Annotated in this window: 54 protein-coding genes (2 of these 54 only partly in view); 28 read left to right on the top strand and 26 right to left on the bottom strand. The window is 43.8% G+C overall.

Features of this window, described 5'->3' with window-relative positions:
• The 4 genes from sov to rsmA all read right to left on the bottom strand — a co-directional run.
• On the bottom strand, positions 1 to 3,699 hold the 5' portion of the coding sequence (gene sov, locus PJIAN_RS06090) for a T9SS outer membrane translocon Sov/SprA (protein ID WP_236714381.1). Its footprint begins 3,744 nt before the window's first position; only the first 3,699 of its 7,443 coding nucleotides appear in the window; its start codon is at positions 3,697 to 3,699; its stop codon lies beyond the left edge, outside the window.
• 37 nt (positions 3,700 to 3,736) lie between these two features.
• Complete coding sequence (ruvA, locus tag PJIAN_RS06095) at positions 3,737 to 4,321, bottom strand: Holliday junction branch migration protein RuvA (RefSeq protein ID WP_068703092.1); 585 nt, start codon at positions 4,319 to 4,321, stop codon at positions 3,737 to 3,739.
• Between the two features lie 309 nt (positions 4,322 to 4,630).
• Positions 4,631 to 5,578, bottom strand: a complete 948-nt coding sequence (gene corA, locus PJIAN_RS06100; RefSeq protein ID WP_068703094.1) for a magnesium/cobalt transporter CorA — start codon at positions 5,576 to 5,578, stop codon at positions 4,631 to 4,633.
• Positions 5,579 to 5,632: 54 nt separating this feature from the next.
• Positions 5,633 to 6,406, bottom strand: coding sequence for a 16S rRNA (adenine(1518)-N(6)/adenine(1519)-N(6))-dimethyltransferase RsmA (rsmA, locus tag PJIAN_RS06105; protein ID WP_068703104.1), 774 nt, complete (start codon positions 6,404 to 6,406; stop codon positions 5,633 to 5,635).
• A 148-nt stretch (positions 6,407 to 6,554) separates the two neighbouring features.
• Between rsmA and PJIAN_RS06110 the strand changes: the two genes are divergently transcribed.
• Together PJIAN_RS06110 and kdsA are read left to right on the top strand one after the other, a co-directional pair.
• Positions 6,555 to 7,052, top strand: a complete 498-nt coding sequence (locus tag PJIAN_RS06110) for a GtrA family protein (protein WP_101750731.1) — start codon at positions 6,555 to 6,557, stop codon at positions 7,050 to 7,052.
• Between the two features lie 28 nt (positions 7,053 to 7,080).
• Positions 7,081 to 7,878, top strand: coding sequence for a 3-deoxy-8-phosphooctulonate synthase (gene kdsA, locus PJIAN_RS06115; RefSeq protein WP_101750734.1), 798 nt, complete (start codon positions 7,081 to 7,083; stop codon positions 7,876 to 7,878).
• A gap of 2 nt (positions 7,879 to 7,880) precedes the next feature.
• Here kdsA and PJIAN_RS06120 read toward each other — a convergent pair whose 3' ends face one another.
• Positions 7,881 to 8,537: a LysE family translocator gene (locus PJIAN_RS06120; RefSeq protein ID WP_439951399.1), complete on the bottom strand. Its 657-nt coding sequence runs from the start codon at positions 8,535 to 8,537 to the stop codon at positions 7,881 to 7,883.
• Positions 8,538 to 8,684: 147 nt separating this feature from the next.
• Between PJIAN_RS06120 and msrC the strand changes: the two genes are divergently transcribed.
• From msrC to PJIAN_RS06205, 17 genes are all read left to right on the top strand, one after another.
• Complete coding sequence (gene msrC / locus PJIAN_RS06125) at positions 8,685 to 9,167, top strand: free L-methionine (R)-S-oxide reductase MsrC (protein WP_068703117.1); 483 nt, start codon at positions 8,685 to 8,687, stop codon at positions 9,165 to 9,167.
• Positions 9,168 to 9,223: 56 nt separating this feature from the next.
• A complete protein-coding gene (locus PJIAN_RS06130; RefSeq protein ID WP_101750732.1) occupies positions 9,224 to 9,418 on the top strand; it encodes a hypothetical protein in 195 nt (64 codons plus the stop codon).
• 189 nt (positions 9,419 to 9,607) lie between these two features.
• The gene (locus tag PJIAN_RS06135; protein WP_068703118.1) at positions 9,608 to 10,678 is read left to right on the top strand and encodes a LacI family DNA-binding transcriptional regulator; all 1,071 of its coding nucleotides are present in this window, start codon (positions 9,608 to 9,610) and stop codon (positions 10,676 to 10,678) included.
• Positions 10,679 to 10,743: 65 nt separating this feature from the next.
• Positions 10,744 to 12,183: a tagaturonate reductase gene (locus PJIAN_RS06140; protein WP_068703120.1), complete on the top strand. Its 1,440-nt coding sequence runs from the start codon at positions 10,744 to 10,746 to the stop codon at positions 12,181 to 12,183.
• 98 nt (positions 12,184 to 12,281) lie between these two features.
• On the top strand, positions 12,282 to 13,775 hold the full coding sequence (locus PJIAN_RS06145; RefSeq protein ID WP_068703122.1) for a UxaA family hydrolase: 1,494 nt from the start codon (positions 12,282 to 12,284) through the stop codon (positions 13,773 to 13,775).
• 152 nt (positions 13,776 to 13,927) lie between these two features.
• The gene (gene ppnP / locus PJIAN_RS06150; RefSeq protein WP_068703123.1) at positions 13,928 to 14,209 is read left to right on the top strand and encodes a pyrimidine/purine nucleoside phosphorylase; all 282 of its coding nucleotides are present in this window, start codon (positions 13,928 to 13,930) and stop codon (positions 14,207 to 14,209) included.
• Positions 14,210 to 14,460: 251 nt separating this feature from the next.
• The gene (thiL, locus tag PJIAN_RS06155) at positions 14,461 to 15,495 is read left to right on the top strand and encodes a thiamine-phosphate kinase (RefSeq protein ID WP_068703125.1); all 1,035 of its coding nucleotides are present in this window, start codon (positions 14,461 to 14,463) and stop codon (positions 15,493 to 15,495) included.
• Positions 15,496 to 15,649: 154 nt separating this feature from the next.
• Positions 15,650 to 16,096 carry a ribose 5-phosphate isomerase B gene (gene rpiB, locus PJIAN_RS06160; RefSeq protein WP_068703127.1) on the top strand — a complete coding sequence of 149 codons (447 nt, stop codon included), beginning with the start codon at positions 15,650 to 15,652 and terminating at the stop codon, positions 16,094 to 16,096.
• A 198-nt stretch (positions 16,097 to 16,294) separates the two neighbouring features.
• Entirely contained in the window at positions 16,295 to 17,419 is a 1,125-nt protein-coding gene (locus tag PJIAN_RS06165) for an aspartate aminotransferase family protein (RefSeq protein WP_068703129.1), read from the top strand.
• Between the two features lie 242 nt (positions 17,420 to 17,661).
• On the top strand, positions 17,662 to 18,663 hold the full coding sequence (gene gap / locus PJIAN_RS06170; protein ID WP_068703131.1) for a type I glyceraldehyde-3-phosphate dehydrogenase: 1,002 nt from the start codon (positions 17,662 to 17,664) through the stop codon (positions 18,661 to 18,663).
• A 293-nt stretch (positions 18,664 to 18,956) separates the two neighbouring features.
• Positions 18,957 to 20,840, top strand: coding sequence for a methylmalonyl-CoA mutase small subunit (gene mutA / locus PJIAN_RS06175; protein ID WP_068703133.1), 1,884 nt, complete (start codon positions 18,957 to 18,959; stop codon positions 20,838 to 20,840).
• Positions 20,841 to 20,869: 29 nt separating this feature from the next.
• The gene (locus PJIAN_RS06180) at positions 20,870 to 21,259 is read left to right on the top strand and encodes a GxxExxY protein (protein WP_068703135.1); all 390 of its coding nucleotides are present in this window, start codon (positions 20,870 to 20,872) and stop codon (positions 21,257 to 21,259) included.
• Positions 21,260 to 21,298: 39 nt separating this feature from the next.
• Complete coding sequence (gene scpA / locus PJIAN_RS06185) at positions 21,299 to 23,422, top strand: methylmalonyl-CoA mutase (RefSeq protein WP_068703137.1); 2,124 nt, start codon at positions 21,299 to 21,301, stop codon at positions 23,420 to 23,422.
• A gap of 254 nt (positions 23,423 to 23,676) precedes the next feature.
• Entirely contained in the window at positions 23,677 to 24,132 is a 456-nt protein-coding gene (locus PJIAN_RS06190) for a hypothetical protein (RefSeq protein WP_068703139.1), read from the top strand.
• 166 nt (positions 24,133 to 24,298) lie between these two features.
• Positions 24,299 to 25,726, top strand: coding sequence for a DUF6035 family protein (locus PJIAN_RS06195; protein ID WP_068703141.1), 1,428 nt, complete (start codon positions 24,299 to 24,301; stop codon positions 25,724 to 25,726).
• A gap of 204 nt (positions 25,727 to 25,930) precedes the next feature.
• Entirely contained in the window at positions 25,931 to 26,302 is a 372-nt protein-coding gene (locus PJIAN_RS06200) for a hypothetical protein (protein ID WP_068703143.1), read from the top strand.
• Between the two features lie 220 nt (positions 26,303 to 26,522).
• Complete coding sequence (locus tag PJIAN_RS06205) at positions 26,523 to 27,440, top strand: cation diffusion facilitator family transporter (RefSeq protein ID WP_068703145.1); 918 nt, start codon at positions 26,523 to 26,525, stop codon at positions 27,438 to 27,440.
• Positions 27,441 to 27,629: 189 nt separating this feature from the next.
• Here PJIAN_RS06205 and PJIAN_RS06210 read toward each other — a convergent pair whose 3' ends face one another.
• Genes PJIAN_RS06210 through PJIAN_RS06220 form a run of 3 tightly spaced genes read right to left on the bottom strand, consistent with a single transcriptional unit; the run spans position 27,630 to position 30,009 of the window.
• A complete protein-coding gene (locus PJIAN_RS06210) occupies positions 27,630 to 28,265 on the bottom strand; it encodes a hypothetical protein (RefSeq protein WP_068703147.1) in 636 nt (211 codons plus the stop codon).
• An 8-nt stretch (positions 28,266 to 28,273) separates the two neighbouring features.
• On the bottom strand, positions 28,274 to 28,852 hold the full coding sequence (locus tag PJIAN_RS06215) for an RNA polymerase sigma factor (protein ID WP_068703149.1): 579 nt from the start codon (positions 28,850 to 28,852) through the stop codon (positions 28,274 to 28,276).
• A gap of 2 nt (positions 28,853 to 28,854) precedes the next feature.
• Positions 28,855 to 30,009: a hypothetical protein gene (locus PJIAN_RS06220; RefSeq protein WP_068703154.1), complete on the bottom strand. Its 1,155-nt coding sequence runs from the start codon at positions 30,007 to 30,009 to the stop codon at positions 28,855 to 28,857.
• A 145-nt stretch (positions 30,010 to 30,154) separates the two neighbouring features.
• On the opposite strand from PJIAN_RS06220, the gene PJIAN_RS06225 reads away from it, so the two are divergent.
• From PJIAN_RS06225 to PJIAN_RS06255, 7 genes are all read left to right on the top strand, one after another.
• Complete coding sequence (locus PJIAN_RS06225; protein ID WP_068703155.1) at positions 30,155 to 31,018, top strand: VIT1/CCC1 transporter family protein; 864 nt, start codon at positions 30,155 to 30,157, stop codon at positions 31,016 to 31,018.
• Between the two features lie 428 nt (positions 31,019 to 31,446).
• Positions 31,447 to 33,192 (top strand): sodium:solute symporter, encoded by a 1,746-nt coding sequence (locus PJIAN_RS06230; RefSeq protein WP_068703157.1) that lies wholly within the window; start codon positions 31,447 to 31,449, stop codon positions 33,190 to 33,192.
• Between the two features lie 104 nt (positions 33,193 to 33,296).
• Positions 33,297 to 33,986, top strand: a complete 690-nt coding sequence (locus tag PJIAN_RS06235; RefSeq protein ID WP_068703240.1) for an NUDIX hydrolase — start codon at positions 33,297 to 33,299, stop codon at positions 33,984 to 33,986.
• Positions 33,987 to 34,130: 144 nt separating this feature from the next.
• Positions 34,131 to 34,817: an L-ribulose-5-phosphate 4-epimerase gene (locus tag PJIAN_RS06240; protein WP_068703158.1), complete on the top strand. Its 687-nt coding sequence runs from the start codon at positions 34,131 to 34,133 to the stop codon at positions 34,815 to 34,817.
• 132 nt (positions 34,818 to 34,949) lie between these two features.
• Positions 34,950 to 36,452, top strand: a complete 1,503-nt coding sequence (araA, locus tag PJIAN_RS06245; protein WP_068703161.1) for an L-arabinose isomerase — start codon at positions 34,950 to 34,952, stop codon at positions 36,450 to 36,452.
• A gap of 96 nt (positions 36,453 to 36,548) precedes the next feature.
• Positions 36,549 to 38,186: a ribulokinase gene (locus tag PJIAN_RS06250; RefSeq protein ID WP_068703163.1), complete on the top strand. Its 1,638-nt coding sequence runs from the start codon at positions 36,549 to 36,551 to the stop codon at positions 38,184 to 38,186.
• A 232-nt stretch (positions 38,187 to 38,418) separates the two neighbouring features.
• Entirely contained in the window at positions 38,419 to 39,807 is a 1,389-nt protein-coding gene (locus tag PJIAN_RS06255; RefSeq protein ID WP_068703165.1) for an aminopeptidase P family protein, read from the top strand.
• 45 nt (positions 39,808 to 39,852) lie between these two features.
• Here PJIAN_RS06255 and PJIAN_RS06260 read toward each other — a convergent pair whose 3' ends face one another.
• On the bottom strand, positions 39,853 to 40,587 hold the full coding sequence (locus tag PJIAN_RS06260) for a superoxide dismutase (protein ID WP_084252297.1): 735 nt from the start codon (positions 40,585 to 40,587) through the stop codon (positions 39,853 to 39,855).
• Positions 40,588 to 41,160: 573 nt separating this feature from the next.
• Here PJIAN_RS06260 and PJIAN_RS06265 point away from each other — a divergent pair.
• A complete protein-coding gene (locus PJIAN_RS06265) occupies positions 41,161 to 41,901 on the top strand; it encodes an SGNH/GDSL hydrolase family protein (protein WP_068703167.1) in 741 nt (246 codons plus the stop codon).
• A 155-nt stretch (positions 41,902 to 42,056) separates the two neighbouring features.
• Here PJIAN_RS06265 and PJIAN_RS06270 read toward each other — a convergent pair whose 3' ends face one another.
• The 7 genes from PJIAN_RS06270 to PJIAN_RS06300 all read right to left on the bottom strand — a co-directional run bounded on the left by PJIAN_RS06270 (position 42,057) and on the right by PJIAN_RS06300 (position 48,097).
• The gene (locus tag PJIAN_RS06270; protein WP_068703169.1) at positions 42,057 to 43,166 is read right to left on the bottom strand and encodes a 4Fe-4S dicluster domain-containing protein; all 1,110 of its coding nucleotides are present in this window, start codon (positions 43,164 to 43,166) and stop codon (positions 42,057 to 42,059) included.
• Positions 43,167 to 43,170: 4 nt separating this feature from the next.
• The gene (locus PJIAN_RS06275) at positions 43,171 to 43,449 is read right to left on the bottom strand and encodes a hypothetical protein (RefSeq protein ID WP_068703171.1); all 279 of its coding nucleotides are present in this window, start codon (positions 43,447 to 43,449) and stop codon (positions 43,171 to 43,173) included.
• 36 nt (positions 43,450 to 43,485) lie between these two features.
• Positions 43,486 to 45,420, bottom strand: coding sequence for a CoB--CoM heterodisulfide reductase iron-sulfur subunit A family protein (locus tag PJIAN_RS06280; protein WP_068703174.1), 1,935 nt, complete (start codon positions 45,418 to 45,420; stop codon positions 43,486 to 43,488).
• Complete coding sequence (locus PJIAN_RS06285; protein WP_068703175.1) at positions 45,417 to 46,730, bottom strand: CoB--CoM heterodisulfide reductase iron-sulfur subunit A family protein; 1,314 nt, start codon at positions 46,728 to 46,730, stop codon at positions 45,417 to 45,419. The genes PJIAN_RS06280 and PJIAN_RS06285 overlap by 4 nt, the downstream gene beginning before the upstream one ends.
• A 3-nt stretch (positions 46,731 to 46,733) precedes the next feature.
• On the bottom strand, positions 46,734 to 47,117 hold the full coding sequence (locus tag PJIAN_RS06290) for a hydrogenase iron-sulfur subunit (RefSeq protein WP_068703177.1): 384 nt from the start codon (positions 47,115 to 47,117) through the stop codon (positions 46,734 to 46,736).
• Positions 47,118 to 47,123: 6 nt separating this feature from the next.
• Positions 47,124 to 47,372, bottom strand: coding sequence for a sulfurtransferase TusA family protein (locus tag PJIAN_RS06295; protein ID WP_068703179.1), 249 nt, complete (start codon positions 47,370 to 47,372; stop codon positions 47,124 to 47,126).
• A gap of 176 nt (positions 47,373 to 47,548) precedes the next feature.
• A complete protein-coding gene (locus PJIAN_RS06300; RefSeq protein ID WP_068703181.1) occupies positions 47,549 to 48,097 on the bottom strand; it encodes a DsrE/DsrF/DrsH-like family protein in 549 nt (182 codons plus the stop codon).
• Between the two features lie 292 nt (positions 48,098 to 48,389).
• Between PJIAN_RS06300 and PJIAN_RS06305 the strand changes: the two genes are divergently transcribed.
• Positions 48,390 to 48,971, top strand: a complete 582-nt coding sequence (locus PJIAN_RS06305) for a Crp/Fnr family transcriptional regulator (RefSeq protein ID WP_172795582.1) — start codon at positions 48,390 to 48,392, stop codon at positions 48,969 to 48,971.
• Between the two features lie 64 nt (positions 48,972 to 49,035).
• Here the strand turns inward: PJIAN_RS06305 and PJIAN_RS14765 are convergent, their stop codons facing one another.
• From PJIAN_RS14765 to trxA (PJIAN_RS06350), 10 genes are all read right to left on the bottom strand, one after another.
• Positions 49,036 to 49,215 (bottom strand): YgaP family membrane protein, encoded by a 180-nt coding sequence (locus tag PJIAN_RS14765; protein WP_084252298.1) that lies wholly within the window; start codon positions 49,213 to 49,215, stop codon positions 49,036 to 49,038.
• Between the two features lie 10 nt (positions 49,216 to 49,225).
• On the bottom strand, positions 49,226 to 49,675 hold the full coding sequence (locus tag PJIAN_RS14770; RefSeq protein ID WP_084252299.1) for a MarR family winged helix-turn-helix transcriptional regulator: 450 nt from the start codon (positions 49,673 to 49,675) through the stop codon (positions 49,226 to 49,228).
• 19 nt (positions 49,676 to 49,694) lie between these two features.
• Positions 49,695 to 50,015 (bottom strand): hypothetical protein, encoded by a 321-nt coding sequence (locus tag PJIAN_RS06315; protein WP_068703187.1) that lies wholly within the window; start codon positions 50,013 to 50,015, stop codon positions 49,695 to 49,697.
• 18 nt (positions 50,016 to 50,033) lie between these two features.
• Complete coding sequence (locus PJIAN_RS06320; RefSeq protein WP_068703189.1) at positions 50,034 to 53,240, bottom strand: efflux RND transporter permease subunit; 3,207 nt, start codon at positions 53,238 to 53,240, stop codon at positions 50,034 to 50,036.
• Positions 53,241 to 53,324: 84 nt separating this feature from the next.
• The gene (locus tag PJIAN_RS06325; protein WP_068703191.1) at positions 53,325 to 54,425 is read right to left on the bottom strand and encodes an efflux RND transporter periplasmic adaptor subunit; all 1,101 of its coding nucleotides are present in this window, start codon (positions 54,423 to 54,425) and stop codon (positions 53,325 to 53,327) included.
• A gap of 11 nt (positions 54,426 to 54,436) precedes the next feature.
• Positions 54,437 to 55,777, bottom strand: coding sequence for a TolC family protein (locus PJIAN_RS06330; RefSeq protein WP_084252300.1), 1,341 nt, complete (start codon positions 55,775 to 55,777; stop codon positions 54,437 to 54,439).
• A gap of 99 nt (positions 55,778 to 55,876) precedes the next feature.
• Complete coding sequence (locus tag PJIAN_RS06335) at positions 55,877 to 56,509, bottom strand: Crp/Fnr family transcriptional regulator (RefSeq protein WP_068703192.1); 633 nt, start codon at positions 56,507 to 56,509, stop codon at positions 55,877 to 55,879.
• A 104-nt stretch (positions 56,510 to 56,613) separates the two neighbouring features.
• Positions 56,614 to 57,033: a thioredoxin gene (trxA, locus tag PJIAN_RS06340; RefSeq protein ID WP_236714383.1), complete on the bottom strand. Its 420-nt coding sequence runs from the start codon at positions 57,031 to 57,033 to the stop codon at positions 56,614 to 56,616.
• Positions 57,034 to 57,043: 10 nt separating this feature from the next.
• On the bottom strand, positions 57,044 to 57,397 hold the full coding sequence (locus tag PJIAN_RS06345) for a YbbN family protein (RefSeq protein WP_068703194.1): 354 nt from the start codon (positions 57,395 to 57,397) through the stop codon (positions 57,044 to 57,046).
• 24 nt (positions 57,398 to 57,421) lie between these two features.
• Positions 57,422 to 57,671: the 3' portion of a thioredoxin gene (gene trxA, locus PJIAN_RS06350; protein WP_068703196.1), read on the bottom strand. 50 nt of this gene lie beyond the right edge of the window; the window shows 250 of its 300 coding nt (coding positions 51-300); its start codon lies beyond the right edge, outside the window; it ends in the stop codon at positions 57,422 to 57,424.

Genomic DNA, 57,671 nt, shown 5'->3' on the forward strand with positions numbered 1-57,671 from the left:
GAAATGGAACCAGCTTACTTTGGTCTGTTTTCCATTTTTCAGCGTTACAGTTGGCGTTATTTTATCCACAAGATAATTGCTGCCTACCTGTAAGTCTCCACGACGGAGAGATACTTTATACTGATAGTAATTTTCATACTGATTCAACGTATTGTCCTGGTTCAAATCCTCTACGTCGGGTAATGAAGTAGCCGCCGAAGAGTAGTTGGTGGTTGTGCCGTCATCTGTTGAGTTTCCTTCCGTGCCGTTATAATGCTTGTATCGGTTTAATACCGTGGTTTGACTGGCATTGTATGCCGGATTTCGATAACTTCGATAGTTATCTCCTGCGGGGTCGTTTATCGGGGAGAATGGATCGTTTTGCCACTGGCGTAACGTTGCAGCCGAAACAACGGTTTTCAACTGGTCAACGTAATTTTTGTATGTAGGGAACGAAAACTCACTCGTTGTCGTCAAACCATCAAGTCCCACATCCTGATACTGACGGGCGCTAGAACTGTTGTCAAATGCCAGAACCGTCGATTGCAAAGTAGGAACGCGCCCCCAAACGGTTCTTGTAGTATTGGTGGTGTCTCCAAGAGCAGAAAGACCGTTCTCAAAGAATTTTTTGCCGTCTTTAAGTATGTCTTCCGAAAGATCTCCAAGGTTGAAATAAAGGTCACCGCCCGTACTTTTACTCAGCGTGTCGTTTACGAATGGATCCATCATCCAGAAGTCTATATATTCGATGTTGGATGATTCAAAATCAGTCGTTTCCAACTTTCGCATTATCCCGCCCCACCGGCTTTTGGGGTCTTTCAGTTTACCGTTGGCGTCAATACCTTTGCTGTAACTGGTTGGCATTACGTCAACGTTGTAAGGCCCGCGTTCGGTAGGGTAGTACGATATGTTCAGTACCGGCAAATAAGACGTTGTTCCATACAATGATTCTCTGTTGGGGAAAATTTCCTGTTCAAGAACCTGTCGGGTTAAGTTGTTGGATTGTAAATCTTTGTTGTTTCTGATATAGTCAGGTGTCAATGAGGAATTTCCTGAAAATACGGTTTGGTCAACCACAAACCAACTCATCATCGCTCTGTTTTTGCCGTAGTTTACATTGTTGTTTAGAGTCGCTTCCGGAAATAACGCAGAAGAAGACAAATCAAGAGGTGTGCTGGCAAGGAACCAGTTATAGGGATAAGCCAGTTCTATGTCTGTTTTGGTGCCTTCAAAGTCGTCTATAAACACCTCTCCTTTTTTGGAAACTGAATTGGGATGTCCGGCAATAAGTTGTGCAAATTCAGCATTTACACTCAGGTATGACGGTTTTGTCAGGTTGAGCAATGGGATTTTATTCAGCAGGTTTGTCAGCCATAAAGACTCTGTTCTGTACGAAGTGTTCAGACCCCAAATTGTATTTGAAATAGGGTCGCTTCCGTAAGCCACTTTCTGAGTAAGTGGCAACTCGGACAGGTGCATAATAGTTCCTCCGATGGAGAAATCTTTGCTGAAAGCGTATTCCAGATGCGTTCCGATAAGGGTTTTGCGTTGCAGGTCAAACATCGATTGATTTTCCAGCTTCACATTGACATTGGTACCGGATGCAAGGATGCTCTGGTTGATAATGTCTACCGTTCCCATCATATAGTCAACAGTGTAATCCTGATTTTCAACCAGTGTTTTGCCTCCGGCGGTCACCACTACCGATCCTCTCGGGATGTTCATGGCATTCAGCTGTATTTGAGAACCGGAAGTGCCCTTGTATTCTCCTACCAGCCTGAATTTGTTCTTGGAACTGTATTGTTGAGCCGTTGTAAGGGTAGAGTCGTATAGCTCCTGATAAACATATTTTTTGGCAATCACAGGGTTCCCTATTTTGGTTGCAAGATAACTGCCGAAGGGCTCTACTACAGGGAAAATAATTCTCCCGCCATCCGAAACTGCAGTGTATCCTTCCACATAATCGAAGTTGCCATCCGGATGCGCTTCGTTCTTCGAATCGAGGTTGTCTAAGTTTAATACTCGTGTCAGTTGTTGACCCTTTATGATGCCTTCGTTGATGTAAGAAACATTGATGCCGGTGGAATCGCTCTCATACATCACGTTCAGTTTGAACTTCTCTTTTTGCATTTGAGATGCGCCTACGTTGTAAACGTTTTTCATCATCAACTTCCAGAGAGGAACAGCCGGTGACAGGTTGGTGTTTTTAATCAATTTCACCATGAGCGCTTTAGGTGCTTCAATCGGGTCGGAAGAGAATTCACCAACCTGATATGTTTTGCCTCCTGCCGTATATTCATAAGCAACAGCCAGAACTTCATCTGCATTAAGGGCATTGCGCAAAGAGACGTATCCAAGGCTCTTGTTAATGGTATATTCTGATGCGTCCAGCTTGCGGGCACTTTCAATTTTTTCGTAATCGCGGCTTCCCACAATTCCCATTGATCCGTAAGTAGCATCTAAAATAGTGTTGGAGTTTTGGATGTCGCGGATCCCGGAAAGTGCGGTTACTTCTCCGTACAGAGTGTTCGTTGAGTTTGACGGATATTTAGTGCCGGAGGTTGTCCAGTGCGGGTTCGAAAGGTTTGTCGTTTCTCCCAGATCGGAGAAAGCAACAATGTTTCTGGCCTGAGTAAAGTCGCTTCGCTTGTTTGTTACCCAAACTTCTATCCTGTTGATGGTTATCCCTGATGTGACATATGGCAGATTGTTCATCCATTTGTCGAAGTTGTTGCGAAAGTACTGGGACAGGAAGAAATGCCTGTTGGCATCGTATTTGTCGGCAGCAATATTGAATTTTGTTGTTTGTACGCCACCCTTCGAACTTACCGTTTTGGTTTGCGACTGTTGCTGAGAAGCTACGGCGACCACATTTAATTTGCCGAATTGTAATTCCGTTTTAATCCCGAACAGGGCAGAACTTCCGGTAATAAGGGAACTGTTGAGAGGAAGGCTTACATTTCCGGCTTCAATTTTTTTTACAATTTCGTCTTCTTTGCCCGTGTACCCTAACTTGATCATTTTCTGATCGAAATCGAAAGATGATTCTGTATTGTAATTGAGGTTAAGATTGACTTTATCACCGACTTTCCCGTTTACATTCAGCTGTATTTTTTCATTGAAATCGAAAGAGGGAGACGGCCTGCGCATTCTGTACGGATAAATCGGATTGTCAATCGTGTGGGCGCGAACACCGAATCCAAGTTCTGCCGATCCCTGCATTTTTACCTGAACGCCGCCGGGGCCAAACAGTTTGTCGGCCGGACCAAGACTGAATTTCATGTCGGTAAGCGCAAACTTGGAGTCCTCGGTTTTTTGTACTGAATCATTGCGTTGTCTCCAGTACGATTGCATGGATGTTCGTAAGGTATAGTCCTGATATTCCTGAGGCGTCATGGAGATAGGAGTGGCAATGTCCATTGAGCCGACTTTGGTGTATACCAGGTATAAACCTGTTACCGGATCATATACAACAGTTGATTTGACGTTGTCCGGGTCTTTCAGGTCCATCGGACGCCGATTGTCCATGTCTGCTACGCCGATTGCAGATGTCGGTTTCACAGGAAATAATAAAGAAGAATCTTTCCCGTTTTCGTTGTTATGATCACGGGAAACAGAAGACTCTGTTTTTTGTCCTGATTGTTGCAATCCGGCCACCGGAAGCGCAGAAATGGCAATAAAACAAAGTGTAAATATGAAGAGTAATATTTTTTTGATCACAGTCAGGATTCTGTTAAGTGAATCTTAAGATGATAGACTATAGCAATTTAAGCGCTTGCTTTATGGCTTGTTCAATTGTCAATGACGGTGAACCGGCAAAGATCTTCTCTAATGCTTTACTGATAGGTGCCTGTTGAAAACCCAGCATCATCAAAGCCTGAGCAGCCTCTTGTTTTACAGAAGAATACGATTCGGTTCCGGTTGTTTTAGCCTCACCGGCTATCCGGCCAATTTTATCTTTCAGGTCAATGATTACCCGTTGCGCTGTTTTCAGGCCGATGCCTTTAATGCTTTTAATCGCTGTTACATTGTCCTGAGCAATATGCTGCTGAAGTTCAGCGATTGATAGTGAGGATAATATCATTCTTGCAGTATTGGCTCCAATGCCCGATACCGAAATCAATAATAAGAACATTTCGCGCTCTTCTTTGGTGAAAAAGCCAAAAAGTAAGTGAGCATCTTCTCTGATAGCTTCGTAAACGTAGATTTGAGCGCTATCCTTATTTTCAAGGGATGAATAGGTCGTCAGGGAAATATGTGTCAGGTAACCGATACCTCCGGTTTCGACTGTGGCCGAAGTGGGGGTTAGTTCTGTTATTTTCCCCTTAATATAATCAATCATTGAATTTGGTTCTGAAATTTAAGATGTTGTCTCTTTACAACTTGTTAGTTGTAAACGTAAAAAAAATATTTGTAGTACGTAATGTCTACAAAAATAATGGTTTTTTATGATATTCGATCTTAAATAATTGCTTTTTTGTTAAACGGAAAAAACAAATTTAATCCTGATAACTTCTCAGAGGAATGAAACCGGAACCGAATGACGATTCCTGAAAGTATCAGCTTTTTTGCTTTAAGGTTATTAGCTCCGGAATGAAAAGGAACGGAATTGAGAATGAGCTGCGTATGTTGATTTAGTGCGAGAGTCTTGTTACAGCCATTTTTTCCATCTGAAATAGAACAAAATAACGACTACTGTTATGACCATCAGAAAAATACATCCCCAAAAACCATATGTCATTTGAGATCCGGGCAGGTGGGCGAAGTTCATGCCGTAGATACTTGCAATTAAAGTTGGAGGCATGAAGATTACCGTCAGGATGGTAAATATTTTAATGATCTGATTCTGTTGGGTATTGACAAGCCCCATAAAGGTATCCTGCAGGAAATCAAGACGATCAAAATTGAATCGTGTGTATTCAAACAAAGAATTTATGTCTTTGATGATAATGGTTAATTTTGGTTTTAGGTCGGCAGGAAAGATGTTGCTTTTCAGCATGTTGGATACCACTCTTTGTTTATCAATAATGGCCTCACGAATCGACATCGTTTTTTCCTGAAGGTTCTTGATGGCAATCAAAACATCTTCTTCTGCATCCGAGTCTGATTTTAGAGTGTTACTTAAAGCGGTGATTTCCTGAGTGGTGTCCTCTATCATGTCCGCGTCTATTTCAACCCGGGTTTCAAGAATAGCCGCAATAACCTGGTATCCGTTGGTGTAGCTTTTACTATTTGCGAAGAGTTTTTTTACCGTCTCATTGAACGACTTCAGATTAGCACTTCGGACTGATACCAGAATGTTGTTTTTGAGGATAAACGATACTGCCTCCTGCGTGTAGTTGTCCAGCAGGAATTTAGAGTTGGCGACAATAGTGTCGGCGGTCTCGATGTATCGTGAGCTTATCTCGATTTCTTCAATTTCTTCTTCTTCCTGAATATAAATTTTCAGGAAGTCTTCCAGTTGATCTTCAACCTCTTCGGCTACATCATTGAGGTCAATCCAGATGAAATTTGAAAGAGGAATTGTTTTTAGAGTATCAATGTCTTTCGACATTTTGAGTCTTCCGTTTTCATGGTAAAATAATCGAAGTTCTGACATGATAATAAACGGTTGAAGGTGATTTTTTATAGTATTCTGACTCCCGGAATTGTCTTATTGCTTGGTTGATGCAACCCAGTTGGTGAGTTCAACAAAGGACGCTACGTCCAGCTGTTCCGCTCGTTTTTCCAACAAAGGATGCGTTGCCTGCGGATTATTTGTTAAAACTCTGAGTGCATTTCGGAGAGTTTTTCGTCGCTGGTTGAATCCGGCTTTCACCACGGCAATAAAGAGCTTTTCATCGCAGTCGAGCTTTGCTACTTTGTTGCGTTTCAGTCGGATTACCCCTGATTTTACTTTGGGAGGCGGATCGAAGACATGCTCCGATACGGTAAACAGGTATTCTATATCGTAATATGCCTGAAGGAAAACGCTCAATATACCGTAACTCTTGTTGCCCGGAGGCGATGCAAGGCGCTCAGCTACTTCTTTCTGCAACATGCCGGCAATCACCGGTATGCGATCTTTGTATTCAAGTGCCTTGAAAAATATCTGGCTCGAAATGTTGTAGGGAAAATTACCGATGATACAGAATGGTTCCCCACCAAAAAGCGAGTCTATGTCATAATTCAGAAAATCGCCTTCGATTAAAGATAGCTGCGGGAAATGTTCTTGTAAGTAAACAACAGATTCTGAGTCTATTTCAATAGCGGTGAGCTGCATCAGAGGATTCTGAAGCAAAAACTGGGTAAGAACACCGGTACCAGGGCCTATTTCAAGAACATTGGTCGGATTCTCCGGGGATATACTGGAGGCAATGCGTTGGGCAATAGATAAATCCTTAAGGAAGTGTTGGCCCAAATGTTTTTTTGCTTTTACGTAATTCATGAGGAGCTGCTCCGTGTTAATAAATTAGACTAAAACCGGCAGAAAAGCGTATATTTGCACACAGTTTCTGGTATGCAAATTTACCCATAAATGATTAGATAACCTAAAGTTGTGCTAAAAAAGCAAAACGACAATCAAAAGTTTAGAGATGAGGAAAATAGCCATAACGATTCGTAAGTATATCATTCACTTTATTGACTTCTTTTATATAAAACCTATTCGGAGGATAATTCCGGAATCGCTTTTTCGGTATTTTTTTTGCGGCTCGGCTAATATGGTGTTTGACTGGTGTCTCTATTTTGTTCTCTACAATTTTGTTTTTGCAAAAGAGATATTTCATTTGCCCTTTTTAGCAATTTCTCCGCACATCGCAGCATTTGTATTTTCGTTCCCAGTGTCGTTTGTAACGGGCTTTTTGTTAGGAAAATATATTAGTTTTCAGGGTTCTTCCCTGCGTGGTCATACGCAACTGATGCGTTATGGAATGGTGACCGGAAGCAATATTCTGATAAACTATTTTGGCTTGAAGATACTTGTAGAACAAATGGGTATTTTCCCGACTCCGTCTAAGATGATTGTGTCGTTGGTGTGCACTGTTTTCAGTTATGTCATGCAGCGTTATTTTACGTTCTCGAAACGATTGTGATTTCTATTATTGATTGATTACCATGAATATTCCACGTCTGAAAAATTGTGATTCGGGAAATTTTTTCCTGTTAGCCGGCCCTTGCGTTGTAGAGGGAGAAGAGATGGCTTTGTCTATTGCAGAGCGGATTGTGACTATTTGCGACCGACTCAGGATTCCTTACGTTTTTAAAGGGTCTTACAGGAAGGCAAATCGCTCGCGAATTGATTCATTTACAGGAATCGGTGATGAAAAAGCCCTGAAAATACTGCAAAAGGTAGGACGGGAATTCGATATTCCGGTGGTGACCGATATTCATACCGAACAAGAGGCCGTATTGGCTGCCGAATACGCTGATGTGCTTCAAATTCCGGCTTTTCTTTGCAGACAAACAGAGTTGCTGGCAACTGCGGCAAAAACCGGGAAGTGGATCAATATTAAAAAGGGACAGTTTCTTTCTCCTGATGCCATGCAATTTGCAGCCCAAAAGGTGATTGATTCCGGTAATGATCAAGTGATGTTGACGGAAAGGGGAACAACTTTCGGATATCAGGATTTGGTTGTTGATTTTCGTTCAATTCCGGTAATGCAAAAGACCGGTTGTCCTGTAATACTGGATATTACCCATTCGTTACAGCAACCCAATCAGTCGTCCGGAGTTACCGGCGGTCAGCCTGAAATGATTGAAACGATGGCAAAAGCAGGCGTTGCGGTTGGTGTGGATGGTTTGTTTATTGAAACGCATCCCGAACCCTGGAACGCCAAATCGGATGGTGCGAATATGCTACAATTGGATAAGCTGGAAGGTTTGCTTGAAAAACTGGTAGCTATCAGGCAGGTAATCTGATTTTAGTGGATAAATTCGTCGCCGGCAAGCGTCATTATAACACCAATGACCGCGATGATCATGATGATACTGCCGGTGATGATGTTTACCCATCTCAATCCTCTGACGTTGAATTTGTTGCGGAATACATTAACGATGCTGGTAAGGAAGAACCACCAGATGCAGGCTCCGACAAGAATGCTCGAAAATCCGACTACAGCTTGTCCGAATTGAGTGGATGCCGTAATGAAGCTGAAACGGGCATAAAGAGCCATAAATAAGAAAATAATTACGGGGTTGGTTACCGTCAGAGCAAATGAAGTAACGAAATCCTGCATATAGCTCTCTTTGGCTTCCGATGTCTTTGAGAGCTGACGGACAGGATTGCTCCTTGAAAGATAAAATCCGAAGGCGAGCACAAGTATACTCCCTGCAATTTGAATAGCAAATTTGTGTAATTGCAGAAAATCAACCACAAAACTCATCCCATATCCGGTTACAATAGCATAAAGCAAGTCAGAGGCAGTTGCTCCTAAGCCGGTAGCGATGCCATAGTATTTGCCTCGATTTAAGGTGCGTTGAATACATAATACACCTATAGGACCCATAGGCGCAGATACGCAAATACCGATAATTATGCCTTTCCAGATAATATCAAACATCCTGCAAATATCGGTAATTTTTTGCAATTTTCTGTGGGGTGGGCTAAAAACAATCGTTTTATAATTGTAAATTGGTTTAATAAATTTATTGATAAAATGCAATTTTTTCGCTTGTGTTCAGGAGTGTAGAACTTGCAAAATGTTTTAAGTGAGGAGAATTTTTATATGTCAGAGAGTATTGTAAAACTTGAAGGTGTTTCGAAATTGAGTCAGTATGAATCGTTGTTCGCACAATTGAAATCCTTGTTGGGAGGAGAAAAGGATGTGATTGCTAACATGGCTAATGCAGCCGCTGCAATCAAAGAGGTTTTTGGCTTTTTTTGGGTGGGATTTTATATTGTTCGCGAAAATCAGCTCGTACTGGGACCATTTCAGGGGCCAATTGCCTGCACCCGGATAGCTTTCGGAAGGGGCGTTTGCGGTACAGCCTGGAAAGAGGCGAGTACGCTTATCGTGCCGGACGTGGATGCCTTTCCGGGGCATATTGCATGTAGCTCTTTGTCTAAATCGGAAATTGTAGTTCCTCTGATGCATGAGCAAAAGGTGTGGGCAGTGCTCGACGTTGACAGCGATCAGTTGGATACATTTGATGCTGTTGATAGGGAATTTCTTGAAAAAATAGTAGTTCTTATAAATGAGGAGGAGTGATGTGATTGTTTGTTGCATCAGTGTGATCGGTCAATTACAAAAAGTGTGAATTGCTCATGAAAAACTTGCAAAAAAATAACAAAAATAAGCTTCGGATTACTGCAAAGGACTATGTAAAAGCGGTGAAGAAAGCGGATCGGGAGATTGAACTTACGCTGCAAGTTGGTTGGAAGTCAATCCATAAGATTCATAAGAGCAAAAAACTGTATGACCGTAAATCGTACAAGAAGAAGCTTGGTGGAGAGGATTAATTCGTTAAATAAACTAAAAACACTGATATTTAATAGCTTCTCCTTATGAATGTTGATGTTGTTTGTTTCTTGATATATAGTGGTTTATCTATTCAATGTTTGCTTCTTTGATATCTTCGTGTTCGTACACGGTATTGCAGAATAAAAGAAAATAGTATACATTCGCAAATTCAAAATTAACCTGAAACCATGAGTGTCGATAAAAAGATAACAATCAAAGATATTGCGAAAAAGGCCGGGGTATCTGCCGGAACCGTAGACCGTGTTCTTCATAACCGGGGCGAAGTTTCGGAAAAAAGTAAAGAAAAAATAAAGGCTACGCTGAAAGAACTCAATTATGAGCCGAACCTTATTGCCAGTTCTTTGTCGGCAAGGAAAACTTACCGTATTATATCCCTGATCCCTTCTTTTGAGGAAGGTGATTATTGGGAGGCGGTTGACAAAGGAATTGACAGAGCCATCGCCGAGTTTGATAAATTCAATGTAGAGATAGAGAAACGATACTTCAACCAGTTTGAAGCTCAATCGTTTTACGGTGCAATCGATGCTTTGGAACATGAGGATTTTCAGGGACTTCTTCTTTCTCCTATTTTGCGGGATAAAAGTCTGGCATTGTGTGCGACAATGAAAAAAAGAGGCATTCCGGTGGTTTTTGTTGACTCTCAGATCGAGGGTGCCGATTATCTGGCGTATTTCGGGCAGCCTTCTTTTCAAAGTGGCTTTATCGGAGCCAAATTTGTAACCGCTTCGTTGCCACAGGGGAAAAATATTGTATTGTTCCGGACTTTGCGTAAAGGCTTTATCGGAGCAAACCAGACTTTGCAGCGTCAGGAGGGTTTCCTGTCGTACCTGAGTGAGTATCGTCCCGATTGTTCGGTGGTAAACGTGGAACTGCAGGCTGGTAATTTTGAAATGAACGAGTTGCTGATGCGCAGAGCCTTCGATGAACGTAATAATGTCGGAGCTGCTGTGATCTTTAATTCTACAGCTTATAATATTGCAGCTTTTTTGGAACGCGAAAAGATAGAAAATGTGACTCTGCTGGGTTACGATGCACTGAGCAAAAATGTGGCTTATCTGAAGCAGGGCAAAATTGCCATTATCATCGCACAACGTCCCGAAATGCAAACTTATAATGGCATAAAGGCACTGTTCAATAGCATCGTTCTGAAGAAAGAAGTGAAAAAAGTGAATTATATGCCTGTCGATTTGCTGGTGAAAGAAAATGCTGATTATTATACTGATTATAAACCCTTTTGAAAGCCCGATAAACTAAAATTATTATACTATTGTCGATTTGGCAATAAACTTCAAAGAATATACAAATGAAAACTCTAAACAGACAAAATGTTCAGGCTAACACATATCCTGAACGCATTATTCAATTTGGTGAAGGAAATTTCTTGCGCGCTTTCGTAGATTGGATTGTATTCAATATGAATCAGAAAGCCGGATTCAATAGCAGCGTTGTTGTTGTTCAACCTATCGACAAGGGTATGGTGGATATGCTTAACGCTCAGGATGGCCTGTATCACGTTAATCTGCAAGGTTTGGACGAGGGTAAAGAAGTTGACTCTATCCAGTTGATCGATGTGATTTCGCGTGGTTTGAATCCTTACGCTCAGTTTGACGAATACCTGAAACTGGCAGAAAACCCTGAAATGCGTTTTGTTATTTCAAATACTACCGAAGCCGGTATCGCTTTTGATCCTGCCTGCAAACTGGAAGACAAACCGGCAAAATCATATCCCGGTAAATTGACTCAGTTGCTGTACCACCGTTTCAAAACTTTCAATGGTGCAGCTGACAAAGGTTTTCATATCATGCCATGTGAATTGATTTTTCACAATGGTGTTGAACTGAAAAAATGCATCGAACAATATATCGAACTGTGGCAGTTGGGTGCTGAGTTCAAAAACTGGTTCGAAACCGCTTGTGGCGTTTATCCTACATTGGTTGACCGTATCGTACCGGGTTATCCGAAAGATACCATCGATCAGATTCTGGAAAAAGTGCAGGTAGAAGATAAATTGGTTGTGAAGGGTGAAATTTTCCACTTGTGGGTAATCGAAGCTCCTGCATCGCTTGCTGCCGAATTCCCTGCCGATAAAGCCGGTTTGAACGTTTTGTTCGTTCCGAGCGAAAAACCGTACCACGAACGTAAAGTTACTTTATTGAATGGCCCGCACACGGTTCTCTCACCGGTAGGTTATCTGTCGGGTTTGGATACTGTTCGCGAAATTGTTGAAGATGAAGTAACCGGTAAATTCGTTCGTAAGGTGATGTTCGAAGAGTTGCTTTCGACCCTCGATTTGCCTCAGGAAGAACTCGAAGCATTTGCCAATGCCGTTCTCGATCGTTTCCGCAACCCGTTTGTAAAACACTTCGTTACCAGCATCATGCTGAACTCGTTCCCGAAATTCAAAACCCGCGATCTGCCAGGTTTGAAGATTTATCTGGAACGCAAAGGCGTTTTGCCGGAAGGGATTGTCCTTGGTTTGGCAGGTATCATTGCTTATTATAAAGGTGGCAAACGTGGTGACGTGGAAATCGTTCCGAACGATGACGCAGCTATCGTTGACCTGTTGAAAAACCTTTGGGCTACCGGTTCTATTCAGAAAGTAGCTGAAGGTGTTATGGGTGCCGAATTTATCTGGGGTGAAGACCTTAATAAAGTTCCCGGCCTGACCTCTAAAGTAGCACAGTTCCTTGCTTCTATCGAAGAAAAAGGCATGCTGGCTACCGTGAAGACAATTGTAAGATAATATGTGAGACGCAAGAGCCAGGAACCAAGAGTCAAGATAATCTGAAATTATCGGTTTTTAGTCTTGAATCCTGGTTCTTGATTCTATAATCTTAAATTATGACTACTCAATATTTAAAAATAAATCCTGCCGATAATGTAGCGGTGGCAATTGCCGAGCTTCCCGAAGGAGAAACCATTCAGGTGGATGGCCAAACCATTACGGTGAAGCAAACGGTTCCTGCCGGTCACAAAGTAGCTTTGACCTCTTTTGCCGTGAACGACCACGTGGTGAAGTACGGTTTCTCTATCGGTCATGCCATTGTGGCCATCGAAGCTGGCGAATGGGTGAATGAGAAGAAGATCAAGACCAACCTCGAAGGTGTGCTCGACTATGAGTACCAACCGAAACTGGTGCAGTTAGATATTCCGAATCGTAATCTGACTTTTAAGGGCTACAAACGTAAAAACGGCGAAGTGGGTATCCGCAACGAAATTTGGATTATCCCGACCGTGGGTTGCGTTAATGGTATTATCAATCAGTTGGCCGAAGATCTGCGTAGCGAAACCGGCGGCAATGGAGTGGATGCTATTGTGGCATTCCCTCACAACTACGGTTGCTCTCAGCTGGGCGACGACCACGAAAATACCCGCAAAATCCTTCGTGACATGGTGCTCCATCCCAATGCGGGAGGTGTGCTGGTAGTCGGTTTGGGTTGCGAAAACAACCAACCTGCTGCGTTTCGTGAATTTCTGGGCGACTACGATACAGAGCGTGTGTTGTTTATGGAAACCCAGAAAATTGCCGGTGACGAGCTGGAAGAGGGTATGAAACTGTTGCGCCAGCTCTACGACAAAGTGAGCGAAGATGTGCGCGAAGATGTGCCTCTTTCGAGCCTGCGTGTGGGCTTGAAGTGCGGTGGCTCCGACGGTTTCTCCGGTATCACGGCCAACCCGTTGCTGGGTGTATTCTCCGACTTTTTGGTGGCTCAGGGTGGTACTACCGTGCTGACGGAAGTTCCCGAAATGTTTGGCGCCGAAACCATTCTGATGAACCGTTGCGGAACTCCGGAGCTGTTCGACAAAACGGTACATCTGGTAAACGATTTCAAAGAATATTTCATCAAGAATAACCAACCGGTGTACGAAAATCCGTCTCCGGGAAATAAAGCCGGCGGTATCTCCACGTTGGAGGAAAAATCGCTGGGATGTACCCAAAAATGTGGTGCGGCAGTCGTTCATGACGTGTTGAAATACGGCGACCGTATCAAGACCAATGGCTTGAACCTGCTCAGTGCACCGGGCAACGACCTGGTTGCCAGTACGGCTTTGGGTGCTGCCGGATGCCATATGGTGTTGTTTACCACCGGTCGTGGTACACCGTTCGGCAGCTTTGTGCCTACGATGAAAATTTCTACCAATTCAACGTTGGCAGCCAATAAACCTCTCTGGATCGATTTCAATGCAGGGGTATTGCTCGAAGGAGTGTCGATGGACGAACTGAAAGAGCGTTTCATTGAATACATTCTGAAGGTGGCCAATGGCGAGAAGGTAAATACGGAAAAGAAGAACTTCCGCGAGATTTCTATATTCAAAACGGGAGTTACTTTGTAAGTGTTCGTTTGATAAATGATGGGAAAGCGCGACGGGATGTATCCTTAGTCGCGCTTTTTTTGAAAACGCCAGCCTCTACCTCCTGCAATTAAGCTTATCTTTGCATAACATTTCTATTTGGTCAATTTCTTAATCTCTATAAATTATATTTTATGTTCAAGACAAATCAGTATTTCGATGGAGAGGTGGTTTCCATCGCATTGGAGTCGGCCGAGGGGAAGGCTACCGTAGGCGTGATGGCGGCTGGCGAATATGAATTCGGTACGGCAACTATCGAGTTGATGACCGTTATCTCGGGACAGTTGACTGTTCAATTGCCCGGCGAAACCGAGTGGAAAACTTATAAAAAGTTCGAAACTTTCGTGGTTCCAAAGGATGTTAAGTTTAAAGTGAAGGCAACGGAAGATACTCCCTATTTGTGTTTGTATAAATAACCGGCAAACTGCATAAATATTTGAAAATGGGTAAGGCAACCGCGCTTTGCCCATTTTTCTTATTGTATTATAGATAAATATGCAGTTGTGACGATTCGGTCGAAAAGTGCTTTTTTGTTGTTAATCAGCTTGGATTGTCGTAACTTTGCACTCTCTTTTGGAAATAGGAAAATGAGTTTGGATCATTATTGTGTGATCCTTATCTGTCATTTGTCTTTATTCCTTGTTCTTTACTCTTTGTTCTGAAATATATGCCTCAACGTACAGAAATAGCTACTCTTGGAGAGTTCGGATTAATCGATCATCTCACCAAACAGTTTTCAATCACTAATCCTTCGACCGAAAAAGGGGTGGGGGACGATGCCGCCGTGCTGTCGTATCCCGATAAGAAGGTGTTGGTGACTACCGATCTGTTGCTTGAAGGGATTCATTTCGATCTGGTTTACGTCCCCCTGAAACATTTGGGGTACAAAGCTGCCGTGGTCAATTTTTCCGATATTTATGCAATGAACGGAGCTCCGAAGCAACTTACGGTTTCGATGGGGATTTCCAAACGCTTTTCGGTGGAAGATATCGATGATTTTTATGCCGGATTGAAATTAGCCTGCGAACGTTACGGCGTCGATTTGGTGGGAGGCGATACCTCGGCATCGGTAACCGGTCTTTCCATTTCCATTACTTGTGTGGGAGAGGTCGACTCCGATAAAGTTGTTTACAGAAACACGGCCAATGAAAACGATATTATTTGCGTAACCGGCGATCTGGGTGCAGCCTACATGGGCTTGCAACTGCTCGAACGCGAAAAAATAGCTTTTAGTGGTCAGGAAGATTTTCAACCAGACTTCAAGGGAAAAGATTATCTTCTCGAACGTCAGTTGAAACCGGAAGCCCGCAAAGAAATCATTGAAGCTCTTGCTAATAAAAATGTTGTGCCGACTTCGATGATTGATATTTCGGATGGCCTGTCGTCGGACATGTTGCATATCTGTACCCAAAGCAAAAAAGGATGCCGCATTTACGAAGACCGTCTGCCGATCGATTATCAGACAGCCGTGATGGCCGAAGAGCTCAATATGAACCTGACCACCGCTGCCATGAACGGAGGTGAAGATTATGAACTGTTGTTTACCGTTCCGGCATCTCAACATGATGATGTAGTTGCCATCGAAGGGGTAAAAGTAATCGGATATATAGCCAAAGAAGATTTGGGTTGCGCTCTGATAACCCGCGATGGTCAGGAATTTCCCATCAAAGCCCAAGGATGGAATATCAATGATGCAATTTGATATATCTTTAATTGTCTTTGTTCTTTACTCTTTGATCTTTGTTCTAATAAAAAAATATGAAATGAACATGTTGCTTTGCAAAGCCAGCAACAACGAGGGAGCTTTGTAGTAACATGGAATTCCATGTGACCTTTAAAAAACGAATTATATTCACATGAAACCTTTAAACGAACTGAAAATTGGAATTGCTTCCGACCACGCAGGCTTCGAACGCAAAGGCGCTGTTGCCGAATGGTTAGTCGATCAGGTAGCCGAATTGCACGATTTTGGCACCGATTCAACGGCAAGTGCCGACTATGCTGATTATGCTCATCCGCTGGCTCAAGCAGTTGAAAACGGCGAATTCGATCTCGGAATCGCTATCTGCGGAAGCGGTAACGGAATCAATATCACGGTCAATAAACACCAGGGGATTCGTGGTGCACTGTGCTGGAAACCCGAACTGGCAGCGCTTGCCCGTCAACACAACAATGCCAATATTTTGTCTCTTCCTGGTCGTTTCATTACCGACGAAGAAGCTATCGAAATGGTACAAATATTCCTGACCACCGATTTTGAAGGCGGTCGTCATCAGACCCGCATCGACAAAATTCCGTGTTGATTCAAATTTGTGTAGAGACGCATTGCATGCGTCGTTGTATATAATCGTATTTGTGCGTTTCGTCATTTAGAACGCAAGGTTGTGATTCTGATTGGCGTATGAGACGCATGCAATGCGTCTCTACGGGAATTGGACACACGGCCTAAACCAGACGCATGCAATGCGTCTTTACATTGTGTAATTTGTAAATTTTAAACAATGAAACCATTCGACGTATATCCTCTTTTCGATATAGAAATTGTAAAAGGCGAAGGGTGTTACACCTACGATGCGCAGGGTAACAAATACCTCGACCTTTATGGTGGTCATGCCGTCATTTCGATCGGGCATACCCATCCGCATTATGTGAAGCGTGTAACCGACCAGTTGAATAAACTGGGCTTTTATTCCAATTCGGTGCAAAACAGTTTGCAGGTTCACTTGGCTGAAAAGCTGGGTAAGGCATCCGGTTACGAAGATTATGATCTGTTTATGATTAATACCGGTGCCGAAGCCAACGAAAATGCACTGAAACTGGCCTCTTTCTACAATGGAAAGAAGCGAATTGTTTCGTTCGGCAAAAGCTTTCATGGTCGTACCTCGGCGGCCGTTCGTGTAACCGATAATCCTAAAATTGTAGCTCCCGTCAATAGCGGAATGGAGGTGACATTTCTTCCGTTGGACGATATAGATGCTGTAAAAGCAGAATTAGCCAAAGGTGATGTGAGTTCGGTGATTATAGAAGGTATTCAGGGCGTTGGTGGTATTCGTATTCCCGATGATAACTTTTTGAAACAGTTGCGTCAGGTGTGTGACGGAACCGATACAGTGTTGATTCTGGACGAAATTCAGTCGGGTTACGGACGTAGCGGAAAGTTTTTTGCTCACCAGTATGCCGGCATTCGTCCCGATATGATTACGGTGGCAAAAGGTATCGGAAACGGCTTTCCGATCGGCGCGGTGCTGATCGCTCCCAAGTTCAAGGCGGTTCACGGACAGTTGGGAACAACGTTCGGAGGAAATCACCTGGCTTGTGCAGCTGCTTTAGCGGTGCTCGAAGTGATGGGAGTAGAAAAACTGGTTGAAAATGCAGCTGAGGTCGGCGATTTCCTGATGGTTGAACTGAAGAAGATTTCGGGCATTAAAGAGGTACGCGGGCGCGGTTTGATGATCGGTATCGAGTTTGAAGAATCGGCAGCAGCTATCCGTCGCAAACTGTTATTCGAAGAAAAAGTTTTCACCGGAGCCAGCGGAACCAATGTAATACGTCTGTTACCACCACTTTGTTTGACGAAAAATGAGGCCGAAATATTCCTCGAACGCTTTAAAAAAGTATTGAAATAATCCGTTTGCGCGAAAAGATTTAGTAACGAAAATTTCATCCTCTTTTAGTGTGAGGAAAACACGTGCTAAGTTAGTGTAAATGAAAATCTTTTTTGAGCAGGAGTTTGATTTTATTAGCCTGATAATTAGGTAATTAAAAATTAGAGAAATAATTCTTTAATTTAAGAAATAAAAGCATTGTTCGCACGAAAAAAATAACTACCTTTGTGCGACTTTTAATGAACTATTAAAACATTTATAACATGATTAAAGTAGGTATTAACGGCTTTGGCCGCATCGGACGTTTGGTTTTCCGTGCCGCACAAGAAAGAAACGATGTTCAAATCGTTGCAGTAAATGACCCTTTTTTGGATCTTGATTATTTGATTTACATGTTGAACTACGATACAGTTCATGGTAAATTTCAAGGAACAGCTGAAAACAAAGATGGTAAATTGTTTGTTAACGGCAAAGAAGTAGCATTTTTTGCAAACATGAACGCAAGTGAAATTCCTTGGGGTTCTGCAGGTGCTGAATATGTTGTTGAATCAACAGGTGTTTTCACTACAACTGAAAAAGCTTCTGCTCACTTGGTTGGTGGTGCTAAAAAAGTAGTTATTTCTGCTCCTTCTGCTGATGCTCCAATGTTTGTTTGCGGTGTAAACTTAGACAAATACACCAACGACATGAACGTTGTATCTAACGCTTCATGTACAACAAACTGCTTGGCTCCTTTGGCTAAAGTTATCAACGATAAATTCGGTATTGTTGAAGGTTTGATGACAACAGTTCACGCTGCTACAAACACTCAAAAAACCGTTGATGCTCCTTCTAAGAAAGACTGGCGTGGTGGCCGTTCTATCCTCGGCAACATCATTCCTTCTTCTACAGGTGCTGCTAAAGCTGTAGGTAAAGTTATTCCAGAATTGAACGGCAAACTGACAGGTATGGCTTTCCGCGTACCGACAGCTGACGTTTCTGTAGTTGACTTGACTGTTCGCTTGGAAAAAGCTGCTTCTTATGACGAAATCAAAGCTGCTGTTAAAGCTGCTTCTGAAAACGAATTGAAAGGTGTTCTTGGTTATACTGAAGATTCAGTAGTTTCTACTGACTTCGTTCACGAAACTCGTACTTCTGTATTTGATGCAGGTGCAGGTATCGCTTTGAACGGTAACTTCGTTAAGCTGGTTAGCTGGTATGACAACGAATGGGGCTATTCAAACAAAGTTCTTGATTTGATCGCTCACATGGATTCTGTAAAATAATCGGAACCCGATATAAATAGTGAAGCCGCTTCGAAAGAGGCGGCTTCCTCTTTTTTTAGAGAAGAAATTTCTTGACAGGTTTTGAAATAAACCGAAACACACCTACCTCTTTATGATGTCCTTTTTCAGTAGTGCCATCCGTGCAGAAAACTCTTGAAAACAGGGCAATTTTTTATGCAATAATATTCATAAAACCAATAGAATATAGTACCTTTGCATCGCTTTGTCAGTAGTTAATACTGATTCCAAAATAGAGCGTAACATTCAATCTATCAATAACTAAACAAATAAGTATGAGCAACAAACAAAAATTGTTCACCGAGTTTCCTGCTGTTTCAACTCAGGAATGGATGGACAAAGCAATTGCCGACCTTAAAGGGGCCGACTTTGAGAAAAAGCTTGTTTGGCGTACCAATGAAGGATTCAACGTCAAACCTTTTCACCGTGAAGAAGACCTGGCTGGCCTGAAAACTACAGGTTCGGTTCCTGGTCATTTTCCTTATGTGCGTGGTACAAAGGCTGATAACAGCTGGTTGATTCGTCAGGATATTGACGTTTGCAACGACTGTTTGGCTGCCGCAAATGCAAAAGCAGTTGATTTGCTGACTAAAGGTGTTACTTCTCTCGGTTTCGTTATCGATCGTGAAGCTGTATCTGCTGAAAACATCGCAGCTTTGCTGAACGGAATTGATATCGAAAAAGTAGAAGTTAACTTCAAAACATGCGCTACCGTTTCGGTTAAATTGACTGAAATTTTTGTTGCATACGCTCAAAAAGCCGGTGCCGATCCTAAAAAGGTATTCGGTTCTGTAAACTTTGACCTGATTGGCCGTTCGTTGGCTCGTGGCAAAGCAATTGAAAATCTTGTTCAACAATATGTTGACATCATCAACGCATCTCTGGCATTGCCTAAGTTCCGCGTTATTGGTGTAAATCCTTTCTATCTCAACAATGCAGGTTCTTATATCTATCAGGAACTCGGTTATGCATTGGCCTGGGGTAACGACATCATCGCCAAACTGGTTGAAGCCGGTTTGACAGTTGAAGTTATTTCAAAGAAAATCAAATTCAACTTCGGCGTATCTTCCAACTACTTCATGGAAATCGCTAAATTCCGCGCAGCTCGTTTCTTGTGGTCGAACATCGTATTTGCTTACGGTGAAAAATGTCCGCGTACCTGCTCCAACAACCAACCCGATGGTTTGGAACGTTGTGGTGGCAAAATGCGCATCCACGCTCAAACATCGGAATGGAATATGACCATTTTCGATGCTCACGTAAACTTGCTCCGTACTCAGACAGAATCTATGTCGGCTATTTTGGCTGGTGTTGATTCTCTCACTGTATTGCCTTTCGATGCAGCTTACAAAGAATCGGATGACTTCTCGGAACGTATTGCACGTAACCAACAGTTGTTGCTGAAGGAAGAAAGTCACTTCGATAAAATTGTTGACCCTGCTGCAGGTTCATACTACCTCGAAAACCTTACCGAATCCATTGCCAATCAGGCTTGGAAACTCTTCCTCGAAGTAGAAGAAAAAGGTGGTTTCATTGCAGAAGTAGAAGCCGGAAACATTCAGACAGTTATCAATACAACCAACGAAGCTCGCCGCAAAGCAGTTTCAAGCCGTCGCGAAGTATTGCTGGGTTCTAACCAATATCCTAACTTCAACGAAGTGGCTGCTGCTAAGATTGAAACAGAAGCTGCATGTGATTGTGCAAAACATGACGAAGTTCCTGCTCTCAACTTCAGCCGTGGTGCCAGCGATTTCGAAGCGCTTCGTTTGGCTACCGAAAAATCGGGTAAACGTCCAAAAGTATTCATGTTGACTATCGGTAACCTGGCAATGCGTCTGGCTCGTGCTCAGTTCTCAAGTAACTTCTTTGCTTGCGCCGGTTACGAAATCATCGATAACCTTGGCTTCGAAACAGTAGAAGAAGGTGTTGCTGCCGCTGAAAAAGCCGGTGCCGATATCATCGTTATCTGTTCAAGCGACGACGAATATGCAGAACTCGCTCCTGCAGCATTCAAAGCCATTGCAGGCAAAAAACTCTTCGTGGTAGCAGGTGCTCCTGCTTGTACCGACGATCTGAAAGCTGTTGGTATTGAATATTTCGTCAATGTTAAATCGAACGTTCTTGAGACATTAAAAGGATTCAACGCGAAATTATTATAAACACAAAGACTCGAAGCCACAAAGACAATATGAATAAAGCTGAGATAGAGACCATCGGTTCTAAAATTGTGGATGCTGCTTATTGTGTGCACAAAGAATTGGGACCTGGCTTGCTGGAGTCAGTTTATGAGTGTTGTCTTATTGAAGAATTAAAGAAACGAAATCTGACGGTTTGTAGTCAGATGAAATTGCCGGTCTTTTATAAAGGAAAACAATTAGAGAAAGAATTTATTATCGATATTCTTGTCGAAAATGAAATAATAGTAGAACTAAAAGCAGTGGAAGTGTTACTCCCTGTGCATGAAGTCCAATTGTTGACCTATATGAAACTGGCAGATAAAAAACTCGGATACTTAATAAACTTCAATGTACCAATGATCAAAGACGGTATTAAAAGAAAAATCAATGGATATTTTTAATTAGTGTCTTTGTGTCTTCGTGTTGAAAATTAAAAAGATATGAAACCAGATTTCAAAAGTTTATCTTTCGTCGGAGAAGCAAAATCCGATGCCCCCGTTGCAGGTTCGCAATGGCTTACCCCGGAACAGATTCCGGTAAAACCGATTTATACAAAAGAAGATTTGGAAGGTTTGGAACACTTGCACTATGCTGCCGGTGTGGCTCCGTTCCTTCGTGGTCCGTACAGCGTAATGTATACCCTGCGTCCCTGGACAATCCGTCAGTATGCAGGTTTTTCTACTGCTGAAGAATCGAACGCTTTCTACCGTCGTAACCTTGCTTCGGGTCAGAAAGGTCTTTCTGTAGCATTCGACTTAGCTACACACCGTGGCTACGACCCCGATCACGAACGTGTGGTTGGTGACGTTGGTAAAGCCGGTGTGTCTATCTGCTCTGTTGAAGACATGAAAGTATTGTTCGACGGAATTCCTTTGAACAAAATGTCCGTGTCAATGACCATGAACGGTGCCGTATTGCCTATCCTTGCATTCTATATCAATGCAGGTTTGGAACAGGGCGCTAAACTGGAAGAGATGGCCGGTACCATCCAGAACGATATTTTGAAAGAATTTATGGTGCGTAATACCTATATCTACCCACCGAAATTCTCGATGAAGATTATCGCCGACATCTTCGAATATACTTCAAAGAATATGCCGAAGTTCAACTCTATCTCTATCTCGGGTTACCACATGCAGGAAGCAGGTGCTACCGCTGATATCGAGTTGGCTTACACCCTGGCCGATGGTCTCGAATACCTCCGCGCCGGTGTTAATGCAGGCATGGACATCGACTCTTTCGCACCGCGTTTGTCGTTCTTCTGGGCAATCGGTATGAACCACTTTATGGAAATTGCCAAAATGCGTGCTGCACGTATGTTGTGGGCGAAGATCGTAAAACAGTTCAACCCGAAAAACCCGAAATCGTTGGCATTGCGTACTCACTCGCAAACATCCGGTTGGTCGTTGACCGAACAGGATCCGTTCAACAACGTAGGTCGTACCGCAATCGAAGCTATGGCTGCTGCGCTGGGTCACACTCAGTCGTTGCACACCAACGCTTTGGACGAAGCTATCGCGTTGCCTACAGACTTCTCGGCCCGTATTGCACGTAACACTCAGATCTATATTCAGGAAGAAACCAGCATCTGTAAACAAATCGACCCGTGGGCAGGTTCTTACTACGTAGAAGCGTTGACCAACGATTTGGCTCAGAAAGCATGGGATCGTATCCAGGAAATTGAAAAACTGGGTGGTATGGCTGCTGCTATCGAAACCGGTGTGCCTAAAATGCGTATCGAAGAAGCTGCTGCACGTACACAAGCTCGTATCGACTCGGGCAACCAGATTATCGTGGGTGTTAACCGCTTCCGTCTCGAAAAAGAAGCTCCTATCGATATCCTCGAAGTGGACAACTCGGCAGTACGTATTCAACAGATTGCCCGTTTGAAAGAACTTCGCGCTAACCGTAACGAAGCCGATGTACAGAAAGCACTCGAAGCAATTACCAAATGTGTTGAAACAGGTGAAGGTAACCTGCTTGAACTGGCCGTAGAAGCCGCTCGCGTTCGCGCATCGCTGGGTGAAATTTCGTATGCTTGTGAAAAAATTGTAGGACGTTATAAAGCTGTAATCAGAACAATTTCAGGCGTGTACTCATCAGAAACAAAGAAGGACGCAGATTTCGTGCGTGCTTGCGAATTGACCGAAAAATTCGCCAAAAAAGAAGGCCGTCAACCGCGTATCATGATCGCTAAAATGGGTCAGGATGGTCACGACCGTGGCGCTAAAGTAGTTGCTACCGGTTATGCCGACTGCGGTTTCGACGTGGATATGGGGCCGTTGTTCCAGACACCGGCCGAAGCTGCCAAAGATGCCGTTGAAAACGACGTGCATGTATTGGGTGTTTCGTCACTGGCTGCAGGACACAAAACTCTTGTTCCTCAGGTAATCGAAGAACTGAAGAAACTGGGTCGCGAAGATATCATCGTCATTGCCGGTGGTGTAATTCCTGCTCAGGACTACGACTATCTCTACAAAGCAGGTGTTGCCGCCATCTTTGGCCCCGGTACCTCCGTAGCGAAAGCTGCCGTACAGATCCTCGAAATTCTGTTGGAAGAATAAGAAGCCCCCTATATCCTCCTCAAGGAGGACTTAAAACCACAAAACCGGACTTGTCTGAAAATGACAGGTTCGGTTTTTTTTGTTGTTGTCTCTCTCGATGAAATATTGTGATATTGATAATTTAGTTTATATTTGTGAATTAATATATAAAACATTCTTAATAGAGCCTGTGTGCAGATTGTGGTAAGCAAATAAGAATGAAAGTGATATGAATATAAATTGTTTTAATCTTTAATCAGTAATCTAAAATCGTTATGGAAAACATGGACAGTTTCGGAAAGCAAATTGCTTTAAGTCATGAGGTGAAAGAATATCTTATCGTGTCTTCAAAATGGGGTAAATTTTTAGCCATTGTAGGCTATGTGGGAATAGGCTTGATGGCTCTTTTTGCCCTCTCTTTAATGGCTGGATTTTCAGCATTTAGTGCGTATATGCATTTGCCTTCAGCATCCATGGGTGCTGTGGTAGGCTTTGTGTATCTTGCAATAGCAGCGGTTTATTTCTTCCCGACTACCTATTTGTACCGCTTTTCTGCGGGAATCAAAAAGGGCATTGAACAAGAAGATGAATATTCTGTTACGGATGGATTCCGCAATCAAAAGAAACTATTCAAATTTATGGGGATTTTCACAGTTGTGATTCTGTCGATCTATGCGGTTATTCTGGTTATTGCTATTCCGGCTGTTCTTGTGTTGAATGCCGCCGCGTAATAAGCAATAATCTTTTAAAGACTTGAGGGTGTGACTTCAAGTAACGCCCTCAGCTCTGTAAAGTTGTAACAATATTTGTAAATACTGCTTTTGTAAATAGAATTTACGAAAGTTGGTTGAGTAAATTAGACGTTAAGAGTTATACAAAAGAAAGTCATAATTGACCATGAGTGAAAATTTCAGAAATAGAACTATTTCAAGTATTCTGGATTTGACAAAAGGAAAAGAAATCACATCTGATGATTTCTTCAAAAAAGAGATAGATGAAATTTTTCAGCTTCGTTATGACTTTGAAACTGCAATAAGAGAAAAAAATCCGAGATTCGTCTGCTATTATTGTAAACAAGCAGTAAAGATTAGAGGACAACGAGATTCAAAAGTAATTATGCACTTTGCACATCTTCGAGATAGTAATGAATGTCCAATAAAGACTGGAAATACATATACAAAAGAAGAAATTCAAAGAATCAAGTATAATGGAGCTAAAGAAAGTGAGCTTCATTATACTTTAAAAATAGGACTTGCAGACTTTCTTAAGAAAAATCAAGAACATAGAAAAGGGATTGAAGAAGTTAATATTGAAAAAGTAATAAAAGATCAAGCAATTCCAAAGATTTGGAAGAAACCTGATGTTTCTTCGGTTTATAATGGAAAATCAGTTGTGTTTGAATTGCAACTTTCAACAACATTTTTAAGTGTAATTAATTCAAGACAAGAATTTTATAGGGGTAATAAAACCTATATATTATGGGTCTTTAGCTCCTTTGATACTGACGATGATAAACGGAAATTCACTCAAAGTGATATTTTTTATAATAATAATTTTAATGGTTTTGAATTCAATCAAGAAGCAATTGAATTATCTGAAAAAGAAAATGACTTAGTTTTAAAGTGTTATTATAAAAGGCTTTATATTAAAGATTTGTCAATAATTAATGAATGGGATGAATGTATGGTTAAGCTTCAAGATTTGACTTTTGACAATGAAAATTATTCCGTTTATTATTACAATTACTCAGCTGAACAAGAACGTTTAGAGGAAGAACTTAAAACAATAAAAATTTTAGAATATTCGCCGTTAATCAACCTTGTGAAGAAAGAGAATTCTAACTATGAGATAATCAATTTGATTCTTGGTGGTTATAAGGTAAAAAAGCCAGAAAAGAAATACATTTTAAGTCTGTACAATGATGAAATTGCAAATGTTAAAGTAATAGATCAAGATAGTTGGCAAGTAAATATCATATGGGTTACAATACTTTTGAAAATACAGAATGTTGAAATAATAAAACGATTGGCTGACAGTCACCATCTTAGTCGAATTATTTTTGATATTTTAAGTTTGAAACTCAATAAAATTCTTGGATACGCTTTTGATAACCATAGACAAATTGCAAATATTGTTTTGCAAAGTCGAACAGAATACCTTGATGTATTTTTAAAAGCAGTAAATGAGTATAGACCTGGATTGTTTAAAATAGAGGATAAAAAAGGGAAATTGGTAAGGACTTTAAAGAAACTCATGACAGATAAACCCGATCAAAAAATAGAGAATTATGATATTTTAAAGATTATGTTTCCTGAGCTGTTTTAAAATGATGATACTGAGTAAAGTACAGTAAATGCCCCTGCTTCCATTCGAATCTTTCACGTGGGCAAACCACCCGGTGAAGCAAAACGAAATAATAATAGCTGGCTGGAGAAGTCAGAAAGGCAAAGACATGGACACACGATACATTAGCTGCGCTGATCTTCAATTCGTTCGGCAGCAAGAGAGTAAAAACTAAATATTACAGTCATGAAAAATAAGACTAAACTTTTATTTATTCTTTTGGGATTGTTGATCGTTATACAAAGTTGCCAAAAAGACACATCAATGAATCAAACCAATACAGTTCAAGTCTCAATTTCTAAAAATCAAACATATAATTATGATTTGGGTAGTTTTGGAGACGAGGAAGGTGCAAGCATTTCAAAACAAGCATTACATTATTTGATATGCAAAACGGATAGAGAAGTATCTTCTGGTAAAATACAGTTTACATACGTGCCGGAGAAAGATTATATAGGCGCTGACGAAGTGATAATTAATACGTCAAGAGGTTCTGACGGTGCGAGTTCTGGCAAATACTTTTCGACAATTATCTTTAAAATTAATATCACAAACTAAACATACCTGATTTTCCGGATATGCAATCACGTATGGTTTAATACCTTCATTGGAACATCGCGTGCGGTAGCGAAGGACTTGCTTTATTGCCGATAACTCTCCTTTTTTCTCCAAATTTCCCGAAAAGTTATGACTTTTCAGGAATCAAATCCTCAAAAGTGAACTTCCTGATAAATTGTGAATGCAAAAGCGCTATTTTTGTATTCGCAATTTTTAGCTTATGTCACATCAAAACGCATCTGTAAAATCCATCATTTTTGCACTGTCTGCCAATTTCGGCATTGCAGTTACCAAAACCGTAGCGGCAGTTATCACAGGCTCCGGCTCAATGCTTGCCGAGTCCATCCACTCTTTTGCTGACTGCGGAAACCAGTTGTTGCTTTTTCTCGGCTTAAAGACCTCAAAGAAGCAGCCGAATGATGAACATCCGCTGGGTTACGGCATGTCAATCTATTTCTGGTCGTTTATCGTGGCGCTGATGCTTTTCAGTATGGGAGGTTTGTTCTCCATTTACGAGGGTATTCACAAGCTGCATACGAATGAACCGGTCAGTAATCCGCTGGTGGCAATCATCGTGTTGTCGCTCAGTATGTTGCTCGAAGGTGCTTCGCTGTTGGGATGCCTGAAGCAAATCAAACCGATCCGAGGAGAACAAAGCGTATGGAACTGGGTCAAAAATACCCGCCAGAGCGAACTGGTGGTCGTGTTGGGTGAAGATGTTGCGGCATTGCTGGGGCTTGCTTTTGCACTGGTTTTTATCGTTTTATCGGCTGTGACCGGTAATCCGGTATACGACTCCATAGGAAGTATTGGTATTGGGACCCTGTTGGTTGTCGTATCTTTATTTATTGCAACTAAGGTAAAAGGGTTGCTGATAGGGCAGAGTTCGGATGTAACGGTAAGGCAGGATATGAAAGCCTTTCTGGAAGCTCGACCGGAAGTCGATCTGGTTTTTAATCTCATTACCATACAGTTGGGCAGTAGAATAATGGTGGCCGTAAAGGCTAAAATGGTGGAAGTCGCCACTCCCGGGCAGATGATACAAAATATCAACACCTGCGAAAAAGCGCTGAGAGAAACATTCCCCAACATACAATGGATATTTTTTGAGCCTGACGTCGAGGATCAAAATGACTGATAAAATAAAGAAGATGGTACTTGTCGCGTAACGTACCGAAATTGGCTATAGTCACAATATTATAGCCATAATGATTAGTTTCAGAGCGACATCACGCCGCCCTGAAATCTTGATGTAAAATGTTTAAGCAAAGAATGGGGTATGCCCCTGTTTGGTGTTTGAGTTTTCATGGCTGTGAGCATTGGATGCTTAATAAGATGAAACCATCATCTTTTTCAAGACGGTATCTCCGTCTATTGAACTTCCGTTTTTTTCATTTAAGACACGTCGGATATTGGCCATCGCAACTTCACGTTGGTGTATCAATACCGGATTATCAGCGGAGATAGCATATTCATGCATCTCTTCCTCTCTTGCTGCATGGCCTTGTGTCAGTACATGTTCTGTTTGATGGGTCGCTTTTTGCATCGGTTTTCCGGGGACCATTACGTATTGAATTTGCTTCACGGGACGGTCGATATATTGCACTGTTCTTATCGAATCGCGTACTACTTTTGTGGGGATTACGGAGGAGAGATTGATGTTCAGTCCGATAAAGAAAAGGATTGCGGCGGCGGCAGCAGTCTGGTACAGTGGAATTGGCAGTCGCAGCAATGACGTGCGGTGTGTTTTTGCCTTGAGTGCGTCGTCAAGCCTTGATTTCAGACCGGAAGAAGGTTCTATTTCATCAATGCCACGGGATGGTGCCATGGTGTACAAATCGTGCATGGCCTTGTATTCTTCCTCGGTTAAGGACTTTCTTACCATATCTTTTTCGTACACATTCAATCCGTCAAAATCCTTTGTTCGGAGTAACAATTCCAGTTTGTCAAATTCCGTGTTCATATGTTGGGTTAGTTTAGTTCGGGTTTGTAGATTGCCAGTTTTTTTGCCAGTTGCCGGGTGAGATAAAAAAGCCTCGATTTGACAGTTCCTTCGGGACAATCAAGAATGCCGGCTATTTGTTTTACACTCATCTCTTCTGTAAATCGCATATTGAAAAGTAGTTCCGATTCCGGATCAAGTTGGTTAAGTTCTGCTTGTAACCGGTTGTTGAATAGTTGCCTGTCGATAGTATCGGCCTCCTGCTTTGTCTCTGCCGGGTTGTATTGGTATTGTTGTTCGAATTCCTGTCGTGCTGATCGGTTTCGGTATTCGTTTTTAATCATGTTTCCGGCCAAAGTGTAAAACCACGTACTGAAAGTTCGTGTGCAATCAAAACTTTCCGGATGTTCGATGATTTTCAGAAAGAGATCGTGCAGCATATCTTCCGCTTTTTCCCGGTCATTGTTGGTCATGCGAAAAAAGAAATTGAGCAACGGTTTGGAATATCGGCAATATAATTCATCAAATGCCGACTGCCCACCCCGGGTGAGCAGCGACATAAGTTCTTCGTCGGTTTTTTTGCTGAAGTTCTGATGAAATAGTGCCATCCTTATTTTTCAAAATATTTCATCAAGTCTGATACCCCGGCTTTCAGAGTAACTGTTTCGGCCAGGGATTTCAATTTTTCCGCTTTTTGTAGTTCTCCGCTTTGCAGATAATGTTCATACAGTTTCAGAAAGACGGGAATATAACCGACACTTATTTGATCTCCAGCCGTTTGTGCGTAGTGATTGCAAAAGTTCTGCTTCATGAAATCGAGCAAATACTTATTTTCTACATTGTTACGTAAAACGGCCAGGTTGTCAAATGATTTTTCACTGTATTTATAAGACAATCCTATCAAATAAAATTTGTCTGAGTATGCTTTGTAAAAATCAGAAGGTGCAAAAGAAGAGATGTAGATTGGCCTGTTGTGGACATTTTCAATCAGGTGTTTGACAATATTTTCCGATTGTCTCTCCGAGCCATCTTTAAAGGTGAGTGGCGGTATCCCGTTTTCTTTGAATACCCATTCCCGATAAGAGTCGTTTATGCTTAACGAGACATTCAATACCAGCACGTCAGGTCTCACCTTCTTTGCATTTTGCAGCACCCAGGCAGGATACGTATCATTATCTCCATTGACCAGTAAAATGGCATTCGGATCCAGAGATATTAAGTTGTTGTAGGCGGTTATTAAAAGTTCTTGCGGCATTTCGTTGCTGTCGAACCATTTTTGACAGGTTAATTGTAAATCAGCTTTATCATTTCTGAATATATCCCGGTTTACCAACCAGGGAAATAACAAGTTGTCATAAGGTTTGAGTGCCTGAGCTTTCGCAATGTATTCATCCCCTTCTGCAGCTCCTCCTTTATCATCATTTATTTTAAGAAAATAGAGTTCAAAACTATTAGGGATGGCTTTTTCTGCCAGTTTGATGATGTCCGATTGGTCTAAAAAGTAGGTTCCCTTTTTATTTTCCCATTCTTTATGGTCGCAAAATATTTCAGCCATTCGGTTCGCTTTGAACCAATATACCCAGGCTATTTTGTCTTTTGTCCCTCTGTCGATTTCGTGTTTCCATGCTTTTGCTTGTTGTTCGTACCAACCGAAATCATGAATCTGGCGTATAATGGAGTATACAGGTTCCGGCTTTTGTGACCAACAATACGTTGTATACATACTCAAAATAAGTACTGCGATAATTTTACGGGCTGTCTTCATGCGTTGAAAATTTTAGTGGTTTTGATATGTTATACACGCAAAGGTCAGAAACGTTCAAAATTATGCAATCATTTCAATAAAATTCATGATTGAAAGCATAAAAGCAGTAATTTTGTGTTGATAAAACAGATAAACTAAAATACAGATGGATACTAAAATACATAAGATGGTACTTGCCGCGCAACGTACCGAAATCACAGAATATTATATTTATCACAAACTGGCAGAGCAGACGAAAGATACCAACAATGCCGCAGTATTACGTCGTATCGGTGACCAGGAAAAGGGGCATTATAATTTCTGGAAAACAAAAACCGGGGTGGATGTGGCTCCCGACAGAAGAAGAGTTTGGCGCACGGTTTTCATGGCTAAACTTCTCGGACTCTCTTTTGTGTTGAAACAGATGGAGAAACGGGAAGGAACCGGGTCTCGACTGTATGATTCTCTTTCGGATCATTTTCCCGAAACCAAACGTTTTTCGGAAGAAGAGCTGGAACATGAAAAAACAGTGCTCAATATGCTGGACGAAGAGCGACTTCAGTATGTCGGTTCGGTTGTGTTGGGTTTGAATGATGCGTTGGTGGAGCTTACCGGTTCGCTGGCAGGTTTCACGCTGGCACTGGGCGATACGAGGGTGATTACGCTTGCCGGGCTGGTTACCGGAATCTCGGCCGCTTTGTCAATGGCTTCGTCCGATTATCTTTCGTCGAAAGCCGAAGGGGATGCACGCGCTAAAAAATCAGCTGTTTATACCGGAGTGGCTTATCTTTTTACCGTGATATTCCTGATACTTCCTTTCTTGTTGCTTACCAGTAAGTTGATGGCGCTGGCTATTACTCTGGCTATTGCCGTACTGATTATTTATGCGTTCAATTATTACATTTCGATGGCAAAAGACCTGAATTTCAGGGCACGTTTCTGGGAAATGACGCTGATTAGTTTAGGTGTGGCCGGTTTCTCGTTTTTAGTCGGGTGGGGGCTGAAAGCTATTCTGGGAGTGAATATTTGATAGTTACGAGATATTTAGCAATGAAAAGCGGACTTCGGTTCGCTTTTTTTGTTGATTATTAAGAACCCGAAAATATGGTAGGTATAGAGAAAAAGGAGGATGGAACTCCCTTTAGTTCGATACGAAATTATGTTGCATAACATATAAATGAACGTGCGGGCATAAAAAATAAGTGTTATTTTTACACCCATTAATAAGAATGCGCTTTGTTGTGATTGCTTATTATGGCCTTGTGAAATAAATACCTTGGAAACAATTGAATACGTTGTGCGTGGACTGTTTTTAACGATTCTGTTTCGGGTATTGGTCTTGCAAAATGAGATGCCAACCTTAAAGAAAGCTTGTAAATAGTGCATCCAAGAACTAATGACTGATAAATAAAAGAAGCAGAATAAATCCTCTTAATTAAAAATAGTCTAATAAAAATTATGAACTGGAATTCACATGAATTTATTTGGCTCGACTGGGTGATTATCGCGGTCGGGATTTTGGCTGTAACTTGGGCTGTATGGCGCTCGATACAGAAGGACAAACGTTTACAAAAAGGTGCCGATAGTGAAAACTACCTTTTTGGTAAAGGCGAGCCCTGGTATATTATTGGTGCTGCTATCTTTGCTGCAAATATTGGTTCGGAACACCTTGTAGGTCTGGCCGGAACAGGAGCAAAAAATGGTGTTGGTATGGCACACTGGGAGATGCAGGGCTGGATGATCCTCATTCTGGGTTGGCTCTTCGTTCCGTTCTACCAACTTATGAATAATAAGCTGGGTAAAATCATCACGATGCCTGACTTCCTCAAGAACCGTTACACCCCCCGTACAGGTTCGTGGTTGTCTATCATCACTTTGATAGCATACGTGCTGACCAAAGTGAGTGTGACTGCATTTACCGGTGGTATCTTCATGGAGAGTCTTCTAGGTCTTCCTTTCTGGTACGGCGCTATCGGTCTGATCGTTTTGACAGGTATCTTTACCATCTTTGGTGGTATGAAAGGCGTGATGACACTGTCTGCTATTCAAACTCCTATCCTTATTATAGGTTCGTTCCTCGTACTATTTCTTGGTTTGGCTGCCCTCGGTCACGGTTGTATCGCTGATGGTTGGACAGCAATGATCGACCACGCAAGAAGCATGGGTCTTGGAGCTGATGGCCATGCTTACGGTACAAATCACATGTTCCACTTCGAAACAGGCGACCCGATGTATGATGAATATCCCGGATTTTGGGTGTTTATCGGTGCTTCCATTATCGGTTTGTGGTATTGGGCTACCGACCAGCACATTGTTCAACGTGTGCTCGGACAACAAAAAGGTGAATCAAGCGATGTTGTGATGAAGCGTGCGCGCAGAGGTACTATTGCTGCCGGTTATTTCAAATTGTTACCGGTATTCATGTTCCTTATCCCCGGTATGGTTGCCGCTGCATTGGCAGCTCGTCCTGAGAGCGGCTTTACCTTGGACAATCCCGATACCGCTTTCGGATCGATGGTTAAATTTGTATTGCCTGCCGGTGTGAAAGGTATTGTTACTATTGGTTTTATCTCCGCTCTTGTAGCTTCGTTGGCTGCGTTCTTCAACTCCTGCGCCACCTTGTTTACCGAAGACTTCTACAAACCAATGTTCAAAAACAGAAGCGAAGCTACTTACGTTTTGGTAGGTCGTATGGCTACAATTGTTGTAGTTATACTGGGTATTATCTGGATACCGGTTATGATGAGTCTCGGTAGCCTTTATTCTTACCTGCAAGGTATTCAGTCGTTGCTGGCTCCTGCCATGGTGGCTGTGTTCCTGATGGGTATATTCTCCAAGAAAATAACACCGAAAGCAGGTGAAGCAGGTTTGATCGCCGGTTTCCTTATCGGTATGGCACGCTTGTTGACCAATATCTTTACAAATACAGGAAAAGATGTAATGACCGGTTGGTTCTGGAATTCAACTCATTGGTTCTGGCATACAAACTGGCTTATCTTTGAAATCTGGTTGCTGGTATTCATTATGATGTTTATGGTTGTGGTTTCTTTCTTTACCAAAAAACCGACCGCTAAACAGATTGAATTCATTACGTTTAACGACGATTACAAGACTCTTATCAAACAAAGCTGGAATAAGTGGGATGTTATTGCCTCAATCGGGGTAATTGCTTTCTGTGCTGCATTTTACCTGTACTTCTGGTAATTAAAAACGATGATTTTATCCCTTCTTTCAGGTTTGGGAGAAGGGATAAATTTTTGTCGTCTATTTAGAAATTAAAATATAGAATAGTGTCTGAAAAGAACGGAATAGTAAATCTCTACGAACAAAACGACCGCTTTTATGTGGCTGTGGACTGTATCATTTTCGGGTTCCATCAGGGAACGTTGAAACTGCTGCTGATCAAACGTAAATTTGATCCCTGCAAGGGAGAGTGGTCGCTGATGGGAGGTTTCTTAAACAAAGACGAAAGTATTGATGCTGCTGCCGAACGAGTGCTACAGGATTTGACGGGTCTGGAAAATGTTTACATGGAACAGATCGGCATATTCGGCGAACTGGATCGTGATCCGGGAGAACGGGTGCTTTCTGCTGCTTATTACGCGTTGATTAATATCGACGATTACGATAAAGAGTTGGCTGCTAGTCACAACGCCGTTTGGGTGCCGATTACCGAAATTCCAGATCTGATTTTTGACCATAACAAAATGGTGCGTATTGCACAGAAACAGTTGAAACGAAAAGCAGCAGTAGAACCGATTGGCTTTAACCTGTTGCCTGAATTGTTTACGTTGCCACAGTTGCAGTCGCTCTACGAAGCAATCTTTGGAGATACGCTCGATAAACGTAATTTCCGTAAGAAGCTGCTTGCAATGGATGTCTTTGAAAAGACGGAAGAAAAAGACAAAAGTAACTCTAAAAGAGGAGCATACTATTATCGTTTTGATTACGATAAGTATACCGAACTGGTGCAAAGCGGGCTCCGGTTTGCATTGTAGTCTGTTAGAACAAAGATCGAAGACTTTGGTCTTTGACAAAAACGGTTTTGAAATTTGAATTTATTGTTTGAAAACCAGAATAAAGAGTAGGGGAAGCTGGGAAAAGTCCTTGTTCTTTGCTCTTTGTTCTTTACTCTGAAAAATATGACCAGAAAAGAACTGAAAGAAGTGGTATGGCAAACAAACCTCGACCTTGTAAAACATGGTTTGGTGATTTTTACCTGGGGTAATGTTAGTGCCATTGACCGTAACGAAGGTATCGTGGCAATTAAACCTTCGGGTATCTCTTATGATGATATGAAACCTGAAGATATGGTGCTGCTCGATATCGAAGGTAATGTGGTGGAAGGAAAATGGAAACCATCTTCCGATACTCCTACTCACCTTGCACTCTATCGTGCGTTTGAAGGCATCGGTGGAGTAGTACATACACACTCAACATTTGCAACATCGTGGGCTCAGGCCGGATGCGATATTCCCAACATCGGTACAACACATGCCGACTATTTCAGTCAGGCAATTCCCTGTACCCGTGCAATGACGGAAGCCGAAGTGAAAGGCGAATATGAACTGGAGACCGGAAATGTCATCATCGAACGTTTTCAGGGCATCAATCCGGTGCATGTGCCGGGCGTGCTGGTGAAGAACCATGGCCCATTCTCGTGGGGCAAAGATGCTCACGATGCAGTGCACAACGCCGTTGTGATGGAACAAGTGGCTAAAATGGCATTTGTGGCTTACAGCGTTAACCCGCAATTGCAGATGAATCCTTTGCTTGTAGAAAAACATTTTATGCGTAAACACGGACCGAATGCCTATTACGGGCAATAGAAGCCCCCTCAATCCCCCACAAGGGTACTTATAATCAGATTAACAGATAATTAACTATAACAAAATCCTCCAAACCCAGATTTACCCCCTCTTGAGGAGGGGGATGGGGGGGAGGCTTATTAATTAAACATTATGATTTACAATGATTTAGAAGTTTGGTTCGTTACCGGCGCACAGCTTTTATACGGTGGCGATGCAGTAGTGGCAGTTGATGCACACTCTAACGAAATGGTGAAAGGTTTGAACGAATCGGGTAACCTGCCAATTAAAGTGGTTTATAAAGGAACCGCTAACTCTTCTGCCGAAATCTCGGAAATCATGCGTGCTGCCAATGGCGATACAAAGTGCGTTGGTATGATTACATGGATGCACACTTTCTCTCCAGCCAAAATGTGGATTCACGGTTTGATGGACTTCAAAAAACCGTTGCTTCACCTGCATACACAATACAACGATAAAATTCCATGGAACGAAATCGACATGGACTTTATGAACCTCAATCAGTCGGCTCACGGCGACCGCGAATTCGGTCACATCACCAGCCGCCTGCGCAAACCCCGCAAAGTGGTTGTTGGTTACTGGAAAGACGCTGCTACTCAGTCTAAAATTGCAGGCTGGATGCGTGTTTGTGCCGGTTGGGCCGATTCACAGGATATGTTGATTATCCGTTTTGGCGACAACATGAACAACGTGGCTGTAACCGATGGTGATAAAGTGGAAGCTGAAATCCGTTTGGGTTACCACGTGGACAATGCTCCGATTGCAACATTGGTGCCTTACGTTAATGCTGTAACCGAAGCAGAAATCGATGCTTTGGTTGACGAATACGAAAAAATATACGACTTTGCAGCTGACAGCAAGAAAGGTGCAGAAAAACATCAGTTCGTTCGCGATGCTGCTGCTCAGGAAATTGGTCTCCGTCGTTTTCTTCAGGATAAAGGTGCCAAAGCTTTCACTACCAGCTTCAACGAACTGGAAGGCATGAAACAGTTGATGGGCTTTGCTTCTCAGCGTTTGATGGCCGAAGGTTTTGGTTTCGGTGCCGAAGGTGACTGGAAATCGGCTGCTTTGGTTCGTACCATGTGGGTAATGGGTCAGGGTCTCAAAGGTGGTCAGTCATTCCTCGAAGATTATACGTTGAATTTCGACGGTGAAAACTCAACCATTCTGCAGGCTCACATGCTGGAAATCAATCCGGATATTACCGGCGTTAAACCTCGCGTGGAAGTTCATTTCCTCGGTATTGGCGATTCCAAAACCTGCGCTCGTCTGGTATTCCAGGCTCACGAAGGTACAGGTGTTGCAGCTACCATCGTTGATATGGGTAACCGTTTCCGCATGATCGTTAACGAAGTGGAAGTGGTTAAACCGCAGGCTCTTCCTAAGCTTCCTGTTGCATGTGCATTGTGGAAACCAATGCCTAACTTCGAAGTAGGTGCCGGTGCATGGATCTTGGCAGGTGGTACTCACCACTCCAGCTTCTCGTTTGCCGTAACAACAGAAATGATGGAAGACTACGCTGAAATTGCCGATATCGAAATGTTGATTATCGACAAGGATACTACTATCCGTCAGTTCCGTCAGGATTTGCGCAACAACGAAGTGTATTACATGCTGAACAAAGCGTTGAGATAAAAAACAAGTGATCAGTTATAAGTGGTAAGTTGTAAGTAATCTGAATTTTGGATTCTTAACTTACAACTTATAACTTATTCCTTACAACTAACATTTATGAAATACGTTATAGGACTTGACTATGGCAGTGACTCTGCCCGTGCCGTTGTGGTAGATGCCGAAAGCGGCAAAGAACTGGCCTCTTCGGTGAAATATTATCCCCGCTGGACGGAGGGTAAATATTGCGTTCCGACAGCCAATCAGTATCGCCAACACCCGCAAGATTATATCGATGTACTCGAATATACAGTGAAAGACGCACTTTCGAAATGTCCGGCCGGTACCGCTGAAAATGTGGTAGGTATGGCATTCGATACAACCGGAAGTACTCCTGTATTTACCGATAAAGAGGGTACGCCGCTGTCCATGTTGCCCGAGTTTGCCGAAAACCCTAACGCCATGTTCGTGCTGTGGAAAGACCATACAGCTATTCAGGAAGCGCAGGAAATTAACGACCTGTGTGCAAAATGGGATATAGACTACAGCTCTTACGAGGGTGGCATCTACTCTTCCGAATGGTTTTGGGCAAAAGCCCTGCATGTACTTCGTTCCGACGAAAAGGTACGTTCAGCTGCTTATTCTATCGTAGAACATTGCGACTGGTTGCCAGGTTTGCTCGTGGGTAAAACCAAACCCGAAGATATTTGCCGTAGCCGTTGTGCTTCGGGACACAAAGCTATGTGGCTCGAAAAATGGGGTGGTCTTCCATCAGAAGAGTTCCTGACAGCTCTCGATCCTCTTTTGGCCGGTTACCGCGATCGCCTTTATACAAACACTTGCCCCAGCAACCAGAAAACCGGTACACTGACCGCAGAATGGGCGCAACGTCTTGGTTTGACAACGAACGTTGCCGTTGCTGTCGGTGCATTCGACTGTCACATGGGAGCCGTTGGTGCCGAAGTGAAACCGGGTGCGTTGGTACGTGTTATCGGTACTTCTACCTGCGATATCATGGTGTCGAGCTACGAAGAAATGGGTGATAAACTGATTCCCGGTATCTGTGGACAGGTCGACGGTTCTGTTATTCCGGGTCTGGTAGGTCTCGAAGCCGGTCAGTCTGCTTTCGGCGATGTTTACGCGTGGTTCAAACGCGTGGTGGCATGGCCTATCGAACAATCAGATCTGATCGATGCCGAAACGAAAAAGAAAATTATCGACGGCATTATTCCTGCTTTGGAAAAAGAGGCAGCAAAAGTGCCGGTTTCCGAATCAACAATCTTAGCAACCGACTGGATGAACGGTCGTCGTACTCCCGATGCCAATCAGGCAGTGAAGGGAACGATTACCGGCCTGAACCTCGGTAGCTCAGCTCCGCTTATTTTCCGTGCATTGGTAGAAGCTACAGCTTACGGCTCGAAAGCGATTGTTGATCGTTTTATCGAAAACGGCGTTGAAATTAAAGAGATTATCGGTATCGGTGGTATTGCCCTGAAATCTTCTTTTGTAATGCAAACGCTGGCCGATGTGCTCAATATGCCGATTAAAGTGGCGAAAGCTGAACAGGCATGTGCTTTCGGTGCTTCGATGTTTGCTGCCGTGGCTGCCGGTGTGTATGCCAAGGTGGAAGATGCACAAAGCGCAATGGGTATGGGTTTTGCAAAAGAATACTATCCCAATGCCGAAAACCATAAAATGTATCAGGCACTGTACGAAAAGTACTGCAAGCTGGGTGCATTTACTGAAAAAGAATTTTAATTTGTGTTTTAATTCATAGGTTTGAGTCCCGGTTCTCGAGAAGAGAATCGGGATTTTTTTTGCTAGAAATGATTTCAGTCTCAAAGGCTCATCCTATCGGGATAAATCGTAACTTAGCAGATGCTTTGGTTGAGGGCGAAAATTCCTTTAGATAAGTGATTGCAAATTAACAGCAGGTTTCAGTAACGTTATACATAGCCTATGAGCCTGCAGATTCATAATAATTTCAACTATGTTTAGTAAAGAGACTTATATTCAGCGCCGGTTGACGCTGGCAAAGAAACTTGGATCGGGCATCGTGTTGCTGCCCGGTAATGATGAAAGTCCGATGAATTATGCCGACAATGGCTATCATTTTCGTCAGGACAGTACTTTCCTTTATTTTTTCGGTGTCGATTTTCCTTCTATCGTGGGCATAATTGATGTGGATAATCAACGCCAGATTATTTTCGGAGACGATTATACTATTGACGATATTGTGTGGATGGGACCGCAATCTACCATTGCCGACCGTGCACAGGAAGCCGGCATAACCGAAACACGGCCTTTATCGAAATTGCACGACTTTCTGGCCGACGCTCAGAAACGTGGGCGCGACATTCATTTCCTTGCACCTTACCGTGCCGAAACAAAGCTGAAGTTGCAGTCGTGGCTCGGTTTGCATTCTGACGAACTTGCTACAAAAGCTTCGTTGCCATTGACAAAAGCGGTGATTAGTCAGCGCGAAATAAAGACGGCGGAGGAAATTACCGAAATCGAAAAAGGGGTCAACCTCTCGGTGGATATGCATGTGGCCGCCATGCAGATGGTACGTCCAGGTCTTACCGAAGCGCAAGTGGCTGCCCGTGTTTACGAGGTGGCGCTGGCTGCCGATTGCGAGCTGTCGTTTCCCATCATTGCCACCATCAACGGACAAACTCTCCATAACCACTATCACGGCAACATGCTCAAAAGCGGCGATCTCTTTTTGCTCGATGCAGGAGGCGAATTGAAGATGCACTATGCTGGTGATTTGTCGAGCACTTTCCCTGTTGATACAACCTTTACTCCGCAACAAAAACTGGTATACGAAATGAGCCTGAAGGCTTATGATGCAGCTGTGGCAACGCTTGCTCCCGGAGTGCCTTTCCGTGATGTACATTTTGCTGCCTGTCGCTCCATCGTTGAAAGTATGCAGCAGCTCGGACTGATGAAAGGTGATGGGGAGGAATCGTTGAAAGCCGGAGCACATGCGTTGTTTATGCCTTGCGGTACGGGTCACATGATGGGACTCGACGTACATGATATGGAAAACCTCGGAGAGGTATGGGTCGGTTACGATGGCGAGCAGAAGAGCACACAGTTCGGACTGAAGTCACTGCGGTTTGCCAAACCTTTGCGTCCGGGACACGTCTTTACCATCGAACCCGGCATTTATTTCATTCCCGAGTTGATGGATAAATGGCAGTCCGAAGGCCTGTTCAACGAGTTCGTTAACTGGAGAGAAGTACAGAAATTCCGTTTTTTCGGGGGAATCCGCAACGAGGAAGATTACATGATTACCGAAACCGGCGCCTGCCGTGTAGGTAAGCATAAACCAATGCGGGTAGACGAAGTGGAAGCTATCCGCAAAGGGAAGTAATACGAAATCGTACAAATGAAAAACCGGGCTTGTGCCCGGTTTTTTTTATTTTGCAATCTCCATCAACGCGTTTGCATACCTTTGGGCTACTTCGTCCCAGTTTATAATATTCCAGAAAGCATCGATGTAATCGGCCCTTCTGTTTTGGTACTTAAGATAATAAGCATGTTCCCATACATCCATGGTCAATAGGGGAATTCCTTTCTGATCTGCGATATCCATTAACGGATTATCCTGATTGGGAGTGGAACAGATAAATAAATTGCCTCTGTAGTCGAGGCACAACCATGCCCATCCGCTTCCAAACCTTGATTTGCCGGCATCCGAGAACTGTTTTTTGAATGCATCGAAAGAAGTGAATGATTTTACAATCGCTTCCAATAGCTGGCCTGAAGGTTGACCGCCACCATTAGGTTTCATGTTTTCCCAATAAAGCATATGGTTGAAATACCCTCCACTATTGTTTCGGATTGCAGCAGGATATTTGCTGATGTTTTTGAAAATATCCTTTATGTCCATTAATTCCATTTCAGTACCGCTTATTGCTTTCGTGAAGTTATCAAAGTATGCTTTATGGTGCTTACTGTAATGTATTTCTACTGTTAGTTTATCGATATATGGTTCAAGGGCATCATACGCATACGGCAGGGCTTTGAACTCGAATTTGTTTGTGGTGCTATTTTTGCTCTGATCGTCAGATGTCTTTTCAGCATGTAAAATACATCCTGAATAAAGCATTCCCAGAAAAAGGAATGCGAAAAGTGATATAGGTTTCTTCATAGTTCTTCTCCTCAATTGTTTTGTTGAATTTACCGTTCTCATTCTGTTTTAGATGAAGCCGACTGGCTTGTAACCAAATGCCAAAGATACAACGGTGAAGCCCGAAATGTGGAGAGGTACAGCTTTTTAAATGATTTTTTTGTTTTCCGGAACCGGCATTTAAAGTGGGTGTCCTGACTTTGTATAGTGCCGTTCCTGCGGAGTTTTTGATTCCTGAAAATGATAATTGCTACCTTTCGAAGCTTAATTACAGTAGAAAAGGGAAACTATTATTTCCATAAGATCAAGATTATACTGTTTCTAAAAAACAGGCAAAACGGATTGTCATGGCTTATTGTGTGTGCGGGAAAGAACACAGGTGCATCTCTTCTTTTATTGTATCTTTGTGATTCTCTATTTTTGTAATGAATTTTTGTGCTATAGCGCCGGATATGTTGAAATTTTACAATTATGAGTTTCAATATATAAGCGAGCCAGACGATTTTGATTTGAGGATTGGTTCGAATAGCCGTGATGTTCAGAAGGTGTCGTTGAAAAATAAACAGTTTATTCTATTTGTAAAAAATGAAATGTATGAAGAATTATTTTGGACTATTAATCAGTTTACTATGTATGTCGTATTCCGGTATTCTGGATGCTCAGAATCGAACCGATTCTCTCCGTTTTAAAGAATATCTGGAGGTGCGACATACAGATGCAATGTCATGGATCAATCGCTATGAAAAAGATATTGATGTTTACAGAGCCATCAACCGAACCTTGACTGATCGCAGCTGTGATGTGCTTTTTCTTGGAAGTTCATCTATTAATTTGTGGGATAGTATTGTACGGGACATGTCTCCAATGAAAATCATCAGACGATCCTATGGCGGTGCTGCTATCAGGGATATGCTTTATAATTATGATGTAATTGCAAGGGGCTTCAATCCTAAAGCAATTGTGTTGTACGTAGAGAATGATTTGGCAGGTTCCAAAGACGATCTCACAGTGGGAGAGACCTATGATTTCTTTCGTCTTTTCTTATCTAAGCTAGTGCGTGATTATCCGACTAAGCCGGTTTTTTTGTTGTCCTTCAAGCCGTCATATGCTCGTTTAAAGATGCTTGCAAAGCAAAAAGCAATTAATACTCTGTTGTCAGAATGGTGCACGACTCAGCCAAGTGTTCGTTTTGTGGATGTGGCGACTTGTCTGTATGATGAACAGAACAAATTGCGTGAAGATATCTTTAAGGCCGACAGGCTACATATGAACCAAAAGGGGTATGATTTGTGGACACGTGAACTTAAGCCCAAACTGTTGAATGTTTGTAAATAGCAATGATTATGAAGTAGCATTCAAAATATGTGAATGATTTAAAGCCTGGTCCCATAGATATTGATCTAATGTGGAACCAGGCTGTTTTTTTAATACTCATAAACTAAAAGCAAGATGCTTAGATAGTTGCTATTGTTTAGTATATGCCCAAGGGCTTAAAGGTGATGCATAAACAATGCCAGCGGACGATAAAAAGCATGTGCAAATTTGGAGAAGGCAAAAAGGATGACCAGTTCCATCGAGATAACTATATGGATCATCAGGACAACGTGGTTGATAAGCATGTCGGCTCCCATTGCAACGGCTACCTCCAGCCAAAATCCGGTGACTCCGGCCAGCCAGAGAAATCCAAGGAACATCCAGTCGGCCAGCAAGGTGTTGGCATACGTTTTTGTGATCTTGCGAAAACGGTAGTTGAGCGCCACGGTTGATCCGTACACCATCAGGATTCCGGCGATGGTACCCAGAATGCGCGACGGCCACCAGATGGTTGTTGCCGGATCTTTGAACATGAAATCGAGCGTGGTGGCCACCAATAGACCGATAAATCCCCACATAATCGTCCAGTGAACGAACCACGGGCGCAACCATACCGCTTTTTTGCTCCAAAGCGAACTGTCGCTGTCGCAATTCTGATAGCGTTTCAAAGTTGCAACTTCACCGATTACCTCTTTGGCAGCGTTGACTGCTTTTTTGAAGAATTCTCCGGTAAAAGCGATTTTTTTATCCTTGCCAATGTAACGCCACATTACGATTACTCCCACTAAAGCCGAAAGTCCCATCAGGGCAAAAGCACCCATGCCGAAACTGTGTAACACTTCGTAAGGCACGTAGCGAAAAAGCCAGCGAGCCACTTCGGTATCGGGTTTGATGGTGAGCAGAAAGAAAGTCAGCACTACCGCCAAAATCAATGTAATGGCAATAAAGAAAGGATTGTTTTTGAACATCAGACGGGTCAATCCGGTCTTTTCGTAATTGGCAATGGCATAGCGGCGCAGGTTGGCCATCAACGCTCCCGGTCCGGCCTCACGCGGACAGGTATCGCTGCATTCACCGCAGGCATAACACATCCAGAGCTCTTTGCTTGAAAGGATTTCCTCTTTCAGCCCCAACATGGAATAACGCACCATCATGCGCGGAAAATTGGAATTCTTTTCCGTCAGGTTGCACACTGCCGTACAATTGCCGCAGTTGTAGCAAGCCGTAAAATCGAACGCTCCGTATTTCTTAATATCTTCTGTCAGTTCGGGTTGTATCTGTGTCATGACTCTATTGCTTTGTCAATTGATAAAAATAGTATTCGTCCATATCGTCGATGCCGTTGACGGATAGCTCGCCGAATTTGAGCATAGCCATCATGTAGTAAGTGGCCTCTCCGATAGGAATATTTGTTGCCTCTGCAACCTGCGGAATGGTTTTTGCTTCGTCTTTCAATGCTTCGGCAATTGCTTTGCGCATTTTCAGATAAAGCTTCCGGGCTTCGAACGCTTCGGGGGCAGCTTTGCGCGTTTGCTTGATTATATCGATTGTTTTTTGTTTTACTTCCATCTAATTATTAACTTTTAATTGTTAATTATTAATTGATTATGCCTCTGCAAGTGCATCAATCATCGACTCAATCTGGGCATTGGTATAGCCTGCCAAATCGATGGCATCGGTCGGGCAAACCGGCGTACACATGCCGCAACCTTTACAGTTGGCTTCGTTGACGCGTGCCACTTTTTTACCATTGATCTCCGTTTGAAGAATGGCATCAAACGGACAGGCTTTTGAACAGTTGTCGCACCAGTCGCAGGCGGCCGGATTCACTTTGGCCAGCGTGGGTTCGAGCGATAGTTCGCCTTTGGTTAGTACCGAATTGATTTTGGCTGCTGCCGCCATCGACGAATTAACCGTTTCCAAAATATTCTTCGGCGACTGGCAGGTTCCGGCAATCAATACGCCGTCGATCACTGTTTCTACCGGGCGAAGTTTCATGTGAATTTCGTTGAAGAAGTGGTCGCGGCCTGTTGGAATTTTGAGCTGTTGTTCCAATAACTCATTTTTGCGGGGCACCATGCCGGTAACCAACACAATCAGATCGGCTTCCGTTTCCAGCTCTTTGCCGGCGGTAAGAATATCTTTGACTTTAACATAGGTTTTATTACCGCGCTTTTCGATTTGAGGAATGCTCTTTAGCGAAAATTGCAGGAAAATATCGCCTTGTTTGGAAGCGGCCTCGTAAACCAGTTCGTGTTTTCCGTACGTGCGGATTCCCCGGTTGAAGTGAAAATTGATGATATTGCCGAACTTCTTTTTCGCAAGAACAGCCGTCAAAGAAGTCGCCGTACAGCAATAACGCGAGCAATAGGTATTTCCTTCATCATCATCCTGCCGGCTACCGACGCAATAGATGTAGGCGATTTTCTTAATCTTTTTTCCGTTGAAAATCAGTTCGTTTTCGTTTAACTCCATTAAGCGGCGAAATTGCGGAAGCGTAATAACGTTGTCCAGTTCTCCGTAACCATATTCACCTTGTGCAGGTTGATACGGATCAAAGCCGGTATTGACCACAAAGGCACCCACATGCAGCGTAATTGTTTGTTCTTCCTGAGCCAGATCCACTTCGTGACAAGCAGCAGTACATTCGCCACAGCGTGTACACGCAGCAACGTCGATTGCTGGTGTCTGTGGGAACTGCCCTTGTGCCGGAAGCATGAAAGCCTTTCTGTTGGTTAGCCCGAAGTTGAAATCATCCTTCACCGCCACCGGGCAGACCTCAGCGGCGCGTTGCATAGCTTCAGCGGTCGGGTTGCCTGAAACACTGCGGGGACGAACGGCGATTTTGAGATCAAAATTTCCGATGCTTCCACTTTTCTCTACCAGTTCCGCTCCGGTGAACAGGGTAATATTCGGACGGCGAACCACTTCTTTGTAGAGTTTTTCGGTCAGTATAGCGCCTTCATCTCCGTTCGGAGAAACGGTTCCCCATTGAGGCGTGCGGCCTCCCACAAAGAAATCTTTCTCGATGAGGTAAACCTCCGTGCCCATATCGGCCAAACCGATAGCCGTTTTCATGCCTCCCACACCGGCTCCGATGACCGCCACCACATTGGCAGCCGGAATTTTGAGCGATTGGAGTGCTTCACTCTCTTTCGCTTTGGCTATACCGGCTTTTACCAGCAATATCGCCTTTTCGGTAGCGCCGGTTTTGTTGTCGGAATGTGCCCACGAGCTTTGTTCGCGAATGTTTACCTGCACATAGTTGTAGGGATTCAGTCCGGCACGTTGCGCCACACCACGGAAAGTGTTGAGGTGCAGTTTCGGTGAGCAGGAAGCGACCACGATAGCATCGAGATGTTCGTTTTCAATGTCGCTGCCAATCTCTTTTTGAGAAGAGTCGGCACAGGCAAAAAGCGTATTCTTTACCAAATAAACGTCCGCCTCGTCGCGCACGGCAGCTTTCACCTTTTCAATATCCACATGGTCGGAAATGTTGCCTCCGCAGTGGCAAACGTAAACTCCTATTTTTTTCTTCATGACAATCTGACTAAGTAACTTGATGTTTCGGTGGCAGCTGCTCCGGCTGACATGATGGTGTCTGGAATATCCATCGGAGCGGTTGCGGTTCCGGCAGCAAAAACCCCTTCGATAGAGGTGATGGCCGGGCTTTGCAATAGATCCGTCTGGCGGATATAGTTAAGGGCATCGGTTTCCAGTCGTTCTTTTTTGAATACACGGGTAATGCCCGGATTAGCCAGGATGCCGACCGATAGTACCACCAAATCGTGTTCTTTCTCGGTTACTTTTCCGGTGGCAATATCTTCGTAACGCAGGATCAGGTTGCCGTTTTCTTTTTCAGTAATAGAGGCAATTTTTCCTTTCACATACTTGGCTCCCATGTCTTTCGCCTGTTCGTAAAACTCGTCGAATCCCTTGCCAAAGGCACGGATGTTGATGTAGTAGAGCGAGACATCGGCCATAGGTAATGCACCCATCAGGAGTTGCGCCTGCTTGGTGGAATACATGCAGCACACCTGCGAGCAAATAGGGTTGCCCACGGTATGGTCGCGCGAACCGGTGCAGAAAATATAGGCGATTTTATCGGGAACTTTGCCGTCGGAAGGCCGCAGGATGTTGTTGAACGGACGGGTAGGAGCCAACTGACGTTCCATCTGCATGGAAGTAATCACGTTTTTGTAGCGTCCGAAACCGTAGCGTTCGATTTGAATGGGATCGAACAGCTTGAAGCCGGTAGAAACGATTACAGACTTGGCCGTAATTTTCAGTTGTTCTTCCGTTTGACTGAAATCGATGCAATTGGACGGACAGGCCTTTTCGCAGGCACCGCACAGCAGACAGTTGTTGATGTCGATTAAGGCAACCCGAGGATTGGCGATGGTGAAAGGAATATAAACCGCTTTCCGTGCCGTCAGGTTGAACTGGAACTGGTCATTGACAATGGCCGGACACGCCTTTTCGCACTCCTGACATCCGGTGCAATCCTTTTCCACCACGTAGCGGGGCTTCTTTTTGAGCGTTACCGAAAAACGGTTTTTGTTGTCACGCACAATTTCTTCCACTTCGGTGAGCGTGAGTATGGTGATGTTGGGATGACGAGCCGTTTCCGACACTTTTGGAGTGGTGATACAGGCGGCACAGTCGAGCGTGGGGAATACTTTGCTGAGCAAAATCATTTTGCCACCGATGGAAGGTTCTTTCTCCACCAGCAATACCCGATAGCCCATATCGGCCAGTTTGAGAGCCGATTCTTCGCCGGCAATGCCCGCGCCGATTACCAGTACGTCGTACAACGATTCGTTAATACAGGTTTCCTGCTGAGTTTCCATTTTTTAGTTCTCTTTTTGAGATAAATCTTTCATAAACGAGGTGATATGCTTCACAAACGGCTCTGCGCAAACCGAACAGATGGCCGCCATTTTCAGTTGCGAAGGCTTCAGCCCTTTCTCTTTCATCAAACGGTGGGTGGTAGCTACCACTTCGGCGGTGCGGTCGGAACACGATTCGCCGTACGAACAATCGCTTCCGTCGGCAGCAATGAATACGCCGTCGAAGCCTTTTTCGTAAGCGTGCATAATCCAGCGGGGCTTGATGCAGCTCGAGCAGGGAACGCTGATTGTGTAGACCGTGTAGGGATAGTGCTTTTTCAACAATCCCGCGAGGTCAATCGCGGGATCGGAGATTTTTTCGGTCGAGAAGACCAAAATTTTAGGCATAGCGACTTATTTTTTGAGGAAAAGACGATAGATTCCATCTTCGTCGATGGAGCCGAGGTATTCGAATTCTTGTTTTCTGCACCATTTTGGGATGTCGCTTTTGGTACCTTCATCCGACGATAGGATTTCCATGATTTGACCTTCGTCTACGTCGCCAATGGCTTTTTTTGCTGCGAGCAACGGACCGGGACATGCCATACTACGTGCATCAACTACTTTATCGCTTTTCAGTGTTTTTAATTCTTCTGTTGTCATAATTGTTTGTTGTTAAATGTATTGGTTTATATATATGAGACCTCACCTCCTAACCTCCTCTCCCAAGGAGAGGAGGAACACGTCCGTGGAAAATAGAAATGTTACTCGTGTAGCCGCCTTATCCCCCTCTCTCTAGGAGAGGGGCTAGGGGAGAGGTCAAAATAAAGATCTTTGAATTATATGAATAATTGAATTTTGCTTTCGTCAGCATCGGAAAGATAGGTTCCCACGCCTACATATGAAAGGTTCGGGTAGTCGATCATCTCTTCTTTCTTGAAACCCATGAGGTTCATACTCATTTCGCAAATGCAGATTTCAACACCGAATTCAGCAGCCGTGGCGATTAAATCTTCCAACGAAGCTACATTTTTCTTTTTCATCAGGTCTTTGAGCATTGCCGTGCCCATGCCGAACATGTTAAGTTTGGAGAGTTTCAGTTTGGTGCTGCCTTTGGGCAACATGAATCCAAACATCTTCGACATGAAATCTTTTCCTTTCGGCGATTTATTCTTGTCGCGCAACATTGCCGTACCCCAGAAAGTAAAGAACATTTTTACTTCCATGTCCATTGCCCGCGCGCCGGTGGCAATGATCATTGCCGCAAGCACTTTATCCAGATCGCCGGAAAAGACGATAATGGAAAGTTGATCTTTCGGTTGATTTTTTTGCAGTTTTTTCAGTTGAGCTTCGAGTAGCTGAACCTGAGCTTCCAGTTCGTTTGCCATGATGAATTATTTTGGTTTGAATTATTATAGTCTCACTTTCATGCACATAGCGACTTCTTGATTTACAGAATTATTTCCTGAATCACGGACACAAATTTATATTATAAAAAAATCACCCTCAAACAATCCAATGTGAGGTTTTATACCGATATTTGTGATATAAATCACATACGTGTCACTTTTATTTGTAAACATGTCTCAAAAACTTTGTAGCGAATGCATTTTGCACACTGATAGTGAAATCTGTCTCAGAAATGAGGGCTTGGAATCGCTTCATAATCATTGTTCTAAAGTGAAATTCAACCCCGGAGAGACCATCTTTAAGGAGAATGCCATCAATGCAGGAGTGGTTTATCTGAAATCCGGATTGGTCAAAATTCACACCTGCACACTGGCCAAAGACCGGATTCTGCGTTTGACAAAAGCGCCATCCTATTTGTGCCTGCCCAGTTCACTCGGTACGTCTGTCAATCAGTTTACTGCCACTGCGCTTGAACCGACAGAAGCCTGTTTCATTGAGCTTGCCACGTTCAAACAGCTGATTGTGGAAAACGGTGACTTTGCTTATCAAATCATCACGGCTTTGAGTCAGCGGGAGATGAATAACTTTCACGTGTCGCTCAATCTGGGACAAAAACAGGCAAACGGACGCGTGGCCGATGCGTTGCTTTATCTGGCTAACGATATTTATGAAAACGATTCGTTTGTGATTCCGTTCTCCCGTCAGGAATTGGGCGACTGGATCGGAGTAACAAGGGAGAGTATCAGCCGCATACTGGCCGAATTCAATGCAACAGGCATTATCCGACAGGAAGGACGTGAAATTTCCATTCTCAACAAAGAATTGCTGGAACAGATCAGCGAAAAGGGATAATTGCAAGCGTTTAAACGGAGAGAGGGTTTAGCCTTAAACTAAACCCTCTCTCCGTTTTCTGTTCCTATTTCCCCTTTTTTAGGAAATATTCCAGCGGGCAAAAGCCGGTGAAGGACGATTGCAGTAGATTAAAACCGACGAAGCCGCCCAACCATAACCATTTCAACGAAACGGTAAGCGACAAAACAATGCTCGTTAGGATAAGTGTGCCGGCCACGGCGCGTATAATTTTTTCTGTCATCATTACTTTTCTGTTAATTGGCTTTTACTGCCAGATTGTTTAGGATATTGTTTAATACTGAATTGAAAATCAGTAACTGATTGCTATCTATATCTTCCATCGCACTTTTTATCAGGTCGTCCGTGATGTGGCTGACTTTTTCAAATTCCCGGATTCCCAGCTCAGTAATCGAGATATTTTTAATTCGCTTGTCGGTAACGTCGGCTTCCCTTTTTACCAACGATTTGGCTTCCAGTTTATCCAGCAAGCGGGTCACAGATGGTTTGTCCCTGCGGGTAAGCTCACAAAGCCGTTTTTGAGACATGGGCTTGCCTTTCCGTAGAAAGCCCAGAACCTGAAACTGTTCGGAAGAGATTCTAATCTTCCGAAGTGACGCTGTTTTGTTGAAAGGGCTTTTGAGATTGCTGCATAAGTTGTTGGATAGTAATCCTTTTATCCTGTACAAGTCTTTTTCTTGTATCATTTTCAATCATATTATTGGTTCAACGACTTACTTCTGTTTTATTTTCAACAGGCATTACAAATGCGTGCAAAGGCATCCTTCCCGGCTGGTCGGCATTTCTGCGGTCAAGTGCTTCGACTGCATTTTTAGCATTCAGGTCATCTGTAAAACAGAAAAAGAGAGCTGATGCGAACTCAGCATTGTGGTTGCCGAACCAGTTGTCGAGCAGGTTGGGTTGTCCGTTATTGCGTTTGTAGCCAGTTGTTTCGTTTACACTGAAAATATTGATTCCTACACTTTGTAATAGTTTGGAAACGGTATGGCGGTCTGCATCGAGACAGGTCACGATAAGTAACTTCATAAGAATAAGTATTTATGGTTATGCTTGCGATTCGGGATATTTCTTTCTCATCATTTTGAAATAAAGCAACGGAACAACGATCAGCGTGAGCAACGTCGAGGTGATGGTTCCTCCCATCAGCGAGATGGCCAAACCCTGGAAAATTGGGTCGAACAGGATGACCACGGCACCCAGCGCCACGGCACCGGCTGTCAGCAAAATGGGCGTGGTACGCACGGCACCGGCTTCGATAATCGATTGTTTGAGCGGTATGCCATCCTTCAGCCGGATGTTGATAAAGTCAATCAGCAGCACCGAGTTACGCACCATCACTCCGGCCAGTGCAATAAAACCGATCATAGAGGTTGCGCTGAAAAACGTCCCCATCAACCAGTGGCCGATAACGATGCCAATGAGCGATAACGGGATGGCCGCCAGCATCACAAAGGGCACGGTGAAATTTTGAAACCACCCTACAATCAGGATATAGATAATGACCAACACCACCATAAAGGCGATTCCCAAATCACGGAACACTTCGTATGTAATTTGCCATTCGCCGTCCCATTTCAGGGAGTAGTTGTCTTCCAGTTCGGGTTGTTTGCTGTACTCTTCGTTGAGCGAATAACCGGCAGGCAGTTTGACCTCCTTCAACCGATCCGATATATTGTTCATGGCATAGAACGGACTCTCCAGCTTTCCGGCCATATCACCGGTGACATAGACTACCCGTTTCTGGTTTTTGCGGAAAATACTCTTCGGAGCAATCTCTTTTTTCACCTGAATCAGGTCGCTGACAGGAACCGCCAACCCTTGCTGATTCATCACTTTTAAATTGCTCAGATCGGCCACGCTGGCCTTATCGGCATCGTTCAATTGGAGCATAATATTCACCGGTTGGTAACTGTTGGGTCGATGCAACACACCGGCAGGCATTCCCGACAGAGCCGCTCTGACAGTAGCCACCACCTGAGCGGGAGCTACACCCATCTTCATGGCCTTTTCTTTGTCGACATCAAAGTTGAGTTGCGGCTGATCGTCTTCCACCATCCAGTCTACATCCACCACATCGGGTGTCGACTTCATCAACTGCTTCACCTGACGGGCGATTGCCATCTGTTGATCGTAGTCGGGGCCGTAAATTTCGGCTACCATGGTCGACATCACCGGCGGACCAGGAGGCACCTCTACCACTTTTACGTTCGCATTGTACTTTTTGGCAATTGCCTGAATCGAAGGACGCATTCCTTTGACAATCGCGTGACTCTGTTCGCTGCGTTCGCTTTTATCCACCAGATTTACCTGAATATCGGCTACATTTTCGCCGCGGCGCATGTCGTAATGGCGCACCAACCCGTTGAAACTGATAGGAGCAGAAGTCCCTACGTAACCCTGATAGTTGATAACCAGCGGTTGTTTTGCAATGTATTGCGAAATCTCTTGTGTGACGGCAGCCGTTCGTTCCAGCGTCGTACCCTCGGGCATGTCGATCACTACCTGAAACTCGTTTTTGTTGTCGAATGGCAACATCTTGACCGGTACCGCTTTGGTGTAGAACAACAGCATCGAGAGAAGCAAGACAGCAACGGTTGTCAGCATAAAAGCCCATCTTCTCTTGCGATTCTCCAGTAAAGGAACAATTGTGGCACGATACATCCGGTAGATTTTACTCTCTTCCATCCGGTGCTCTTTGTGCTCTTTTCCACCGTCGTTTTTGCCGCGCAGAAAGAGATAGCCGAGATAAGGCGTGAGTGTCAGGGCGATAATCAACGAAATAAGCATAGCAATAGATGCCCCGATCGGCATCGGACTCATATACGGTCCCATCAATCCCGACACGAAAGCCATGGGCAAAACGGCGGCGATTACCGTGAAAGTTGCCAGAATAGTCGGATTGCCCACTTCGTTGATGGCAAAGATGGCTGCCTGATGGAAGGGCAATCGTTTCATCTTGAAATGGCGGTGCATGTTTTCGGCAATAATGATGGAGTCGTCCACCACGATTCCCGTAACAAACACCAAAGCAAAGAGCGTGATGCGGTTTAATGTATAATCGAGGAAATAGTAGGCAAAAAGCGTCATGGCAAAGGTCACCGGTACCGACAGGAATACTACTAATCCGCCGCGCCAGCCCATGGCCAGCATCACAAATAAGGTTACCACGATAATAGCGATAAAGAGGTGCATCAGCAGCTCCGACACTTTGTGCGAGGCCGATTCTCCGTAGTTGCGGGTGGTCGTCACCTGAACATCGGCCGGTATCAGATTTTTTTTAAGATGATCCACCTTGCTGAGGATTTGTTCGGAGAGGTGCATGGCATCGGCACCCTTCTTTTTCGCAATGGCTAAGGTGACGGCAGGGAAATTTCCCTTGTGGTTGCCCTGATCTGCTTTCGCCGCCGCGCCATAACCAAAGGTCACATACTGACGGGGAGTTTCGGCGCCATCTTCTACTTTGGCAATCTGACGCAGGTAGACGGGTTGATTACCGTTAGACCCCACAATCAGGTTGGCCACATCGTCGGCGCTACTCAAAAAATTACCTGTTTCTACCGTGAAGGCCGTGTCGGCCTGCAGCAGATTGCCCGAATTCATCTGAGCATTATTCCCCTGAATCTGTTTGGCAACCGAGAGAAAATCGACATGACTTTCGGCCATTTTATCCTTATCGAGCACCACTTTTACTTCGCGGCTCCGGCCTCCCAACACCGTTACATTGGCTACATTGGGAATTTTCTTGATTTCGGTCGTCACCACTTCTGCCAACTGTGTCAGAGCATAATCGCTGCTTTTGTCGCTCCACAAAGTGAGGCTCAGCGCGGGCACATCGTCGATGGCGCGGGTTTTTACCAAAGGCATGGTAACTCCCTGCGGCAGTTTATCCATGTTTTTCATAATCTCGTTGTAGAGCTTCACCAACGAGCGTTCCACATCCTGTCCCACGTAAAACTGCACCGACACCATCGCTTGCCCCTTCATGGAGGTGGAATAGACATACTCGACTCCTTTGATATTCGAGACCACTTTTTCGAGGGGTGCCGACACGGTCGACTCCACTTCTTTCGGAGATGCTCCGGGATAACCGATCAAAATATCGGCCATCGGTACGTCGATTTGAGGTTCCTCCTCGCGGGGAATCAGAAAGGTGCTGTATGCGCCCAGCAACAGGAAGGCGATCATCAGCAGGATGGTGAGTTTCGACTTCAAAAACAGATTGGCAATTCTGCCCGATAATCCTTCTTTCATCTATTATTAATTTGAGGATTTGAAAATTTGGAGATTTGGGAATGAACCCGCCTTGCGGTTCAGTTGAATTGTAATTTTAGTAGATTACCTTTTTTCGATCACCACCGCGCCATTATACAATTTGCCTTCGGCTCGCAGTACATAACGTTCGGTGGCATTAAGGCCCGAAAGGACTTCCACTTCATCGCCGACTGTTTTGCCGATCCGCAGCCAGCGCAACGATACCGTATTGTTCCCGTTCAATACGTAGACTCCGGTCAGTTGATCGCGGGTAACTAATGCTGATACTGGGATGCGGAGATTCCCCGTGGCCGGTTGGTCACTCACTTGTTTGCCCGTAAGCGTTGCATTGACATACATCCCGGACAGCAACCCTTTTTGTTCTGCGGTTGGGATCGATATTTTCACCAGATACTGGCCTCCTGAAGCAGTCGATGACGGGCTTAGTTCGACCACTTTGCCGTGCAACTGTTTGCCGGTCGATTTTACGTCGACGGTAGCCACATCACCTACTTTGATTTGAGACACTTCACTTTCGGGGACGGTAGCCGTCACACGGAGGTTACCTCCCTGTTCCAGAATCAGTAAAGGCATTCCGGGCGAAGCCATACTTCCAGCGTCGGCCAGTTTTTGGGTAATGACTCCCGAAAAAGGAGCTCTGATCTGGGTATATGCCAGCATGGCATTCACTTCGTTACGCATCTGGCGGGCAGCTTCGAGGCGCGATTGTGCCGATGTGTTTTGCAACGAAACGTTTTCCAGCTCCTTGGCCGATACGCTCTGTTGTTTGTAAAGGGTTTGGTAGCGGGCATAATCTTTTCCCGCGTTGCGGGCTGCTGCTTCCGCCTCGGCAATCATGGCCGAAGCCTGTGCCTTTTTGGCCATCATATCCTGACTGCTGATGGTTGCCAGTAGGGCACCTTTGGCAACCCGATCGCCCGGTTTTACGTTGATGGAGGTGATGTAACCCATAACACGGGTGCTCAGGTTAGCGGTATTTTCCGACTCTAATTTACCGCTCAGAAGAATTTCGCCACCCGCACTCTTTGCAGGAGTGGAGACCACCACAGCAACCGGTTTGTCACTGTTTTCGGACGGTTTTTCGTGCGATGAACAGGCCGCCAACAGAGAGGCAACCGAAATAATTGCGTAGATTTTCAACGATTTGAAAGTAGAAGTTATCATAGTGTTTGTTTTTATTTTGCGGTGAGAAATTGCAGATAAGCCAGCGTAAGGTTGTTGCCGTAAACAGCCTGCGCAAGAGCCATTTTTTGTTGCAGCAGTTGGGTTTGCGCTGTCAGCAGATCGGTTGTGGAAACCAGCCCTTCGCGGTAACGATCCTGCAAAATGCGCAACGACTCTTCGGCCTGCGCTACCGATACATTCTGACGGTTGATTTCGGCCAGCAGGTCAAGACGGTCACGTTGTGCTTTGTCGAGTTCCAGCTGACTTTGATCCTGTTGTTGCATTAACTCCAGCTCCATTTTGGTACGCTCGGCCTTACGGGCGCGGATGGCGTTGTAATTTTTGGTGCCATTAAAAAGAGTCCAGGAGAGTTTCACGCCCACTAAGTAGGAGTTAACATCGAATTGCCCCAACTGCGAATCGTTGTACTGAAAGCTACCGAAAGCATTGATGCGGGGCAGCAGGCTCATCTGTTCCGAACGCACCATCATGGAGGTGGCATCCACCGCCTTTTGCATGGCCATCAGGTCGGCGCGTGTAGATGAAACCTGGCGAGAGGCAGTTGCATCGGTAGCCTCTTCGAGTAAAAGCGAATCGGGTTGATACACCGTAGCAATATTGGCCCCCATCGTAACGGCAAGGGCTTCCGACGCATTCAGCACCATACTATTGGCTTTTGCTAATTGGCTCTCTACCGTTGCCACCTGCACCTGCGCGTTCAGCACATCCGATTTTTTGAGCAAGCCCTGATCGAAAAAACGTTGGGTAGAGGCCGCGATTTCGCGCATGTTGCGTAGCGACTCTTCCAGCACCGCCACCGAACGATAGGCCAATTGCAAATTCAGATAAGCTTTGCGGGTATCGAACTCCACAAATTCGCGCGTGCGCTGGTATTTATACTCGTAAAGTTCCTTTTGTTTGGCTGCCGCATTGCGCTGATAGAGCATGTCCAGATTGAGCAACGGCTGCTGCACCTCCACTTTGGCGCTGTAATCCTGCGTATGTCCCGGATGATTGAGCAGATCGGGCATAAAGTCGCTGGCGGCTACCCGTTGTTGTTGCAGCTTGAATCCGAAAACATTCAGCGGATTATTGGTCGTCATGGCTGTGTAGCCCAGTTCTACCGACGGCAGGAAAACGGCATTCGTCTGCCGGAAATTGGAGGACGCTACCTGCGACTCTGCTCCGGAGATTTTAAGCGTCGTGTTTTTGGCTAATGCGGCTATGACCGCATCTTTGAGTTGGATTTTTCGTGTTGAGGAGGATTGCGCTGTTGCCAACGGTGAAACCGTAAGAAGAAGAGACAATCCGAAAGTGAGGAAGAATAAATGATTTGCGCTTGTACGAACCATATTTTAGAGGGTTTAATTTTGATTGTGCAAAATTAAACCCTCTAAAATTGCAGGTCAGCTACTTTTGTTACACAAGGAATAAAATGATGAAGATTCTGCCTATTTCTCTTCGAGAAGTGTGATTTTATTGCGACCCAGCGTTACCAGTCCGGCATCTTCCATCTGCTTCAGCAACCGCGAAACCACCACCCGGGCAGTACCGAGTTCGGAGGCAAGCTGGGCATGCGTAACCGAGATGGTCGATTTGCCCTCCATTTCGCATTTGATCTTCAGCAACGAGAGCAGGCGGTCATCCACTTTTTTGAAAGCCAGCGCATTCACCACCTCCAAAAGCTCTTCAAACCGTTTGTGATAAAGGCGGAAAATATATTCGAGCCACTCGGGAAACTCTTTGATAAGCGGAACAATATGGTTGACCGGGATGAAGTAGATCTCAGTCTCCTCTTCGGCAATGGCTTTCACCTTGGCTGTTTCGTTGTACATGCCTCCCAAAAACGACATGATGCAACTTTCGCCGGCTTTGATGTAGTAAAGAAAAATCTCGCGACCTTCGTCGTCGGTTCGCACCACCTTGATGCGTCCGTAGGAGACGATGGGAATGGCTTTGATATAAGCATTTTCACGTTGAATAACTTCACCAGCCTGAAAGATTTTTACAATACTATACGACGCCAGTTTTCTGCGGATAGGCAGCGAGGTTTTGAATTCTATAATTTCGTTCAACGTGTTCATGAGTTTACTGTATTGTTTGCGAGGATTAAAGTGGCTATAATAAAAGAGGAAAGTCACCTTTCGGATTCTTCCCTCTTGGAGATATATAAAAAACTGTTTTGAAGCTATTTCGCCTTGTTTATCTCTTTCAGCAGAAAGTCTTTGCTTTTTATTCCAACAAAGCGGTTGATTTCTTTGCCGTCTTTGAACAGGATGGTGGTTGGAATACTGCGGACATTGTACTTTTGGGCAATGCTTTGGGCTTCTTCTACATTCAACTTGCCAATGGTAACTCCATCAGGAGCATTGTTTGCCACATCGTTGATAATGGGAGCCATCATCTTGCAGGGCATGCACCATACCGCCCAAAAATCTACCAATACTATTCCCTTATTCGTTTGTTGAGTGAAATTTTTGTCTGTCAGTACCTTGACTTTTTCGCTATTGGCAACTTCGGGTGTGTTTTTGATTTTGTTGGCCATGTAAAAGCCGTATCCTACAATGACAACGATAATGATGCCGGCAATGATTAATATGGTGCTCATTTTTATCATTTTAATGGGTTGTTTTTTCGAATTGTTTATTGATAATGGACACAATCTGCTGTTTTGTCTGATAACCGGATGTGATTTGTACCGGATTCCCGTTTTTGTAATAGATTAGATAGGGGAGTCCTTCCTTTTCGTTGCACTTGAAATTGTTCCTTAAGTTTTGTGATTCCGGATTGTCGAATTCTATGTCAAAGAATTTTACATGCCTGTATTTCTTTTGCAATCCTTCCATTATGTTGTAAACAGGAATGCACACAAGTCCCATTCGGCCACAGCAAACGACTACGTTTTCGTGCTCGCGAATCATTTGTTCATGTTCGCTGGCCGTTTCGATATGTTTCAGATTTGTGTACAACATTATTTTTCTCTTTAGATTTTGGCTTTATTTATACTGTTGTATCAGGGAATCCAGTTGTTGTTTGGAATGAACGCCAGGTTGTTTGTGCTTAATCTCTCCGTTTTTGAAAATCATCAGGGTGGGCACACTTCTTATCTGATAACGATCGGCAATCGACGGGTTTTGGTCTACGTCTATCTTGATAATTTTCACGTTATCTCCTTGTTCGGTAGCCAATTGTTGGAGGATAGGAGCCTGCATTTTGCATGGCCCACACCAGAGTGCGTGAAAATCT

Origin of the sequence: Paludibacter jiangxiensis, assembly GCF_001618385.1 — a bacterium.
Classification (GTDB): Bacteria; Bacteroidota; Bacteroidia; order Bacteroidales; family Paludibacteraceae; genus Microbacter; species Microbacter jiangxiensis.

Bases quoted from the DNA above. Each gene is read 5' to 3' on its own strand.
- PJIAN_RS06345 (WP_068703194.1), bottom strand. From the start codon at position 57,397: ATGTTGTACACAAATCTGAAACATATCGAAACGGCCAGCGAACATGAA.
- PJIAN_RS06270 (WP_068703169.1), bottom strand. From the start codon at position 43,166: ATGACACAGATACAACCCGAACTGACAGAAGATATTAAGAAATACGGA.
- corA (WP_068703094.1), bottom strand. From the start codon at position 5,578: ATGTCAGAACTTCGATTATTTTACCATGAAAACGGAAGACTCAAAATG.
- scpA (WP_068703137.1), top strand. From the start codon at position 21,299: ATGAAACCAGATTTCAAAAGTTTATCTTTCGTCGGAGAAGCAAAATCC.
- PJIAN_RS06210 (WP_068703147.1), bottom strand. From the start codon at position 28,265: ATGAACACGGAATTTGACAAACTGGAATTGTTACTCCGAACAAAGGAT.
- PJIAN_RS06200 (WP_068703143.1), top strand. From the start codon at position 25,931: ATGAAAAATAAGACTAAACTTTTATTTATTCTTTTGGGATTGTTGATC.
- PJIAN_RS06165 (WP_068703129.1), top strand. From the start codon at position 16,295: ATGAAACCATTCGACGTATATCCTCTTTTCGATATAGAAATTGTAAAA.
- PJIAN_RS06240 (WP_068703158.1), top strand. From the start codon at position 34,131: ATGACCAGAAAAGAACTGAAAGAAGTGGTATGGCAAACAAACCTCGAC.
- PJIAN_RS06220 (WP_068703154.1), bottom strand. From the start codon at position 30,009: ATGAAGACAGCCCGTAAAATTATCGCAGTACTTATTTTGAGTATGTAT.
- ppnP (WP_068703123.1), top strand. From the start codon at position 13,928: ATGTTCAAGACAAATCAGTATTTCGATGGAGAGGTGGTTTCCATCGCA.
- PJIAN_RS06330 (WP_084252300.1), bottom strand. From the start codon at position 55,777: ATGGTTCGTACAAGCGCAAATCATTTATTCTTCCTCACTTTCGGATTG.
- PJIAN_RS06280 (WP_068703174.1), bottom strand. From the start codon at position 45,420: ATGAAGAAAAAAATAGGAGTTTACGTTTGCCACTGCGGAGGCAACATT.
- PJIAN_RS06180 (WP_068703135.1), top strand. From the start codon at position 20,870: ATGAATAAAGCTGAGATAGAGACCATCGGTTCTAAAATTGTGGATGCT.
- PJIAN_RS06335 (WP_068703192.1), bottom strand. From the start codon at position 56,509: ATGAACACGTTGAACGAAATTATAGAATTCAAAACCTCGCTGCCTATC.
- PJIAN_RS06250 (WP_068703163.1), top strand. From the start codon at position 36,549: ATGAAATACGTTATAGGACTTGACTATGGCAGTGACTCTGCCCGTGCC.
- mutA (WP_068703133.1), top strand. From the start codon at position 18,957: ATGAGCAACAAACAAAAATTGTTCACCGAGTTTCCTGCTGTTTCAACT.
- PJIAN_RS06205 (WP_068703145.1), top strand. From the start codon at position 26,523: ATGTCACATCAAAACGCATCTGTAAAATCCATCATTTTTGCACTGTCT.
- PJIAN_RS06130 (WP_101750732.1), top strand. From the start codon at position 9,224: ATGAAAAACTTGCAAAAAAATAACAAAAATAAGCTTCGGATTACTGCA.
- PJIAN_RS06290 (WP_068703177.1), bottom strand. From the start codon at position 47,117: ATGCCTAAAATTTTGGTCTTCTCGACCGAAAAAATCTCCGATCCCGCG.
- PJIAN_RS06225 (WP_068703155.1), top strand. From the start codon at position 30,155: ATGGATACTAAAATACATAAGATGGTACTTGCCGCGCAACGTACCGAA.
- PJIAN_RS06195 (WP_068703141.1), top strand. From the start codon at position 24,299: ATGAGTGAAAATTTCAGAAATAGAACTATTTCAAGTATTCTGGATTTG.
- PJIAN_RS06255 (WP_068703165.1), top strand. From the start codon at position 38,419: ATGTTTAGTAAAGAGACTTATATTCAGCGCCGGTTGACGCTGGCAAAG.
- PJIAN_RS06140 (WP_068703120.1), top strand. From the start codon at position 10,744: ATGAAAACTCTAAACAGACAAAATGTTCAGGCTAACACATATCCTGAA.
- PJIAN_RS06325 (WP_068703191.1), bottom strand. From the start codon at position 54,425: ATGATAACTTCTACTTTCAAATCGTTGAAAATCTACGCAATTATTTCG.
- PJIAN_RS06315 (WP_068703187.1), bottom strand. From the start codon at position 50,015: ATGAAGTTACTTATCGTGACCTGTCTCGATGCAGACCGCCATACCGTT.
- PJIAN_RS06300 (WP_068703181.1), bottom strand. From the start codon at position 48,097: ATGGCAAACGAACTGGAAGCTCAGGTTCAGCTACTCGAAGCTCAACTG.
- PJIAN_RS06190 (WP_068703139.1), top strand. From the start codon at position 23,677: ATGGAAAACATGGACAGTTTCGGAAAGCAAATTGCTTTAAGTCATGAG.
- PJIAN_RS06145 (WP_068703122.1), top strand. From the start codon at position 12,282: ATGACTACTCAATATTTAAAAATAAATCCTGCCGATAATGTAGCGGTG.
- trxA (WP_236714383.1), bottom strand. From the start codon at position 57,033: ATGAGCACCATATTAATCATTGCCGGCATCATTATCGTTGTCATTGTA.
- PJIAN_RS06275 (WP_068703171.1), bottom strand. From the start codon at position 43,449: ATGGAAGTAAAACAAAAAACAATCGATATAATCAAGCAAACGCGCAAA.
- PJIAN_RS06135 (WP_068703118.1), top strand. From the start codon at position 9,608: ATGAGTGTCGATAAAAAGATAACAATCAAAGATATTGCGAAAAAGGCC.
- PJIAN_RS06285 (WP_068703175.1), bottom strand. From the start codon at position 46,730: ATGGAAACTCAGCAGGAAACCTGTATTAACGAATCGTTGTACGACGTA.
- PJIAN_RS06110 (WP_101750731.1), top strand. From the start codon at position 6,555: ATGAGGAAAATAGCCATAACGATTCGTAAGTATATCATTCACTTTATT.
- PJIAN_RS06295 (WP_068703179.1), bottom strand. From the start codon at position 47,372: ATGACAACAGAAGAATTAAAAACACTGAAAAGCGATAAAGTAGTTGAT.
- PJIAN_RS14770 (WP_084252299.1), bottom strand. From the start codon at position 49,675: ATGATACAAGAAAAAGACTTGTACAGGATAAAAGGATTACTATCCAAC.
- PJIAN_RS06215 (WP_068703149.1), bottom strand. From the start codon at position 28,852: ATGGCACTATTTCATCAGAACTTCAGCAAAAAAACCGACGAAGAACTT.
- msrC (WP_068703117.1), top strand. From the start codon at position 8,685: ATGTCAGAGAGTATTGTAAAACTTGAAGGTGTTTCGAAATTGAGTCAG.
- rpiB (WP_068703127.1), top strand. From the start codon at position 15,650: ATGAAACCTTTAAACGAACTGAAAATTGGAATTGCTTCCGACCACGCA.
- PJIAN_RS14765 (WP_084252298.1), bottom strand. From the start codon at position 49,215: ATGATGACAGAAAAAATTATACGCGCCGTGGCCGGCACACTTATCCTA.
- araA (WP_068703161.1), top strand. From the start codon at position 34,950: ATGATTTACAATGATTTAGAAGTTTGGTTCGTTACCGGCGCACAGCTT.
- PJIAN_RS06265 (WP_068703167.1), top strand. From the start codon at position 41,161: ATGAAGAATTATTTTGGACTATTAATCAGTTTACTATGTATGTCGTAT.
- thiL (WP_068703125.1), top strand. From the start codon at position 14,461: ATGCCTCAACGTACAGAAATAGCTACTCTTGGAGAGTTCGGATTAATC.
- PJIAN_RS06230 (WP_068703157.1), top strand. From the start codon at position 31,447: ATGAACTGGAATTCACATGAATTTATTTGGCTCGACTGGGTGATTATC.
- ruvA (WP_068703092.1), bottom strand. From the start codon at position 4,321: ATGATTGATTATATTAAGGGGAAAATAACAGAACTAACCCCCACTTCG.
- PJIAN_RS06260 (WP_084252297.1), bottom strand. From the start codon at position 40,587: ATGAAGAAACCTATATCACTTTTCGCATTCCTTTTTCTGGGAATGCTT.
- PJIAN_RS06320 (WP_068703189.1), bottom strand. From the start codon at position 53,240: ATGAAAGAAGGATTATCGGGCAGAATTGCCAATCTGTTTTTGAAGTCG.
- gap (WP_068703131.1), top strand. From the start codon at position 17,662: ATGATTAAAGTAGGTATTAACGGCTTTGGCCGCATCGGACGTTTGGTT.
- rsmA (WP_068703104.1), bottom strand. From the start codon at position 6,406: ATGAATTACGTAAAAGCAAAAAAACATTTGGGCCAACACTTCCTTAAG.